This is a genomic window from Mesorhizobium sp. Root157 (assembly GCF_001427385.1).
Taxonomy (GTDB): Bacteria; Pseudomonadota; Alphaproteobacteria; order Rhizobiales; family Rhizobiaceae; genus Mesorhizobium.
The window spans coordinates 1-46300 of sequence record NZ_LMGJ01000009.1; the positions used below are offsets into that span (position 1 = coordinate 1).

47 protein-coding genes and 3 pseudogenes are annotated in these 46300 nt (G+C 58.5%); 23 read left to right on the forward strand and 27 right to left on the reverse strand.

Annotated elements, in window-relative coordinates:
• Positions 1–74 precede the first annotated feature (74 nt).
• Both ASD64_RS21995 and ASD64_RS07405 read right to left on the reverse strand, forming a co-directional pair.
• Positions 75–203, reverse strand: a pseudogene (locus ASD64_RS21995) (transposase); the annotation flags it as partial.
• 344 nt (positions 204–547) lie between these two features.
• A complete protein-coding gene (locus ASD64_RS07405) occupies positions 548–1015 on the reverse strand; it encodes a helix-turn-helix transcriptional regulator (protein ID WP_156460052.1) in 468 nt (155 codons plus the stop codon).
• An 88-nt stretch (positions 1016–1103) separates the two neighbouring features.
• On the opposite strand from ASD64_RS07405, the gene ASD64_RS21245 reads away from it, so the two are divergent.
• The 3 genes from ASD64_RS21245 (at position 1104) to ASD64_RS07415 (ending at position 4073) form a co-directional block, all read left to right on the forward strand.
• Complete coding sequence (locus ASD64_RS21245) at positions 1104–1439, forward strand: hypothetical protein (RefSeq protein WP_162249057.1); 336 nt, start codon at positions 1104–1106, stop codon at positions 1437–1439.
• Positions 1399–1749, forward strand: coding sequence for a plasmid mobilization protein (locus ASD64_RS07410; protein WP_244480733.1), 351 nt, complete (start codon positions 1399–1401; stop codon positions 1747–1749). Before ASD64_RS21245 ends, ASD64_RS07410 begins: the two co-directional genes overlap by 41 nt.
• 209 nt (positions 1750–1958) lie before the next feature.
• Entirely contained in the window at positions 1959–4073 is a 2115-nt protein-coding gene (locus ASD64_RS07415; protein WP_056103084.1) for a relaxase/mobilization nuclease domain-containing protein, read from the forward strand.
• A gap of 181 nt (positions 4074–4254) precedes the next feature.
• On the opposite strand, the gene ASD64_RS07420 is transcribed toward ASD64_RS07415, so the two are convergent.
• The 3 genes from ASD64_RS07420 to ASD64_RS07430 form a co-directional block, all read right to left on the reverse strand.
• Positions 4255–4713, reverse strand: a complete 459-nt coding sequence (locus ASD64_RS07420) for a helix-turn-helix domain-containing protein (RefSeq protein WP_244480734.1) — start codon at positions 4711–4713, stop codon at positions 4255–4257.
• Positions 4713–5009, reverse strand: a complete 297-nt coding sequence (locus ASD64_RS07425; RefSeq protein WP_056103204.1) for a type II toxin-antitoxin system HigB family toxin — start codon at positions 5007–5009, stop codon at positions 4713–4715. The genes ASD64_RS07420 and ASD64_RS07425 overlap by 1 nt, the downstream gene beginning before the upstream one ends.
• Positions 5010–5139: 130 nt before the next feature.
• The gene (locus tag ASD64_RS07430) at positions 5140–5403 is read right to left on the reverse strand and encodes a hypothetical protein (RefSeq protein WP_056103087.1); all 264 of its coding nucleotides are present in this window, start codon (positions 5401–5403) and stop codon (positions 5140–5142) included.
• A gap of 564 nt (positions 5404–5967) precedes the next feature.
• On the opposite strand from ASD64_RS07430, the gene ASD64_RS07435 reads away from it, so the two are divergent.
• From ASD64_RS07435 to ASD64_RS07470, 6 genes are all read left to right on the forward strand, one after another.
• The gene (locus tag ASD64_RS07435; protein ID WP_056103091.1) at positions 5968–6387 is read left to right on the forward strand and encodes a universal stress protein; all 420 of its coding nucleotides are present in this window, start codon (positions 5968–5970) and stop codon (positions 6385–6387) included.
• Positions 6388–6464: 77 nt separating this feature from the next.
• Entirely contained in the window at positions 6465–6908 is a 444-nt protein-coding gene (locus tag ASD64_RS07440) for a pyridoxamine 5'-phosphate oxidase family protein (RefSeq protein ID WP_056103094.1), read from the forward strand.
• 1569 nt (positions 6909–8477) lie between these two features.
• Complete coding sequence (locus ASD64_RS07455) at positions 8478–8672, forward strand: hypothetical protein (RefSeq protein WP_156460054.1); 195 nt, start codon at positions 8478–8480, stop codon at positions 8670–8672.
• A gap of 42 nt (positions 8673–8714) precedes the next feature.
• Positions 8715–9419 carry an SOS response-associated peptidase gene (locus tag ASD64_RS07460; protein ID WP_056103105.1) on the forward strand — a complete coding sequence of 235 codons (705 nt, stop codon included), beginning with the start codon at positions 8715–8717 and terminating at the stop codon, positions 9417–9419.
• 124 nt (positions 9420–9543) lie between these two features.
• Positions 9544–9771, forward strand: coding sequence for a hypothetical protein (locus tag ASD64_RS07465; RefSeq protein WP_156460055.1), 228 nt, complete (start codon positions 9544–9546; stop codon positions 9769–9771).
• 1532 nt (positions 9772–11303) lie between these two features.
• Complete coding sequence (locus ASD64_RS07470) at positions 11304–11780, forward strand: DUF2231 domain-containing protein (RefSeq protein WP_056103112.1); 477 nt, start codon at positions 11304–11306, stop codon at positions 11778–11780.
• A 786-nt stretch (positions 11781–12566) separates the two neighbouring features.
• On the opposite strand, the gene ASD64_RS20535 is transcribed toward ASD64_RS07470, so the two are convergent.
• A complete protein-coding gene (locus ASD64_RS20535; protein WP_082549895.1) occupies positions 12567–13382 on the reverse strand; it encodes a hypothetical protein in 816 nt (271 codons plus the stop codon).
• Between the two features lie 387 nt (positions 13383–13769).
• Here ASD64_RS20535 and ASD64_RS07475 point away from each other — a divergent pair, with 387 nt between their 5' ends.
• Together ASD64_RS07475 and ASD64_RS07490 are read left to right on the forward strand one after the other, a co-directional pair.
• On the forward strand, positions 13770–14243 hold the full coding sequence (locus tag ASD64_RS07475) for a hypothetical protein (RefSeq protein ID WP_056103115.1): 474 nt from the start codon (positions 13770–13772) through the stop codon (positions 14241–14243).
• A gap of 1116 nt (positions 14244–15359) precedes the next feature.
• A protein-coding gene (locus ASD64_RS07490) for an IS3 family transposase (protein ID WP_156460056.1) occupies positions 15360–16462 on the forward strand; the annotation gives its coding sequence in 2 pieces (ribosomal slippage) (positions 15360–15621 and positions 15621–16462; 1104 coding nt in all).
• A gap of 193 nt (positions 16463–16655) precedes the next feature.
• Here the strand turns inward: ASD64_RS07490 and ASD64_RS07495 are convergent.
• From ASD64_RS07495 to ASD64_RS22000, 8 genes and pseudogenes are all read right to left on the reverse strand, one after another.
• A complete protein-coding gene (locus ASD64_RS07495) occupies positions 16656–16961 on the reverse strand; it encodes a hypothetical protein (protein ID WP_056103210.1) in 306 nt (101 codons plus the stop codon).
• Between the two features lie 895 nt (positions 16962–17856).
• Complete coding sequence (locus tag ASD64_RS21900; RefSeq protein ID WP_056103124.1) at positions 17857–18057, reverse strand: KGG domain-containing protein; 201 nt, start codon at positions 18055–18057, stop codon at positions 17857–17859.
• Between the two features lie 295 nt (positions 18058–18352).
• Positions 18353–18715 (reverse strand): low affinity iron permease family protein, encoded by a 363-nt coding sequence (locus tag ASD64_RS07505; RefSeq protein ID WP_056103127.1) that lies wholly within the window; start codon positions 18713–18715, stop codon positions 18353–18355.
• A gap of 66 nt (positions 18716–18781) precedes the next feature.
• Positions 18782–19306 carry a ferritin-like domain-containing protein gene (locus tag ASD64_RS07510; RefSeq protein ID WP_056103212.1) on the reverse strand — a complete coding sequence of 175 codons (525 nt, stop codon included), beginning with the start codon at positions 19304–19306 and terminating at the stop codon, positions 18782–18784.
• Between the two features lie 193 nt (positions 19307–19499).
• Positions 19500–19700 carry a hypothetical protein gene (locus tag ASD64_RS07515; RefSeq protein WP_056103130.1) on the reverse strand — a complete coding sequence of 67 codons (201 nt, stop codon included), beginning with the start codon at positions 19698–19700 and terminating at the stop codon, positions 19500–19502.
• Positions 19701–20346: 646 nt separating this feature from the next.
• Positions 20347–20892 carry a DUF488 family protein gene (locus tag ASD64_RS07520; RefSeq protein ID WP_056103217.1) on the reverse strand — a complete coding sequence of 182 codons (546 nt, stop codon included), beginning with the start codon at positions 20890–20892 and terminating at the stop codon, positions 20347–20349.
• 251 nt (positions 20893–21143) lie between these two features.
• Positions 21144–22058, reverse strand: a pseudogene (locus ASD64_RS07525) (hypothetical protein); the annotation flags it as partial.
• Complete coding sequence (locus ASD64_RS22000) at positions 21971–22297, reverse strand: helix-turn-helix domain-containing protein (protein WP_413813590.1); 327 nt, start codon at positions 22295–22297, stop codon at positions 21971–21973. The pseudogene ASD64_RS07525 and the gene ASD64_RS22000, both read right to left, overlap by 88 nt.
• A gap of 161 nt (positions 22298–22458) precedes the next feature.
• Here ASD64_RS22000 and ASD64_RS07530 point away from each other — a divergent pair, with 161 nt between their 5' ends.
• From ASD64_RS07530 to ASD64_RS07545, 4 genes are all read left to right on the forward strand, one after another.
• On the forward strand, positions 22459–22713 hold the full coding sequence (locus ASD64_RS07530; protein ID WP_156460057.1) for a hypothetical protein: 255 nt from the start codon (positions 22459–22461) through the stop codon (positions 22711–22713).
• Positions 22713–23015 carry a hypothetical protein gene (locus tag ASD64_RS07535; protein ID WP_056103141.1) on the forward strand — a complete coding sequence of 101 codons (303 nt, stop codon included), beginning with the start codon at positions 22713–22715 and terminating at the stop codon, positions 23013–23015. The genes ASD64_RS07530 and ASD64_RS07535 overlap by 1 nt, the downstream gene beginning before the upstream one ends.
• A 188-nt stretch (positions 23016–23203) precedes the next feature.
• A complete protein-coding gene (locus tag ASD64_RS07540; RefSeq protein ID WP_056103144.1) occupies positions 23204–23662 on the forward strand; it encodes a DUF421 domain-containing protein in 459 nt (152 codons plus the stop codon).
• A 251-nt stretch (positions 23663–23913) separates the two neighbouring features.
• Positions 23914–25353, forward strand: coding sequence for a sensor histidine kinase (locus tag ASD64_RS07545; RefSeq protein ID WP_056103146.1), 1440 nt, complete (start codon positions 23914–23916; stop codon positions 25351–25353).
• Positions 25354–26299: 946 nt separating this feature from the next.
• On the opposite strand, the gene ASD64_RS07550 is transcribed toward ASD64_RS07545, so the two are convergent.
• Positions 26300–27520, reverse strand: a complete 1221-nt coding sequence (locus tag ASD64_RS07550; protein WP_082549896.1) for a LysR family transcriptional regulator — start codon at positions 27518–27520, stop codon at positions 26300–26302.
• A 159-nt stretch (positions 27521–27679) separates the two neighbouring features.
• Between ASD64_RS07550 and ASD64_RS07555 the strand changes: the two genes are divergently transcribed.
• The 8 genes from ASD64_RS07555 to ASD64_RS07590 all read left to right on the forward strand — a co-directional run bounded on the left by ASD64_RS07555 (position 27680) and on the right by ASD64_RS07590 (position 35245).
• The gene (locus ASD64_RS07555) at positions 27680–28828 is read left to right on the forward strand and encodes an ABC transporter substrate-binding protein (RefSeq protein ID WP_162249058.1); all 1149 of its coding nucleotides are present in this window, start codon (positions 27680–27682) and stop codon (positions 28826–28828) included.
• A gap of 92 nt (positions 28829–28920) precedes the next feature.
• Entirely contained in the window at positions 28921–29814 is an 894-nt protein-coding gene (locus ASD64_RS07560; protein WP_244480735.1) for an ABC transporter substrate-binding protein, read from the forward strand.
• A 27-nt stretch (positions 29815–29841) separates the two neighbouring features.
• Complete coding sequence (locus ASD64_RS07565) at positions 29842–30726, forward strand: amidohydrolase family protein (RefSeq protein WP_056103158.1); 885 nt, start codon at positions 29842–29844, stop codon at positions 30724–30726.
• A complete protein-coding gene (locus ASD64_RS07570) occupies positions 30719–31603 on the forward strand; it encodes a hypothetical protein (protein WP_156460058.1) in 885 nt (294 codons plus the stop codon). The genes ASD64_RS07565 and ASD64_RS07570 overlap by 8 nt, the downstream gene beginning before the upstream one ends.
• Positions 31600–32451, forward strand: coding sequence for an ABC transporter ATP-binding protein (locus ASD64_RS07575; RefSeq protein WP_082549898.1), 852 nt, complete (start codon positions 31600–31602; stop codon positions 32449–32451). The genes ASD64_RS07570 and ASD64_RS07575 overlap by 4 nt, the downstream gene beginning before the upstream one ends.
• A gap of 11 nt (positions 32452–32462) precedes the next feature.
• A complete protein-coding gene (locus ASD64_RS07580) occupies positions 32463–33290 on the forward strand; it encodes an ABC transporter permease (protein WP_162249059.1) in 828 nt (275 codons plus the stop codon).
• Between the two features lie 44 nt (positions 33291–33334).
• The gene (locus tag ASD64_RS07585; protein WP_056103165.1) at positions 33335–34381 is read left to right on the forward strand and encodes an amidohydrolase family protein; all 1047 of its coding nucleotides are present in this window, start codon (positions 33335–33337) and stop codon (positions 34379–34381) included.
• A 3-nt stretch (positions 34382–34384) separates the two neighbouring features.
• The gene (locus tag ASD64_RS07590) at positions 34385–35245 is read left to right on the forward strand and encodes an HpcH/HpaI aldolase family protein (RefSeq protein ID WP_056103168.1); all 861 of its coding nucleotides are present in this window, start codon (positions 34385–34387) and stop codon (positions 35243–35245) included.
• A gap of 400 nt (positions 35246–35645) precedes the next feature.
• Here ASD64_RS07590 and ASD64_RS07595 read toward each other — a convergent pair whose 3' ends face one another.
• The 12 genes and pseudogenes from ASD64_RS07595 to ASD64_RS21650 form a co-directional block, all read right to left on the reverse strand.
• Positions 35646–36344: an RES family NAD+ phosphorylase gene (locus tag ASD64_RS07595; protein ID WP_156460059.1), complete on the reverse strand. Its 699-nt coding sequence runs from the start codon at positions 36342–36344 to the stop codon at positions 35646–35648.
• Positions 36338–36751 carry an MbcA/ParS/Xre antitoxin family protein gene (locus ASD64_RS07600; protein ID WP_056103222.1) on the reverse strand — a complete coding sequence of 138 codons (414 nt, stop codon included), beginning with the start codon at positions 36749–36751 and terminating at the stop codon, positions 36338–36340. The genes ASD64_RS07595 and ASD64_RS07600 overlap by 7 nt, the downstream gene beginning before the upstream one ends.
• A gap of 191 nt (positions 36752–36942) precedes the next feature.
• Positions 36943–39030, reverse strand: coding sequence for a type IV secretory system conjugative DNA transfer family protein (locus tag ASD64_RS07605; protein ID WP_056103176.1), 2088 nt, complete (start codon positions 39028–39030; stop codon positions 36943–36945).
• On the reverse strand, positions 39027–40058 hold the full coding sequence (gene virB11, locus ASD64_RS07610; protein ID WP_056103178.1) for a P-type DNA transfer ATPase VirB11: 1032 nt from the start codon (positions 40056–40058) through the stop codon (positions 39027–39029). The genes ASD64_RS07605 and virB11 overlap by 4 nt, the downstream gene beginning before the upstream one ends.
• Positions 40039–41256, reverse strand: coding sequence for a type IV secretion system protein VirB10 (virB10, locus tag ASD64_RS07615; protein WP_056103181.1), 1218 nt, complete (start codon positions 41254–41256; stop codon positions 40039–40041). The genes virB11 and virB10 overlap by 20 nt, the downstream gene beginning before the upstream one ends.
• Complete coding sequence (locus ASD64_RS07620; RefSeq protein ID WP_056103184.1) at positions 41253–42062, reverse strand: TrbG/VirB9 family P-type conjugative transfer protein; 810 nt, start codon at positions 42060–42062, stop codon at positions 41253–41255. Before ASD64_RS07620 ends, virB10 begins: the two co-directional genes overlap by 4 nt.
• The gene (locus ASD64_RS07625) at positions 42059–42754 is read right to left on the reverse strand and encodes a virB8 family protein (RefSeq protein ID WP_056103186.1); all 696 of its coding nucleotides are present in this window, start codon (positions 42752–42754) and stop codon (positions 42059–42061) included. The genes ASD64_RS07620 and ASD64_RS07625 overlap by 4 nt, the downstream gene beginning before the upstream one ends.
• 36 nt (positions 42755–42790) lie before the next feature.
• Complete coding sequence (locus ASD64_RS07630; RefSeq protein ID WP_056103190.1) at positions 42791–43798, reverse strand: type IV secretion system protein; 1008 nt, start codon at positions 43796–43798, stop codon at positions 42791–42793.
• A complete protein-coding gene (locus ASD64_RS07635) occupies positions 43791–44030 on the reverse strand; it encodes a hypothetical protein (RefSeq protein ID WP_056103193.1) in 240 nt (79 codons plus the stop codon). Before ASD64_RS07635 ends, ASD64_RS07630 begins: the two co-directional genes overlap by 8 nt.
• Entirely contained in the window at positions 44027–44728 is a 702-nt protein-coding gene (locus ASD64_RS07640) for a type IV secretion system protein (protein WP_056103224.1), read from the reverse strand. The genes ASD64_RS07635 and ASD64_RS07640 overlap by 4 nt, the downstream gene beginning before the upstream one ends.
• Before the next feature lie 11 nt (positions 44729–44739).
• Complete coding sequence (locus ASD64_RS07645; protein WP_056103196.1) at positions 44740–45807, reverse strand: lytic transglycosylase domain-containing protein; 1068 nt, start codon at positions 45805–45807, stop codon at positions 44740–44742.
• Positions 45804–46208: pseudogene (locus ASD64_RS21650) on the reverse strand (type VI secretion protein); the annotation flags it as partial. The gene ASD64_RS07645 and the pseudogene ASD64_RS21650, both read right to left, overlap by 4 nt.
• Positions 46209–46300: the final 92 nt, after the last annotated feature.

Genomic DNA, 46300 nt, shown 5'->3' on the forward strand with positions numbered 1-46300 from the left:
GACCGGACCGGCGCTCGAAACCAACGAAACAGCAAACCAATGAACGGGGTCAGTTCTTCACTTCGCCAAAGGGGTCAAATCCTCGATTCGCTTGACAGGCTCATCAATGCCGTTGCCGCTTCATACAGCAGGTGCCGCATCATGCTGTCGCCAGCTCGGCTGATCCTCCCTGCTCGATTAATCTCGCCAGACTGATATACCCGCGGGGTTAGACCAGAGCGCTACGACCGATTTCGACGATGAGATGCGGGAAGGGTCGTCCACTGTCGCACGGTAAGCAATGGACTTGCCCGGATTTAGTGGAGTGGAGCCTAAGCCATTGTCGTTATCTTGACGACAGCGCGTTCTTGCGCTTCCTATTCATCGTGAGCACCGCCGATCCCGGCCCCCGTTCTTTCGAGGCGCACACTACGATACTGCGGGCTTCAATATGGTCGAGGTTATTTGGATCGTCACCCTCTCATCGAGGGAGGGCTGAAGGTGTGGCGCGTCGCCGTCGTGAGTTGTCTTTCCGAGGATCAGAGGCAAGCCCATGCCCCGGCGTTCCTCAATCGGGCGAGGGATCACCAGAGAGTTCGCTTACAAGGAGAAGCAAAGACTCAACGGCTTCGGGCCTCATTCGCGCCATCAATCGCATTAAGTTGAGGCGGCTCTTAGCCTCCTGTGGCTTACTGCCGAACAGGTGGGGGGCCGCGGCGTAGATCATCTCAATGGGCTCGAATCCGAGAATTTCGCAAAGATGAACTAACCGCGTGACATTCAACTTCGATTCAGCTCGCTCATACCGTCCATAAACCTGACCGGAAATCCCCAGCAACTCTGCCAATTGCTCACGAGTTAGCCCTGCCTTGCGCCGAGCCTCCGAGAGAAACTCACTGAGAGCATTGTCCATGTCGTCCAGCGAAACGGCGCCGTCGAACCCTCGCCGACGCCAGAGCGGACGCTCGAAATCCGGTTCTCTGGTCTCCATGAGACCGCGCCCCACACGAAATTCGTCCAGCTCCTTTACGGCCATTCATCACCCGATTTGCTACCACGCGGTCTTCGTGCTGACCGCCATCGCTCAGTTCAGTCTCTTCCTGAGGTTCAGCCATTCCTTATAGGTGAATACTGAAGCCATTCCAACGATCGCCTATTTCCACTTTCCGAGGACCTTTGCACAAGCGTTCGAGATCGCAACTAAAATCATGTTGATGGAAAATGTGATTGATACCGGCTTATATAGCGCATTTTATAATCAAATTGATTGGCAGGATACGGAAAAGCGTGATACATTTTTCCTGACAATCGAGGGACGAGCCCTCGATCTGCGGCCTGCGGCCGCAAGCATCGAGAAGACGGTCGATGACAAGGCTGTACGAAGCGTCCTCCAGAAGGCGCACCAGGCGCGAGAAGGTCGTGCATATCCGTCTTGCCGACGACGAATTTTCGGCTGTTGAGACGGCTGCACTGCGTGCCGGTCTGACGACTTCCGCCTTCCTGCGCTCGCTCGCTTTGGAAGGCGCAGGAGAAAAGCCGTTCCTGAATCCCTCCGACACGGCCATCATCCATCTGCTCGGTCACGACATGCACGCGGTCGGCAACTACCTTAACCAGGTTGCACGAGCCCTGAACACGGGTCGGTCCATCGACAGCTCCGTCATAGTTGCTGCGGTCGATGATGCGCGCGCGATCGCGATGACGGTCGCGGCCGAACTGATGTTGATGACGAAGAAGGCTGCAGCGGCGCGTCGTAGTCAGCTCAGATAATGGAGTTCTTTCTCGGTGCCTTCGAACGTGAATGGGAGCGCCGTCGCGCGGCATTCTTGCACGAGCTTCAGATGGGGCAGGCGCAAGAACTCGACTGGGATTCGCGGAGGGGGGGAGGCGCACCGCATCTGCCGGAAGCACTTTTGGGTAGGGGACGGCGCCAAGTGGGGCGACTGGGGTCTCCGACCGACAAGGGGGGAGGGCGGTCGATGCGCACCCGCTTCCAGGCGCTGGCGAGCGGCAGCCAGCCAGCGGTCGTCAAGCTTGCTTCCTATGGCGGTTCTGGTCGCGTTGGCGCCATGATCAGCTATGTAGCTCGTGCAGGACGGCTCGCTCTCGAGAACCAGCGCGGCGAACGCGTTTCAGGAAAGGATGCCCTGTCTGGCCTTCGAAGCGATTGGGCCTGTCTGTTCGACAATCGTGCCGACAGCCGCGACGTTGCCGTTTTCAATGTCAGGATCAGTCCTGTGTCGTGCGACGGCAAGGATCGGGGTAGCGTCGCACGCGAGATCCTGCAGACAGGGTTTGGCGACCGCCGCCTCGTCTTCGTCGTCGACGATCAAGGAGGGGACGATCTTACCATCCGCGGTGTCGTCGTGCTGCGCCACCGATCCGGCGAACGGCTGACAGGCGACGGTAAGGCGGCCCAAATTGTCCAGCAACGATTCGAAAGTAGTGAATTCAGCACCGGTATTGAGGCGCATTTCCGATTTCATGGCTTTGGCAACGGCGTGCGCTTCGCCACGGCGCGGGTCCGCGACCTAGTGGAACGTTTCAATGGACAGGTTCGCGACGAAACTGGCCGGCTATTCAATGCCCCTAAAGATGCGCGCGACCTCGTCCAAAAGACTTGGCGTCATGAGATGCATAGCCGCAAGGGCAGGGACGTGATGCATCTGATCGTCTCGGCCCGTGCCGGCACCGATCTCGCGGCTTTCCAAAGCGCGGTCCGGGATTTTCTTGGCGAACAGTTTGCGGGACATCGCTATGTGTTTGCCGTTCATGATCCGTCTGGCGATCCCAAGGAAATGGTAGAGGGCGGCAAGCGCCCACACATCCACGCACACGCCATTGTTACCATGCGTAGTGAGACAGGCGAGCGCATCATCACCAGCCCGCAGGTGTTTCGGGAGTGGCGGGAGCTCATGGCGGCGATGGCGCGTGAGCATGGCATTGACATGGAGCTGACCGATCGACGGGACCGGGCCAGCCCGCCTGCGTACACAGGCAGCCAGGTTCGGCCGGTGAGCTGGGCTGGACGCACCGAACATGAGGGCACGAGCAAAGCCGCACAGGCCCGCTACGATGCCAAGCGCCAGAACCTTGAAATGGGCGCCACCACCCACCGCAGCCAGTCTTATATGACAGCGGCCGCCGTGATCTGGCGTGAACTCGTCGCCGAAGTTGAAGAAAAGGGACGAGCGGAATACGCGGTGAAGCAGATCGAACGCATCAAGGTCGCTTCACAGAACGCCAAGCAAACGTCGGAAAAGCGCCTTTCTACTACTATTTCGCAAAGCAATTTGACGATGTTGACTGCCCTCATTGAAATCGAGGAGGCCGTAATGCAACAGATGACTCGCCCCGAGTTTGAAGCCTATGAGAAGCGCGTCGAGGCCGTGCTTTCCAATGTCGAGGCGAACATCGAGCCATCGGCGCGGCAGGACTACGACCAGATTGCAGCGGCAGCGCGTGATGTCGTCAATATCCTCAGGGAATATCTGGAGCTGAGGGGAAACGAGACGAACCCGCCCCTTGAGGGGCGACCGGAGATCGACAACGACGCGTGGAACCGCGCCGTAGCTCTGCGCGGCGAGCAGACGGTCGAACGCGACGATGACGTCATTCTCGAAGTCGTAATGACGCGGGAAATTGCAGAGATGGATAAGAAGCTCCAGTTGGCGATCAACAAAGGAGAGCGGACGCAGAAACGTTTCAATGGCGAACGAACCATGGAGGCCGATGAGCGGAATAACGAGTCGATCGACGGCCGGCCCGCGTTTGAGAATGGAAATGGTCCGATCGTGCCCGCAGCGAACGTAGCGCCAGGAGCGGTCGCGGCAGAAGTCGAGCGCCAGAGCGCTCTGTTGAAAGACGTGGAGCGTGAGCGTTTGCTTCCAGAAAATCCGATGCAGAATGATCAGTTGCCAGGCGTTGACGAACGGAACCTATCGACGATCGGCAATGCCGCCTCACAGGCTCGCTCGATCTGGCGCGAAAGCCCGTCCGCGGATCCTCCGCAGCAGCAAGTTCCGCGCATGGAGGAACTGAAGCGCGAAATTGAGGAATGGCACGAAAGCGAACGCGACGATCGTGAGCCTTAGGCTCGATGACTGGCCTCCAACCCTCCGGAGAACTCGCCAGAGAATGACTATGGCCAGCTTGCCAACGGCGTGAAGCTACCCAGAACCTCCGTGGCGGCTGAATGCGCTGGCTGCCGAGTCTATCCAGGCTGATAGCCGCCTTCTCCAAGTCTGTGATTTTGACGGTGCCCTGATCCGCGCACTAGGCGGTCTTTAGCTTCTTGCGTCTTTGCAGCCTGCCAGCCTGCATCGTTAAAGTTGATCTCGCGCGCTTCAACTGCTCTCCATCGGCAAGGTGGTAGGGCTGTACGAGGACCTCAGCCGGGATGTGCCACTCCTTATTCAGTTTGTAGATCATATCGACGGTAAGTGCGCGCTGCCTTGACAGAATTTCGGAGGCACGGGGCGACGAGCCAATTACCTCTACAAGAGCCCTTCTCGGGAGGTCGAAAAGTTCCATGTGAGAGTGAATGGCTTCAACCGGATCAGGTGCAGAAATCGGATAGTGCTTGTTCTCGTAAGCCTCGATGAGGTCTGAGAGCACATCGAATCGATCACCATCAGCAGAACCAACTTCGGGCTCCTTCTCAAAATACCGAGTGATTTCGGCAACTGCCCAGTTGTAGTCATCCTCGGTCTTAATGGGACGAATGTTTTCCATCACACTGTCTCCGGATTGATCTTGTCGTACTCTTTATGCGTCCCGACGAACTTGATCAGAACACGGTGAAATTTATAAGCGACGTGAACGATGAGACGGTACTTGTTGCCGCCGATGTCGAATATGGCGCGGTTGTCGCTAACGAAATCGACAGTTGTACCGAACATCGCTTTCACGTCTGCGGGCCTTTTCCAGTCTGCCTTGCTTACAGCCAAGTACCAAGCGATGAGGGGTGCTTCGGCCTGATCATATCGAGCCCAGAAATCCTTCAACATTTTCTTGGCAATGATCTGCATTGCCCCGATATAGCGCATTCCCAATTTGGGAACAAGCGCAAATTTCCCAATTTGGGAATTATTATCAGCTTCAGAACAGGATGCTGTCGTCTTCTTGGCCGACTATGTTATTGGCCAATCCTTGCCGTAGTCATTTTTCAAACTCGTAGATTGGCTCTTGAGCAGATAGCCGTTCGTAATTTTTCTGGCGTTCAGGCCTGTGTTTGGCCAAATAATTCTTTGCGGCCTCCTGATAGGTTCTGAAATCGCCCGGGGCACGCCTGATGCGGCTTTGCCGGCGTTTCGGTCTGCAATTTGCGGAAGCATTCGACGGCTGCAGTTCGATGGCCGATAGAACATCGTCGACCGTCTTCGCGACTTCGCCAGGACGACCATGAGGCTTTGCCGACATCATGAGTCCAACGTCGTTCTAGCCACACATCTCCGGAGCGGAAGGCATGGCGCGAAGATGGCGATGCCATTCGAGGCCGTCGCAGAAAGTCCGAATGTGCCGGAACACTCGCCCCACCGCGGACCGCCATCACTGCCTCGAGTAGCGGCGCTGCAACTGGCGCGGCCCGAAGATCGAGCAGGGCAGCATACGGGGAGTGTAGCGGCGAAACGATGATTCGGGGTTAAGAGCTGCAAAAGGCCCTTTCGGCCGATTTGTCCTATGCGGCTGGGCGAATCCGAGGGATGATCGCGGAATATCGCAAGTACATCTGGCATCTTCTTTTTGTAGCGGATTATTCGGAGGGACCGGGGGAGCTTCGAGGTTTTCGGATGATCCTTTTTGGCACACAAAAGTCGAGGCGGCCCCTGTGTATATCTATTTCAGGAAGGCAGGCATCCCCCCTGCAATATGCGACGGTGGCTGCTTCATTGCCTTGGACAGTACCGGACTCTTGTTTGATGCCGCGCAACGCTTCATGTGCTGAATGGTGTTACGCACTGAGCCAGCCTGAACAAAGGAGTTCACATGTACAAGCACATTCTCATAACGACCGATGGTTCGGAACTCGCCCAGCGGGGCGTTGATCACGGGCTGACTCTGGCAAAGTCCATCAACAGCAAGGTCACCGTACTTACCGTGACCCAGCCGTACCCGTTACAAAGCGCAGCTACTGTGGCTTCATGGTCAGATGCTCAGAGAGCGCACGCCAACGCTGCTCTTGATTTGGCAAAAGCCGCGGCTTCAAAAATGGGCGTTGATATGGACGCGGTTCAGGTTACTTGCCCGTCACCCGCCGAGGGAATTGTTGACACAGCAAAAGACCTCAATTGCAACCTCATCGTAATGGCGTCTCACGGTCGCCGGGGCGTCCCGAGACTTCTGCTAGGCAGCCAGACAACAGAGGTTGTTCATTCGTCAGCCGTTCCAGTGCTGGTCGTTCGCTAGTGCTTGCAACAGCAAAAAGTGCCCGATCTCGTTGCTCTATAGCTGTTGCCGTTGTTGCGGATATCGGAGGAACCGTCGTGATCATCGCTGATCTGAATAGATCCGAATGCACAGCTTTGCTGTCGTCCGCCCGGCTCGGCCGCCTGGCGTGTTGCATCAATGGGCAGCCTTATGTCGTGCCCATCCAATTTGTTGCGGAAGGGGCCAAGCTCTACAGTTTCTCCCTCCTTGGCCAGAAGATCGAATGGATGCGGGCCAACCCTCTCGTCTGTTTACAGATCGATGAATTTGGCAAAAACCGCGAATGGCGTAGCGTTGTCGTAAACGGCCGCTATGAGGAACTGCCCGACCGGATAGGTTGGAAAACAGAACGCGACCACGCCTGGTCCTTATTGAGCCAACACGCCAACTGGTGGGAGCCGGGAGGCATGAAGCCGGTTCCTGAAGGGGCAACCCCTCATCTGTTTTATCGCATCATCATTGATGAGATGACAGGCCGGCGAGCGCAGGCCCTTTCCTGAAGCAGACCGAGACTAGGCCAAGTCGCACGGATCGGATTCCAGGTCGTTCACGGCATCGGCAAGATATAGCGGCTCGTCGTGCCCACAAGGTCAATGTCGCCATCCATCTGATCAAGCAACAACAGCAGGCGTTCAATTGCCGCCTCGTTGCGCTTGCGGTGGTTGGGGGGTCGCTAAGTCAATAGAATTGAAACGCTGGCTCATCGTCCTACCCTCACAATGAACCTAGTCCACAAAGCGCAGACCGACCAGCCGACAATTGAGTTGAGTAGCTTTCGCTGGATGGGCCGCGTCGGCAAACGGGCCGGTGTATCTTCCTTGAGTTCGGGCCCGGCCATTCTGCCGCCAGCCGAGTCAGTATGGACACCGAGTCCGGGCTGCCATCAGGTTTTGCGCGTGCGTCATAAGACCTAGACCTCCAAGCTAATAGCAACCATACATCAGAAGGCGTATCATTAGCTGTCGCTAAAGTTCACCCGACTTGGCGGCATGCCGGGCCTGCACTCCCCTCCGCGGGCCGCAAGACGGGCCGACGCGGGTTTCACCACCTATTGCACACCCGCGCCGGCTCCCTCTGCACCGACTCCCGCAGATCCGGACTGCAAGTCGGCTTGAGGGCAACAAAAAATGCCCCGCCGGAATCAGGCTAGGACAGGGGGAAAACTAGCCCTCCCGACCGATAGCATGGCTCTTTTATCAAGCGTATATTTGGACGCCGCTAAGGTTCAGGCAACTTGGCGACGGGCTCGGTCGCTCTCCATCCAAGCTGACGCGACCGAGCCACTCGTCCGTCCCCATTGATGTCGATAACGTTCGGGAGTTAGTGTGGAGGTGCGGTTGGGGGCACCTGGCCGTGGGGCCGACGCGGTTAGTCTCACCGGCTATTCCACCGCGCCGGCCTTTAGAGTTTTGGGCGCCGCGGAACCAAATGCCGGTCACGTCGTTTGCGAGCCGGAGGGTCTGGCCATGCTCAACAATTTTTTCTGGTCATTTTACACCATTACGGTTCTAGGGAGTGTCGCCGCGCTGGTGGTGATTTTTATCTAGCCCTGCGCAAAAACGCCTGCATCAGCGCGGTAGAAGCGGCTTTTCATAGCCCTTGCTGGCCTGTATTGTGGTGGTGCTGGCCACCCATAGTCAGCGCGGGGCACGGCCCACACCTTAAGCCAGTGACCAGGCCCCGTCTTCTACCGTCAAACTCAGCCTCGCTTTGGCGGGGCTTTTTTGCATCAAGTTACCCCACCGCCCACGTCTTATGCTCGCCTGTGACGGTCGGAAAGCTCCACACCACGCGCACCGCCCGCGACGAGCACCGCGGGCACTTCAACCGTTGCGGCAATAATGCGATCGGAAACGAGGCGCCTCGAGTCGCGATCAGCGTCGGCAAATCCAGATCCTGGCGAAAATTGCACTCCCGCCCGCGCTTCATGCCTTTGGTGTAAGGGCCAAGCGCGCAGGCCATCCACACCCTGCCGCTGTAGGCAAATGCGGCACCAAGCGTTTCGATTTGCATGGAGAACAGAATAGGAACATAATGGCAGAAGTCAATCGCGAGGTGGTGTTATGCGAGTGAGACAAAAACTGAGTCCGCGCGACGAAATCCGACTGCAGAAGGCGGCCGATATCGCCATTGCCGCACACGGCGGCGACGTCATGGAGGCACTGAAGTTTGTTCTGGCTCATAATGGAGAGCTTGAAGACGCAATACGCGCGGTGTCGATCGCTCACCCTGGTCTGTTCAAAATCACGGAAGACGCACTGTAATGTCGGGGTTGCCTGACATGGCCGAGAGATTATCTTGCCGCCATGTGCAACTTGTACAACGTCACCACCACGCAAGAGGCAATGCGGGCGCTGTCTAAGGCGTTGCGCGATATTCTTGGCAACCTGGAACCGTCTCGTGATGTGTACCCCAACCGGCCCGGTCCAGTAGTGCGTAATGCGCCAGATGGTCAGCGTGAGGCGGTCAATCTCCTGTGGGGAATGCCTACGCCTGCGGAGCGGGTGAAGGGCAAGGCGGATTACGGCATGACCAACATTCGCAACCCCCAATACGCTCATTGGCAGCAGTATGTTGGCGTCGAGCACCGTTGCGTTGTCCCGGTGACAAGCTTTGCCGAACCCAGCCCGACACCAAGCGACAAGGATCCCGAAACAGGTATCCAGAGGAACTTCTGGTTTGCGCTTAGCAAAGAGCGGCCGCTGTTCTTCTTCGCGGGCCTATGGACGGGCTGGCAAGGCGTGCGCAGGGTAAAGGACGGTCCCGGTGACTTTGAATTATACGGGTTCATGACGACCAAACCGAATGCCATCATCGCGCCAATCCACGAGAAGGCAATGCCAGTCATCCTCACCACGGCGGACGAAATTGAAACCTGGATGACCGCGCCCTGGGCTGAAGCGAAGCGGTTGCAGCGGACGGCTCCTGACGACGCCTTGATGATCGTGGATAAGCCTACAACACAGGTGAAGGCCCTGCAGGCGAGCCTTGTACAGGGCAAACTTTTCTAGCCCAACTTTCGAATGAGTTTCTAGACAGCGATTGCATTTGCCGCCGCCAAGCGGGCGTGAACACACTGTCAAGTCGCGCATCGAGCGCGGCGTGCCTACATCCGAAAAAGAAAGGATGTACGCCATGAGCAATCAAACGAAGTCTGCCCTCTTCTTTTCCGCCTCGGTTGTCGTGGCGGCTTTGGTGGCTATCGCTGCCGCCGTCGGCGTGGTCGAGGCGCTGTTATTTGCCGCCTTTGTGGCCTCTGCCGCTATCTTGGCGTCGATTGTGGCAGTGTCACTCGACGTGCGGTATCCCGAAGAGTACCAGCCGGTTCGCGTGTCGTGGCGGGAGCACAGGGGCCGGAACTAGATCGGCCGAGCGCGTTCGGCGGTGTGGTAGCCGACGAAGCCGTTGGTATATTTGTCTTCGTAAAAAGTGTCGGCCGAGGATATGACTTGAAACAGTAGTTCTTGCCGACAAGACCCTCGCGGGTCGACGGATTGTAAATCTCGCCTATGCCCCGAAGGCACACAGATCACCAGTTCCGCTGGCTGCTCATATTCGTTGCCTGCGTGTCGACAGGGCGCACTCCGATCGCGCGGCGCCGCGATTTATCCAGCGTGATCTGAAGCACCTCATTGTGGGTCTTCAGAGTAAAATTCGCCTTCTGCATCAGCACCGGCAGGATCGTTGTCTGAACTGTGGCCTTCGAATAGTTGCCGCGTCCGTATTTCTCGCAAAAGTCGCAATAGCTGCACTGCCGAGCTGGCAGCCGAGCGGATTCATGTAGGCACGTGACATGTTCGCGGATAGGCCCGGAAAGGCTTTCAGACCCAGTTAGGCAGTCGCACGGGCGAATTGGGTCTGCGAAAATGTTACGTGCATGGGCGGGTTCGGATATTCCGCAGTGCGCGAACCTTCGAATGGATTGCCGCCCGCCTCGATCTGGCCGTTCAGGTTGCCGGCCTTGCCGCCGATGCCGCAGAGTTTTTGAAGAGGTCGAGAGGCGGCTCCAGTTCATCATAGGTGACGCCGTAGTCCTTTGTCGGTAGTACGCTCGCAATGGGCGTCGAGTGCCTTGATCGCCGCGCGATAGAGCGTGTCTGGCCCCTCCTCGAAAGGTCCGTGATATACCAGCGCTCGCCCCGGCCGTAGAAGCCGGCCAACTGGTTGTCGATGAAATCCGTAACGGCAGCTTCCCGGGCGCGCCCGCACCGGCCTCGTCCAAAGGGATCAGTCGGGCGGTGATGGCGACGACGCATCGGCGCTCAGCTTCGGTGAAGAAACGAAGGTCGGGATACGCTGGCGGCGTCTGGGTCCGGCCGGGCAGCACGGAAAGTCGTGGGAAATGGTTCGGGCGAAGGCGGTCTATCCAAGCAACGCCGTGCTCCCGAGCAGAGATCTGATGAGAAAACGTGTTCTGGAAATTTGCCCTTTAGAAATGCGCTTTTTGGCTAAAATCGAGACCTCCGCTTATTTGGTCAACGGAAGGCTGCTCCAATGGTTGCTGCAAAAATAATGCATGGATTGCGCAACTCTCTTCATTGGACCTGCATCATGTCTGCTCCATTTTCAAAAGCGGGCCTCGATATGTCGGACGAACTAGGGGAGAGAATTAAAGCTGAAAATGCGGGCTGTGTTGCCCCTTGGAAGACGCAGGTTTTCGCGCGGGCTTTCATCGCCAGGGGAACACGGAGATGCTGGACAACGCGAAGGGCTCCGGACCTGCGTCAGGCGGGCGCCACACGCTGCTCAGCATCAAAAGGGATCGGAAGTGTCCCTTTAATTGAGGTAATCTCTACCAAGCCGGTGCCGCTCGGCAGATCGAATGCAGTTCGACCCGGCGCAACCGCAACAGAAGGAACGACCAGCCCGCCGAGGAAATAGCAAAGGAGACACTCATGCTTACCCAGACAGACCAACAGAAGCGCAATCCGAAAAGCGCCGCCAGCATAGCTGGCCATCCCATCCATCCGATGCTCATCCCGTTCCCAGTCGCTTTCCTGGTCGCCACGCTCGTCTGTGATCTGGTCTTCTGGCGCACCGGGAATGCTGCATGGAGCACGGCATCCCTGTATCTTCTTGGAGCCGCCCTGGTCATGGCGGCCCTGGCCGCTCTGGCTGGACTTACCGATTTCCTGGGCGAGAGTCGCATACGCAGCCTTTCGGCTGCCTGGCACCACATGATCGGCAACGTGATTGTCGTGCTGCTGTCTGTCTGGAACTGGTTCCTTCGCTACACCGACGGGGAAGCCGTTGTTCTCCCAACGGGGCTGCTCATTTCCCTCGCCGTCGTGCTCCTCCTGCTTTATACGGGCTGGCGCGGCTGGGAAATGGTTTATCGTCACCGGGTCGCGATAGCCGACGAAACGGAATGATCAATCCCTCCAGGTCGCGGAGGCGCCAGCCAAAATCATCTTGGCATCGAGCAACTGGCACCGAACTTGCGACGGATCCCTCCCGGTCTTCAGGACGGCGTTACTGCGATCACCGCGGGGTGGAGCGATGCGGAAGTCGGCAAAGCCTGCAAGCTGCCTTGGTCGTCGAGTAACGGTAGGACGAAAAGTTCGCTGAAGAGCTTCTCCCTTTGGCTGGCTCGGTCGCTCCAAGTTGTCGCTCAAATCGGCTATGGGCTCGGACGCTGAATGGCCGCTTATCGCTAGTTGTGTTGGAAAGCGGACCGTCTTGAATCGTGAAGAGGCCCTCACCGAAGAACTGGCGACCTCGTCAAGCTGCCACGGACAGCCGTGCAGGCTGAGGCATCAGAGAAGGCACGATGGAGGCTGACGAACAGGCGCGCCGATAGGACGGCAAAGTTATCGCGGGAGGACGGCGGCAAGGAAGGTTCGCTGTCCAGCGTTAAGGTGAAAATTTCGACCGATCGCCCCGCCGTCGCCAGGCACGGCCTCAGGCTACTCATCCGCATCGATTTTGGACGCGTTACTGCCAAAGACGCATTACGGGGCGCTGTCGAAAGGCTGGGGGCCATTGCTCGTTCGAGCGGCTCGAAATGCGTAATGACTGGGGATCAAGATTGTACTGGCCAACGATCTGCGCCAGTGCGCGATCCACTTCAAGTTCCCAGGGAATGCCAACAGTCGCCCCGCCCTACGTGGCATGTCAGAGGTCGCGCCGAGTTTTTTATGCGTCCCCTGTGTCGCTCTTTAAGCGTCCCTGAGATTTTCGCCTGCCGCGTCGCGGTCCGTTTCCGGGTCGTCCACGGCCGGTAAATATCCGCGAGGCCTATTTTCTGGCGGGCCTTCCCAACGTGGTTTCTGATCAGTGGTGCCGGCTTGTTCGTCTGCCGCACTTATCAATGGATCGTCCTTGACATACGCGCCGGGCTGACGACCGGCTACCGGAGTTATTGCGTCTTTAGAATGTTCAGCGATTGCAGGTCCAGACCCAGCTACCTTTTGGATATCGGGATTTGGAGTTGGCACTGACGAATTCTGCCCGTCAGAATGCCGAGTCTTTTCATTTACATCGTCGAGGGATGTCGCGTTACCCATTTTCCCTGGCGGCAACTTATTCTTGGCTGCATCCTTTGAGAATTCGGGGTGGCCGGCGAATATCGGGTCTTCTGGACGGTCGGTGTCTACCCTGGGCTCGGAAATGGCCGGTGTCGCCGGCTTGGACGAGTATGCAGGATCGTCGAAGGGCGGGAAACGGTCGGCAGGATGGTTATCTTCGTCAGAGGTTGGAGGACTAAGTCCTTCCGGAGTGACGTTCCCGTCATTGGCTTCGCCAAGGTCCTCATCCGTTGGTTTTTTGAACGGGAATGTGGCATCGCCATCATCGTTTCCAGAAATCACTCGCGGATTTGCGCTTGAGGTCCCATCGTTCACACCACCGTGATGGCGCTTTTCTGACTGGCCTTCGGCATCCTTTTCTGGCGTCGCGTCATTGCTGGGAGAATCCGATTCGGGCATCCCCTGAAGCTTTCTAGCTCCAGTCTCATATTCCGGGTGGTCGGGCATGATGTGTCTCCATCAATTGAGTTCAACTTGATCGTGACCAGATTGTTCCACTCCGAATCTGATTTAGCGGACTTCAGAAACGCAGACCTAGCGTCCCGAAGTATTTGAGGTCTCGGCTTTGGTCAGCCCAACCCTACGGGCGTAGTAATCGGCTTCCCGGCTTCCCTTGCTTCATCAGCTGTCGGGCGGGCGATTTCTCGTTCTGATTTTTGAGCGCTTTTCTTGGACATGTTCGGATAACGCGCAATCGGCCTATTCCAAGCCAAGTGCGGCAAGACGAGCTGCGTTCGCCCTAGAAGGCCGGTTTTTCATTCCTTCCTGACTCGCAGGAACCGGCATCACTTCGGTGCGTTAGCAAAGAGTACGATATCGGCCCGGAGTAAAAACATGTCGAAGTTGCAACACGGCTCAAATGACGAACTGGAAATCATCCGTCTGAAGGCAATCTCGTATTTTGCACCTCTAATGCTGCACGAAGCGTTGATCCGGGTATGCAAAGTCTGCGGCGGCGAGAGTCTTGATCGCTTCGAAAAGGCGATGATCGAAAAAATAGAGAGATCGTCATTGGACGATGTAGATTCCGAGGACATGAAGGAATTCGCGACTGAGCAACTCTATGCTTGTGTGCGGGAGTTAAAATCGTCTCCTGATATGACGCAGCCCATCGAAGATGTGCAATCGCGGAGAACGCATGGTCGATCGGAGAAGTCAGAAACGCTGGAAGGCCAGCTTCAACAGGGGCTTGAAGACAGTTTTCCGGCAAGCGATCCGCCTGCCGTAGTCTCTACTGCAATTCCTGGCGGGACGAAAAAACTAGTGGGAACAGATGAGGTTTTGAGGCAAAGAACTGGCGAGAAATAGTCGCCAGTCCTGCAGGTTTTAGCGTGGAGCCGCTCGTTATGATTGGGATCATCGGCGGTTAAGGGGGGAAGTTCGGCGAAAATCGCTAATCAACGCGTCGACGGTCTTCAAGTCCCTTCCCTCGGGGCGAGGTAGAAGGACGGCTTGCTCTTCAATAAGAGCGAGAAAGGCAGCTACGGCGGACTTCGGCGTGCAGTTGCCTGCCTGGCCTTCATGCACTGTGTATAGGGCTTTCACGAACGTCGCGGTTCTCTTCCATGGATACATCCTCAGTGCCCTCTCCGCTTCGGCAAGGCTTTCAATGACAACCGGTCTCGAAGCGCTGTTGCGATAGGAAACGGGATTCATGGCTTCGCCCTCCACTGCGTTTTGCGTGGACCGTTGAACGCGCAAGACGACAGTTTGGTTGCCTTCGAAGATGAGAAAATGATGTGGTCCCCGCCGTCTCGCATCCCATCCATCCGCACAAGAGGCTCGCCAAGCGCTCGAGGCATCGACCTGCCGCACGTTCCGCATCAGTCGATGTAGTGATGCTTCCCATCTCTGCGGCTGTTGACGTTGTCACGCTCGGTGGTGCCGCTCGTAGAGCGCGATGAGCCTTAGACGGTCTCAAAGGTCAAGCGGCTCCCTGACGACGCTGCCGATCTCATCAACAGGCTGGTCGAGTAACCCACGGAAGGCACCTGAGCGTGGAAGGCGAGTTATGTCGTGTCCGGTATGCGGGACGAGCTTACCGGTATCTATCCGCTCAAGAACCCTCGCGATGTCTCGGCCAAGATGGCGTTCAGCCCAACAAGGGGCCTGCTATCAATGGTAGCCGGTTCCGCTTTGGCGTCGTCCCAAACCAGCCACATGTCGTCGGGTTCGGCAACGCAAGCATATCTGGCCATCTCAAATCCACCCTGGGAGCAGCATCCCACCAATGTCTCTAACCGACAAGCGGGGATGAGAGATGGCACGCGCCCACATTCCCCCAGTACGGAGGCTGGGATCCACCGCAAGCTCTACCGGGACAAACGCTGTTGTGGCCCCCATCGCGTCAGCAGCAAGCGCCTGGACCGTTCAGAATTGGAGTTTTCCGCTGTAATTTCCTGGCTGGGAGAGGAGCGGAAGACGATGAAGGCATCGAAGTTTTCGGACGCACAGAAGGCGTTCATTCTGAAGCAGGGGGCGGACGGGATTCCTGTGGCGGAGATTTGCCGCCGTGCCGGGATCAGCCAGGCGCCCTATTTCAACTGGAAAAAGAAATATGACGGGCTGCTGCCGACGGAGATGAAGCGGCTGAAGCAGCTTGAGGATGAGAACGGCAAGCTCAGGAAGCTGGTTGCCGACCTGTCGCTGGACAAGGAGATGCTGCAGGACGTGATCCGCCGAAAACTGTGAGGCCTGGTCGCAAACGCGAGCTGGTGGCGCAGACGTGTGGAGAGTGGAACGTGTCGATCCGGCGAGCCTGCCGGGTTCTGGAGTTCGACACATCGACCTATCACTACAAGTCCCGCCGCCGCGATCAGGCCGGCATCGAAGCTCGGATCAAAGACATCTGTGCAACGCGGGTTCGCTTTGGCTACCGGCGCGTGCACGTGATGCTCACGCGCGAGGGCTGGGACATCAACATGAAGCGGACCTATCGGATTTACAGGGACTTAGGGCTTCAACTCAGGAACAAGACACCGAAAAGACGCGTGAAGGCGAAGCTACGAGACGATCGTCAGCCGGCCGTCGGGCCCAACGACGTGTGGGCGATGGACTTCGTTCACGACCAGCTTGCGACCGGAAAGAAGATCCGCGTCCTGACGGTCGTCGATACGTTCTCGCGCTACGTGCCGGTGCTCGACCCGCGCTTCAGCTACCGGGCAGAGGATGTGGTCAGGACACTGGAAAGGGTCTGCCCCAAGATCGGCTATCCGAAGACGATCAGGGTCGATCAGGGCACAGAGTTCGTGTCCCGCGATCTCGATCTATGGGCCTACGCCAAGGGCGTTAGGCTCGACTTCTCGCGACCGGGAAAGCCAACTGACAATGCCTACATCGAAGCCTTCAACGGCCGCTTCAGGGCGGAGTGTCTGAACGCCCACTGGTTCCTGACGCTTGCGGATGCGGCCGAAAAGTTGGAGGATTGGCGCAGATACTACAACGAGGTGCGCCCACATGGCGCGATAGGCCATAAGGTGCCGATCTCGTTGATCAATCCCGATGGTGCCACCAGCCCGCCATCGTGAAACAGCCGGAAAACTCCACCTTCCGGCGGTCCAAAGAATGGTATCGGATCAAAAACGGCCGAGGCTCTAACAGCCACTGGATGAAAGTTCAGTGGCAGGTCACCAGAAGGAAGAAGCGCGAGGCTTCACGATCGGGTGTGACGAGGCAGGGTCACCCTATCGCCCCACTGTATCCATGAAACCGTGAGTGATCTCACATCTCGTCGTTGAAAGGCTCCTTCACCTGGCCGACCATCCTTGTCAGTGTGGAGAACGAGGGTAAGTCATCGTCAGGGTCACGCTGGTTGGCCAACTGCAGTAGCCTAATCGGGAAGTTGATAGCGTCACGATTGGAAGTGGACAGACCTTCGGCCCGCTCCTGGTCAGTCTCGCTGGCCTCGGCCTTGCGTAAGGCAATGTCTAGTTCCTTCACTGAGACGATGCCTTTTCGAACAAGGACATGATTGACCGATGCGATGGCCATTAAGAGGCCCTCAAGTTGCAGATTGGCGACGTTCATTGCTTTGGCTCCCATCTTTGTGAGGTCACAACGCGCAAGCATGCCCGCCTGATCCATTAGGGAGAGGGCGGTAAATCTCTGACGCCTTTCGATCTAGAGACCCGCGTCCCTCATTCACCGAGACCAAATTCAAACATAAGAGTTGGGCCGAAGGAATGAGGTGCACTGGGAGGTGGGCGCTCCCGAGGGAGCGTTGCCAGAGACACCACCCGCTTGCTCGCCCGAGGGTCCGCCGCCGCCTAGCCGCCTAATTGTAGGCAAGGCACTTCGATTCGGTCGGCCAACGATTTCTGACAGGTTCGACCTAAACGTAATTGAGGGCACCGGCTCAATCGTTGTTGACACGGATTGGGAATCGTTGTGCTCCAACGTGTCGGAGATCGCGGCGGCCAGGGCCGGCTCCGAAAAAGCCCGGCGCATTCGGCCCACGCTTCCACGTCATTCCTCCAGACGGCCCGATACCAGCGCGCCGTTCGGGCTGTTTTCTGCTCCGATCACAGTGGCGTGGCAACCTGCAGTTTCAAAGCTTCACGAACTCATAAGAGGTCGGCGAGGCCAAAACCGTCCCTTTGATCAGCTGTTTTTCATCGCGCTGCAAGCCTACAGTAGATTCAGCGACGCCCCCCGCCGTTCGGAGTGTGTCAGCGCATGGGTCGTCTCGCTGCCTAGCCGCTGCGTTTGTTTGCATCACCTCGCAGCCTCTCCCCCGACCGTTAACATGCTTCGCGGTCAACTCGTGAACTTGCGCCGGGGTTATTTTCAGTCTCGCTTGGCGAAGCTGCACCTCATAATCATCTTGTCATCCGGCCGCGGTGCGGAACTCCTGTTTGCATTTATCGTCGGTCATTTGCGACTAGGCCCGCCACCAGAGCGGCGGGCCTAGCTTTAGCAGGCGTCAGGACTGACCGCCCTTGCGCCCGGCCTCCGACGCCCGCTCGGGATCATTCTTGAAGTTCCCGTTGCCGCCACGCTCGCCGCCGCTTTGCTTCTTCTTATCATCCTGGGCGTGCTGTTGACTGCGTTGGCCACCTTCATTCTTGTGGTCCCGCTGGCCGCTTTTCTCACGCGGTTCGTGGTTTTCACCTCGATTAGGCATTGTTGGTTCCTCGGTTTAAGAGACGATCATTCGTCTCGCGGAAACCAAATCGATGGGGCCGGGCATGGTTCCGCGCGTAACACTATGTGATCACATGAAAAGCCAATAGCCCGGTCTCGTAGGAGTTTCATCGCGGGGCCACGCAGGTTGGGCGCCGCGCGAGTATTTCGGATCGGGAACGAAGCGCTTTCAGCTTGTCAGAACTGGCTGTTCACGGTTGTCATTCGCTAGGAAAACCGGCTTCATCCGGGCTTAAGTTCGCTCCATCCGTGGGTTGCCAGTCCGTTAGCCTAACTCAATTTGTAGGGACTCGCTTTTTTGCTTGAGCACATAGCTCCCGGAATTTTTCGACCTCCGCTTCGGTCAGATGCTCTATTCCTATGAAGGCGTTCTTACCCTCACCAGATCGGATCAGTTCATCCAGCTTCGCTTGGATAGCCGCACCATCGCGGTTCTGCGTGTTCTGGATTAGAAACACCATTAGGAACGTAACGATGGTTGTCCCGGTGTTGATCACCAACTGCCAAGTTTCCGAAAAGTGGAACACCGGTCCCGAAACCGCCCAAAGCACGACAGCAGCCACGCAAATTGCAAACGCCCAAGGTCTACCGGTCGCACGTGCAACGGCCTCGGCCATGTGGTTGAAGGTCTTTTCCATAGGTCACATCCGCCAAAGGAAAGACCCCGGCAGATCGCCGAGGCCTTTAAGGTCGAGGAGTTATGGCTACGCGGCTTCTGCCATTGCCCGCTCGTTAATGCCGCCTTGCCCGAGCGCGCTGAGCGCTTCGTCGGTACCAGACTCTTCTTCCAGCGTGGCTTTCAGCAGAACGACAGCGTCACTCATGCCAAGCTCTTTAGCCCAAGCGATAAGCGTTCCGTATCGGGCAATCTCGTAATGCTCGACCGCCTGGGCAGCAGCTACCAGTCCGGCGTCGACCGCGGGGGCGCCCTTATATTCCTCGAGAATCTCCGAGCCTTCCTCGATAATTCCGTCGATTGCCGGACACGTTTTGCCACGGGCGGGCTTTTCAAGCATCTCGAAGACCTGCTCCAAGCGATCGACTTGACCTTCCGTCTCCCTAAGATGCTTCTCAAAGGCAGCCGACACTTCCTGAGACTCAGCGCCTTTGATCATCTTTGGCAAGGCCTTCAGAATTTTCTTCTCGGCGTAATAAATATCCTTCAACCCGTCCAAAAAAAGGTCTTCGAGACCCTTGGTGGATGCCTTCGAACTCCTATTGGTCGCCATCTTCATCTCCGTCTGTTGAGGTGAGCCCCCTCAAGGACTCATAATCCGCAAGCCGGCGGCTAGTTCCCCTTCTGTTGAAATCTAGTCCCCGACCTGCACGACAGCGCTGCGGCGGCCACGCTCTTCGATGTCGGGCCTCCGGGCTCCATATGCGATGACGCCGACGTGCTTGTCAGTTAGGCGGTTCAAACTTCTAACTGCGCAGCCCTACGCGGTACCCTTCCGCCTTAGTGTCTTCAAGATCGATGCGAGGGGCGAAATGCATTCGAAGATTCGCGATCGCCACGGACGCTGTCGCAAGCATCGCCGCCATCTCCTTTTTCGTGAATAGTTCCGGATGCTCAGCCATATAGGCGAGTTCGATGGCTAATATACTGTCCTCGTCGACCGCCATCCGTCTGCTCTCAACTGCGTTGGTTTGAACCGTTCAATGCTAAAAAAGAACACCCGGCGGTCGCCCGCCGGGTTCTCAGATTAAGCCGAAATAACGAGCTTAGAACGCGCGCTCCGGCCACCGCTCGACCTACTGCTTGCAGGAAACGTCAAGAGGGTGGTCGTAGCCGGTCGCGAAGCGAAGGAGGGGAGAATTGAATAGTACCCCCGGTTGGCGTCTGAGGGGGCCGTTTATTGTTCCACGATAATCGTGCTGCCGGCATTTTCGACGATCTTTGATGGGGTAGATGTGAGGGCAAACACCACTGCGAATGATAGGGCGATTCCCACGCCAACACCGTAGATAAAGGTTCTCATTTTTGTTGCCCCGAGCGATGTGGTGTCCCATTCAACGAAAGTCAGACGAATCGGTTGCGGCTGGCCAGTTAAGGTGACATGCGCTTAACAAGCGCCTAGCACCGGAATGGTTGCGCTGCTTTGCAGCAGCGGCAACTTTATGACACGGGGGAGCGACAGCGTTTCAGGCCAGTTGGAAGGATTCGCCGCTCTGGCCTGTGCGATGCCCTGGACCACGAGGAAGAGAAAAATGAAAGCGCTCGCCGGCGCGGGGCGCGAATGAAAGACGCTGGTCTGCGCGGGCGCGCGCGTCAGCCGAGGTTTTGCGCCGGGTACACCACGATGCCGGAGGGCTGGATTTGCGCGCCTTTGGCGAGGCGCGCCGGCTCTATCCTGTGGGCTCCCATCAAATGAAAAACGGTCTCGCCGCGGGCGATGAGATGATCGGCGACGATGCGCCGGTGGCAGCGCCACCAGACGGCCTCGGAACACATCATCGCACATCGCCGCTCGCGTCCGAGCGCAATCAACCGGTCGAGACCGCTCCGAAAGCTTTTCGAAAACGCAGCGTAGTCGGCATAATTGTGGAAGCTCTGGTTTTCCCAAAAGCCATTCACGTTGGGCGCGACCTCCTGGGTCTTGCCGCGTAGCCCGCCCAGTTCGGCAATATGGGCGTAGGTAACCTGGAACGCGGCCAGACTTTCAAGCAGCGTTTCCTTGTTGTACTGCGGATTGGTACGTGACTTCGGGACGGTTCTGATATCCGCGACCCACGCGACCCCCGCGGCCCGCAGCAGTCCTACGAAGGCCGTGAGCGGGCGGGATGAATGGCCGATAGTGTAGAAAGGAAGGCTCAATTCCACTCCTTTGCAGTCACGTGCGATAAACCGTTATAACGCAATTAAGTTGCATTAAAATGACGATTATATTCGTTTGATCGGCTTCCCCCGCAAATGATGCACATCAAATGCCGGGATCAGACAGCTAGGTTCCTAATGTGGCGACGAAGTAGAAATGTCGCCGGTCCTGCAAAGTAGAAATGTCGCATCGGGTGCTTCAGAGGGCAGGGCGCAGCAAGTTAGAAAGCAGCAAGTTAGAAAGCAGCAAGTTAGAAATGCGACAGTGAGGCGCGTCCTGACGCCGACGTGAGCGCCCGATCGGGCGACAGCTGGTCGGGGTTACGCAGCCCGATCGGGTGCGATCCAGGCAACTCCGTGGTTTTAGCTTTGAGAGCCGCTTCACTCGGCCGCGGCCAAACTTGCCAAAGCCTGTCTCGTCTTGCGATTACAGCAGGATCGTTCATGAAATTCGTCCTGCGGCCCGGCTTCGTTCCGCGCTTCTTGTAGGCGCTCTGCTCGCTGTTGGTCCTGATCTTCGGAGGAGGTCGCGCCTCATCCTGCTGAGCCTTGATCCAGGTCAGCACCTCACCGAGCCGCTTGTTCTCGGTGATCGCCGTGTGCGTGACGCGCTGCTTTGTCAAAGACGGTGTAAGGTAGGGAACGCGCTCTCCATCGGATGTCCAGCCGACCGTCGGCGAACTCGTAGATATCGACGTACTTGCCGACCAGGCCGCACGAAAGCTCGTTCTTCTCAAGCATGATTTGCCGCGTTCGTAGGAGAAGGACAATTGCTGGCCGACATAACGTTGCTCCCGCTTGCACAGCACGTCACGCAGCCGATCCGGCGCAACATTCAATGCGCGATGCAGGTCGTCCGGTCGGGTAGGGACCTTGGCGAACCTCTGGTTGAAGTGGACGTAAACGCCGGCAGGAACGCATTGGCCGCTTCGATGCCCGATATGCCGGCGAGGCGCAGTTCCTTCACAAGCCTGTCCTGAAGCGTCCGATTGACCCTTTCTAACCCGGCCTTTGGCCTGGCTCGAGTTGGCGCACAGGATCTCGATGTTGAGTTCGGCAAGAGCACGGCCGAACTGGGTCATGCCCCGGCCGGCTTTGGCATCCTTCTTGGCGACACGAAACACCGTATGTTTGTCGGAATAGAACGCCACCGGGCTGCCGCGCCTTCAGCCAGAAACGCCTTCAGCAGACGCTGTACTTGGCGCGTCGTCATGTCCAGGACATGCGCGGCCGAGACAACGGTCATGCGCCGCTCCAAAACCTTCGACAACACCTCGATGCGTTGCAGCTCGCGCTCGCTCATCAAAACAAGTCCCAATCCACCGTCTCCCATGCGTTCGAGGTGGGCAGGAACCCTGCGCCTGGTCGGCAAGAGCGACATTTCTATTTTGCAGAAACAGGACATTTCTACTTTGCGGCAATACCTAAAAGTCGCATAAGCTTAATTATGGAACCTGCTTGCGGTTTCACCGCGGTTGCCGCGCGTGAACTGGCCGCCTTTGTGCAAGCCTATCCCGAAATCCTGACATATGCGCTCATCGGCGCGGGCTTTCTGGCGCGCTGGTGGTGGCTCCGGCGCAGCCGCGTTCGCCGCCGGTGTTTCACACGCCGCGCGCCGCCACGGATCCTCAGCCGGAACCGGCCGCGCCGGAGCTGGACAATCGCCCGCTCGCCGTCGTGCAGCGCACGCCGCTGATCCGCACGGCGATCATGAACAAGGGCGAAGTGCAGATTTTCTTAGGCGCGCTCGCCGCGTCGGAAACTCTGAAGCGCGACACCAAAACTGGCATGTCCATGCCCAGGCCGCGCTCGGCGAGCTGATGATCGTCGAAGGCAGCGCCTGCTACTTCAGCGCCTACGGCTCGCTCAAATCGCGCTGCGACGCCGGCGCGCCGGTGTTCAGCGCCTTCAACTGCCTGCGCGCCGATCTTGTCTCCTGCGACAATTCGGTTTCCCCGTGCTCGCTGTCGAACATCGGGGCTACGGCGCGTGTCGGCGACGACCGCACCCCGCTTGCCCATGGTTTTAGGCGCTGCCGCCGGTCTCCCACGCTTTCAACTGCTAGCGAGCCTGCGCGCGGGTCGTTTGATCGTCTCTCCCCCGTTCGTCAGCCCGATTGCTGACGGTTCCCACGCCGGCGCGTCCCGGCGGCGGCCGCGCCGGGCTCTAGGCGCATGCGCCCGAACCACGCGGCCGTCGTGTTTCGGCCGGCCGGCGCAGAGGCCGGCGGTCTCCTCCTGCTCCAGGGAACGATTTCGGCCGTCCTGGCTTCCGTTATGGGTGCGCCATAACGCTTGCGAAAGGATATGCCATGTTTGAACTCGAAACGCCGCTGGCAGAACTCATTGCTAGAGGGGTCTTTCTTTTCCTCGGGTTCATGTTCATTTTCCGCGTCCTGCCGCGGCGCACCGGCGGCGAGTTGTCCCCGATGGACCTGGTCTTTCTGCTCCTGATCACCGAGTCGGCCTCGCATTCCCTCGGAGAATTTTCGACGTTGACCGATGGCGCGGTCCAGATCGGGGTTTTCGTCGGGCTGAACTACATGACCAATAAATTGTCCTATCATTTCCCCGTCATCAGACGTTTGCTCGAGCAGAAGCCGCTTCTCGTTATCAAGGACGGCCAGATCATCCCGGAAAACCTGAAAAAGGAATTGCTTACAGAGGATGAATTGAAAGGAAACCTCCGCATGGATGGCGTCGATGACGTCTCCGCGGTGAAAGTTGCCCATGTGGAAAGCGACGGGCGCGTGAGCGCAGTCAAAAAATGACCGGCGCCCTGGCGTACCGGCGAACGATCGCTTCCTGCGGGCCGCGACGCTCCATGCCACCTGAACATTACAATCCCGCAACGCCTCAATTTGGCTTCGGTCCGGCGCCCGTTGTCTCGTTCCCAGACTTTTGCCGCATCGGGCGACACGTCCCGAGCGGCAACCTTGTCTTTTGCCGGTCCTCCTTGTCGTCCGCCGCGATTGTCACTATTCACTTGAAGTCGGAACCATTTCTTCGAGGGTGATTTGCGATGTCGAGCGCCGACTTGAGCACCGCGGCTTTTCAGGAAGCGGCAGCGATCCGGGAATTTGAACGGTTGACCGGCGTCCCCGTCGCCGACGGCATCTCCTCGCCCGCTTCCCGAGCGGCGAACCCTGAAGATATTGGCTCGTTTCAGTACCTGCTCGCAGCTTTGCCCGCCGCACTCTACACGACGGACGCGGCCGGCCACATCACCTTCTACAACGAGGCGGCCGCGCTGCTCTGGGGGCATCATCCGACACTCGGGACCGATGAATGGTGCGGTTCCTGGAAGCTTTATTGGCCCGACGGGACTTTCCTGCCGCATGGCGAATGTCCGATGGCTATGGCCTTGAAGGAAGGCCGGGCGATCCATGGCATGGAAGCCATCGCCGAGCGTCCCGACGGCACGCGGGTGCCGTTCCTTGCGTATCCGACGCCCTTTTTCGGCCCCTCGGGAGAGGTGATAGGCGCGATAAACATGCTCGTAGACATCACTGGGCGCAAGGCGGCGGAGCTGGCCACGCAAAGGCTGGCCGCTATCGTCGATTCCTCGGACGATGCCATCGTTTCCAAAGACCTGAACGGCGTCATCACCAGCTGGAATGCCGGCGCAGAACGTCTGTTTCTCTACTCCGGACAGGAGGTTATCGGAAAGTCAGTGACCATCCTGATGCCCCCGGACCGGCAGGACGAGGAATCGGGCATTTTGCAGCGCCTTAGACGCGGAGAGCGCATCGACCACTTCGAGACGGTGCGGCAGCGGAAGGACGGGAGCCTTGTCGATGTATCGCTCAGCATCTCTCCGATCGCCGATCAGAAAGGCCGCGTCATCGGGGCCTCCAAGATCGCGCGCGACATCAGCGAGCAAAAGGCGGCGGAGAAATATAAGGACGTCCTCCTCGCCGAGATGAAGCACCGCGTGAAGAACAGCCTCGCGCTGGCGGCTTCGATCAGCAGGCAGACTTTCGATTCCGTCACCGACGACGAGCAGCACGTTTTCACCGCGCGTCTTCAGGCGCTGGGCAATGCGCACGACATACTGGCCAAGCAAAGCTGGGAACGCGCCAGCCTCACCGAAGTGGTGACCAGAACCATGGAGCCGCACCGCACGGGAAAGGGACGGGTTCACCTTTCCGGGCCTGACATTGTCGTCGATTCGGAAAAAGCGATCGCCGTCGCGCTGGCTCTGCACGAGCTTGCCACCAACGCCACAAAATACGGTTCCCTGTCCGTGCCGGACGGCACGCTCGATATCGTCTGGGAACGGCTCGATGCCGAGCGTAACCGGCTGCGTTGGCAGGAAAGTGGCGGTCCGACGGTGGTGAAACCCGAACGCCGGGGATTTGGCACCCGTCTCATCGAGCGGGCACTAACCGCAGAACTGACCCAGGTCGTGCTGGACTTCAAGCCCGAAGGGGTTGTCTGTGAGATGGAATTCGACCGGTAGAAGGGCCGGAAGCGAGAAAATCGCCGGCCCGGCAATCCCGTCCGGCGCAAGCCTACGCGGGCCCTGACCAGCATGCCTGTCCGGCATGCCACGCCCTCTCCTCTCGATGAGGTGATGCGGCCCCCTCCAGGTCGAACGGGTCGCCTTCAACGACCTCCCAGACCCTCAGCATCCCGAAACCACGCGACAGGCGCGTTTCGACCATACGGTACGATCTTCCCTCGCGCAGGGCCGACTGAAGTCGGCAGCGGTGCCTTGCGGCTTTTCCCGTTTGTAGGGGCCTTGCATGCCCCCCCACCGTCGAGGGCTGGACGCAAGCGCGTCCCGCGGGTGTCCTGGCCTTCCGCGCTAGCGCTTGTGCAGGCCGGGTGATCCTCTCCGCGCCGGCCGACCCTCAATGGCTTTTCCCCGCTCATCGCCTCTTGGCTAGCGCCGTTTGCATGCGCGACCAGAGCCTCTGGCGAATTCTGGGCGGTGTCAATCCGCACCACCCTGAGGCGAGCCCCAATGAGCGGCCTCGCGTATCTGGCGTTTTGCGGCGGGACAAGACGAAAATCCAAGCGCTACGAATTAGCCGTGCAGCTGTTGCAGTAGACACTCCCGCCTTACGGGCCAGTTCACCGGCGGTGTGAGCGATATCCATCTGGTGCTCCCAGCATGACGTCAGCCAGAGCTGCGCGCTGATGGGGACAGCGCCGCATATGCGGAACAGATCCGCGATTCAAGGGATTTTGCCGACGGTGCATCCGTGTTTAGCTTGGAAGACATGCTTCGTGCGGGGGGCCGCGATCTGAAGACGCGCGCAAGCGCAGCAAATCTGTAGTTGTCAGTCGCGTCATTGCTGCAATCTGCTGTTGGGAAGGTTGGCGACCGCAGCGGTCATCCGGTTGCGGTTGGTGCGTCGTTTTAGGGCACGACGCGCCATGGCTGCGAGGCCTGTTTGGCTTTAGTGGGAATCGGCGTTGCCTTTAATTTTCTGCATTTGCGCAAGATCGACCAACCTTGACGTGAAAGCACGTTGCAGTTCGGTGGGGAGCCAATCGGAACGCGTCGTATAGCCGATGACACGGTGAGCATTGGGGAGTTTGAGCGGCAAGCTCAAAAATAGGCCCAATTGTTCCTCGAACAGCACCTGGTCCTTCGACAGCAGGGTAATGCGGTCGCTGTTGATCAGCAGGTCACGCGTCGTCACCATTGAGCTGGTTTCGATGTTGGTCCGGTGTACCTTCACTTCCGCGAGCAGAGTATCGAGCGCCTTGCGCCTTGGTGTGTCGGGGCGCGGCAATATCCACTCACAGCCTGCGAGATCCTTTAAAGTGATCGTCTGCTTTGCGCTCAAGGGGTGGTTTCGGCGTGCGACCAGGCAGTAGGGGTCGTTGAACAGCGGATATTCCATAATCTCTGGGCCCGGCGTTACGGGCCGGAGCGTCCCGATGATTATGTCGATATGCCCGGATGTCAGCCACGCATAGAGGGCTTCATAAGGGCTTTCGAGAATTGTCGCGCGCATGAGCGGGTAGTCTTCGGCCAGCCTGGACAACGCGCGGGACAGCAATTGCGAGGCACCGAGTGGAAGGATGCCTATTCGCACCGAGCCATGCATTTCGCCGCGGGCGGTCGCCAATTCATCCTCCCCATAGCGGATTTCCTGCCTGGCAAGACGAAGCTGGCGGGCCAGCCGCGCGCCCACCCGATTGCAGGTTTTGCCGCTCGCCGTGCGCACGAAGAGTGTCCGGCGCAGGTTCGTTTCGAGTTCGCGTACACTGCGATTGATAGCGCTCTGCGACGTTCCTAAGGCCTGGGCGGCGGCGGTGAATGAACCGTGCTCGTCCACTGCAAGCAGAGACTGGATTTGCGTCCATGTCACATTGCGCACAGAGACCGGGCCCGGGGGCGCGCTGGAACGGCCGAATTCGGCGGCTTCCTGAACGGCTTCCTCGATCCGTCGAAGCGCCCGTTGCACACGCACCAGCAAAATTTTTCCCTCCGCCGTGAGGAAGCTGCCGGTCGGCGTGCGCTGCAGCAGGTCCGCCCCGAAAGCCGCTTCAAGCTTCGCCACCGCTTGGCTAAGTGCCGGTTGCGACAAGTGAATAACGTCTGCGGCGGCACTTATGCTGCCCAGAGATGCAATCGCTTCAAAAGCGCGGAGATGTCGGAGCCGGATCATCGAACAGCCTTATCCATTTTGACCGCAATGTAACATAAACCAATAGCATGGGCCTCAGTATCAATTTGCTCTGGGGTCGCTGCATACAGCAATATCCGTCTCGGAGGAGCCGACAGCCCATCGCGAATGCAATGTGGTGTGTCCAGTAAAGTTATTAGCTTGGCAGGTGAGTTCGACCTCGGCTCGGATCATCTGAGATCGCTGCCGATGGCGCGCGTCGAGCGCGGTCATCGACCGATAGCTAACCTAAAAAGGGAGAGTACTATGAACGTGTTTACAAGAAAAGTAACCCGCAGGTCGGTTTTTGCGGGCGGTGCCGCATTGGCCGTGGGCGCTGCTGCGCCTCGGTTGGTCATGGCTGCGGGGAGCGCTTCGCTGGCCGACCTTCCGTACGAGGTCAATATCGTCAACACGGGCTCCAACGCCACGCTGGTCTTGCAGGCGCTGCTGGATCAACTCGGTTACCTCAAGGAATTCAACGTTAATGCGAACACCGTAAATGTCGGTGATGGCACAAAACTTATGGGCAGCCTGATCAGCAGTCAGGCCGATATCTGCCTGCTGTCCGGTTTCTCTCAGGTCCTTCCCGCCATCGAACGGGGAGCCAAGCTCAAGCTCGTCGCTGGAGCCAACCGCTTGATCGCGCAGGCGCTTTACACTTCCAACCCCGACATCAAGACCGTTGAAGATTTGCGCGGAAAGACCGTCGGCACCGGCGCTATCGGGGCACTCCTACACCAGATGATGATCGCGCTGCTTCGCAAGCATGGTATCGATCCGTCCGAGGTGCAATTCGTCAATATCGGCAGTAGCGGCGCGGTGTTCAAAGCGGTGGTCGCCGGCAAGGTGGATGCCGGTCCGGCCATGGTCGATGTCTATGACCAGCAGGCCGATTACGGCGTGCATGCGATCGCAGATTTCTGGAGCGAGCTGTCTGAATATCCGTACCAGGGTTCGTATGCCGGACAGAAGGCGATTGACGAGAAGGGGGACGGCCTTGCTCGTGTGCTTGCGGCATACGGCAAGATGTACCGCTTCATGATGGAGGACCCTTCCGCTGAAGACGCGTTCATGACTGCCTACAAGACCGCGATCGGCGCCGCCGACGAATCCCAGGGGCGGATGATGATCAAGTTTACGCGCGATACCCAAAGCTATGCCGCCGATCTTATGATCACGAAGGAGCAGATCGACTACATGCAGGATCTCAACCTCGAACTGGAAGTCCAGAAGCAACGCCTGTCGTTCGACCAGATCGTCGATCTGTCATTGGCCAAGAAGGCCGTAGCCCTGATCGAGGCCGCCTGATGGGCACGCGGAACGCCAGGCCACTGCAAATCGCGGTGGCCACCTACGGATGCACGGCAGCGCTCAAGAGTGGCGAAATCGCCATTGCCGGCGTGCAGCCGGAATTCGTCGAGGTTTCCCCCATCATTGCCGCGTTCCGCCGAATGGTCCGTGGGCTGGAGTTCGACATCTGCGAACTCGCTCCCACGACCTATCTCATTGCCCGGGAACACGGCGTTCCGATTACGGCGCTACCGATCTTCATGAGCCGGCGGTTCCATCACTCGGGCCTGCAGGTTCGAAATGACGCCGGCATCGAGGGCCCCAAGGACCTCGAAGGCAAGAAGGTCGGCGTCCGCGCCTATTCCGTGACCACCGGCGTTTGGACACGTGGCATTCTGGCCAACGAATTCGGCGTCGACAACAGTCGCATCGAATGGGTGGTGGACGACGAAGAGCACGTCCAGTCGCTGCAACTTCCACCCACTGTCACTCATGCGCCGCAAGGGCGCTCGATCAGTGAGCTCATGGCCGAAGGCGAAATTCAGGCGGGCTTTGCCAGCCGTGCCGGGATTGGCCGCAAGGGCGCGCCCGGGGTCGGCTGGGAGGCGCCTGAAACCGAAGCGCAGCCCTACCGCGAATTGTTCGCTGATGCACCCCGCTTAGAAGCCGAATGGTACAGACGCACCGGCATCTACCCTGTCCATGGATGCCTGGTTGTGCGCGACGACGTTCTCGCGGCAGATCCGAGTCTGGCCAGGCGTCTCTATGAGGCGTTCGAGGCCGCAAAACAGGCATGGCTTCCCGCCTTCTGGGATGGCGGGGACGATGTGCTGGATAAAAAGAAATACGCAAAGATCGCTACCTTTGTCGGGGCCGACCCGCTGCCGAACGGCATAGAAAAGAACCGGGCGACGATCAATACACTGGTCGGATACGCCCACCAGCAGGGCCTGATTTCCAGGCGCCCCGCCCCGGAAGAGATTTTTCTGGACCCAACGGCCTAGCCGCAAGCTCCCACTCACGAGTTTTCAATGACGTATGATACTATCGACATCCACCCGCATGTCATTTCCACAGATACCGAGCGCTATCCCCGGGCGCCGTTGGGTGGTCACCAATCGACATGGTCGGAAGAACGCCCGGTGTCTTTCGAGCAGCTTCTCAAGGACATGGACGAGGCGGGCGTGAGCAAGGCTGCGATCGTACAGGCCTCGACCTGCTACGGGCACGACAACAGCTACGTGATCGACGCGGCTGCGGCACATCCCGACCGCTTTACGGCCGTCTGTTCTGTGGACGTGTTGGCTCCCGACGCCAATGAGCGGATCGAGAGCTGGATGCGCCGTGGCATGAGCGGACTGCGCTTGTTCACAACCGGCAGCACCCTGCCCGGCCAGGCGACCTGGTTTCGTGACGAACGCACCTATCCTACCTGGAAGTTCGCCGAGGAGATCGGCCTGCCGGTATGCATGCAGATGACCCAGGATGGCATCACCGACCTCAGGCGCGTCATCGAGCATTTCCCCAACATCCGCATCGTGCTCGACCATCTGGCCCGTCCGGTGCTGGACAACGGCGCCCCGATGCTCGGCGCATCCGCATTGTTCAGTCTGGCGGAGTTTTCCGGCGTCTACTTGAAATTGACAGTACGCGCCTTCGAGGCCCTCGCGAAGGCCGGCATCCCCGGCACGGACTTTTTCCCGTTGCTGCTCGAAAAATTCGGCGCCGGCCGCATCGCCTGGGGCTCGAACCATCCAGCTTCCGCAGGCGGCCTCAAGGCACTCAAGGCTAAGGCAGAAATAGGATTGTCCATGCTGTCAGACCATGATCGCGCCAGCATTTTCCGCAGGACCGCCCAGACCATTTACCCGGTGCTGGCCGATGCATCTGCGACAAGGAGCGTGGAAAATGCCTAAGCCCATTCGTGCGGTTCTTTCTGACTACCCGCTGACCGCGCCGATAAAGCAGTTATCCGCTTTGGGCGACACGCCCCTAGCGTTCGAAAGCGTAAAGCCGGTCAGCAAGGCCTTTCGCCCCATGGTCCGCGAAAGCGCCTTCGATCTCTCGGAAATGGCGATAGTCACCTATCTGCAGGCCCGCGCCTACAACAAGCCGATCTGGCTGCTGCCCATCGTGCTGCTGGCGCGTTTCCAGCATCGCTGCATCGTCTGCAATAGCGAGCATGGCATCCTGAGACCGCAGGACCTGAAAGGCCGCACCGTCGGGGTCAGGGCCTTTTCGCAGACGACGGGGGCCTGGGTGCGCGGCATCCTGGCCAGCGAATATGGGGTCGACCTAGATGCTATCAAATGGATCACCTACGAAGACGCCCATGTGAGCGAATACGCCGACCCTGCATCCGCCATACGCGCCCGCAAGGGTACCAAGCCTGGCGACATGCTGCAGAGCGGCGAGATCGACGCGGCGATCCTCGGTAACGATCTGCCGGATGATCCGCGACTCGTTCCGGTGATTGCCGACCCGGCAGCGGATGCCAAGGCATGGTATGCGAACCGCAAGGTCACGCCCATCAATCACATGGTGGTGGTGACCGAAGAGTTGCTTGAGAACGACCTCGGCGCAGTCCAAGCGTTCGCCGAACTCATTCGACAAAGCAAGCAGCAGGGCAAAGGCGTGTCCGAGGCCGGGATCGACATGAACCCGCTCGGTGTTAGGACCATGAGCCAGTCGCTCGAACAGATCATCAGCTATAGTCTGCAACAGGGCCTCATCCCCCGTTGCCTTGAGGTTGAGGAACTCTTCCACGACAAGACCCGGGACCTGTTAACATGACCATCATGACAAACGACGAAGAAATCGTCGGTACCCGCCCCGCCCATCGTCGCGTCAAGCTTGGCGTGCGCAAGGTCAGCAAGACCTTCCGCATCCGTTCAGAGGACGGCAAGACCCAGACGCATCTCAATGTGCTTCGTGACATCAGTTTCGATGTCGAGGAGAATGAGATTGTCTCGCTGATCGGCGAAAGCGGCTGCGGCAAAACCACTTTGTTGCGCATCGTCCAGGGGTTGATGCGGCATGACGCCGGCGCCATCGAAGTTGACGGACACGCCGTATCCGGCCCAGGCCGAGACCGTGGCTTCGTCTTCCAGCAAGCCAGCTTGTTGCCTTGGCGAACCGCGCAAAGCAATGTCGAATTCGGCCTCGAAATCCAGGGTGTCGACCCCAAAATTCGGGCCGAGCGCGCCAAGCAGTTGTTGCGGCTGGTTGGTCTCGATCAGGCGGCCACTCGCTATCCGCATGAACTTTCGGGGGGAATGCAACAGCGCATCGGCCTGGCCCGCGCAATGGCAATCGATCCATCGATCCTGTTGATGGATGAACCATTCAGCGCCCTTGATGCGCAGACCCGAGAAGTGCTCCAGCGCGAGCTGCTGCGCATCCAGGCAGACGCAAAAACCACCATCCTGTTCGTGACGCACGATCTCGACGAGGCGATCTATCTGTCCAACCGCATCGTGGTCCTCGGCGCCCGACCCGGCCGGGTCAAGGAAATCATCGACGTACCGTTTGCCGGCGAACGTCCCGATCTCCCCGTCCTGCGCGGTTCGCCTGAATTCCAGGAGATTCGCCAGCATATTTGGCAGCTTATCGGCAATCAGTCGATGCCGGCTCATACATGAAGCAGAGCACCATGACCCAAACAACAGAAGCCACTCTGGCAACAGCACCCGACACTGAAGTCGAGGAACTCGTCCTCAACAAACCCACTCGCCGCTATTGGGCGGTGCGGATGATTTCCATCTTCACGGTCCTGCTGGCATGGGAGGTTTTGGGACGCCAGGTAGATCCCCTTTTCATCGCCTGGCCGACCCAGATCGGGGCCGCGGCGATCGACATGATCCATAGCGGTGAACTCGTCGGCGCCTTCCTTGAGAGCATGAAGACGCTAACGCTTGGCTTTGTCCTCGCCAGTATCGTCGGCATCGCTCTTGGCCTGGTGATCGGGCGGTACCGCTATGTCGATGCCAGCACCGACTGGCTGGTAAACGCGCTTTATGCGACCCCGCTTGTTGCCATCACGCCACTGGTTATTCTCTGGTTTGGCCTGGGGTTCCAGGCCAAACTATTCATTGTGTTCATCCTCGCCGTGTTTCCGGTGCTGATCAACACCGCCAGCGGCGTCAGGAATGTCGCTCCGCATCTGGTCGATGTGGGCGTCGCTTTTGCAGCCAACGAACGCACGATCTTCCTCAAGATCATCCTGCCGGCGGCCGTGCCATTCATGATGACCGGCATCCGCCTTGGTGTTGGTCGCGCCATCATCGGCATGGTGGTCGCGGAGTTCTTCACGGCCATCAATGGGCTGGGCGCGCTCATTATCAAATACGGCAACCAGTTCGAGACGGCCGCGATGTTCGTGCCGATCCTGTCCCTGATGCTGATGGGTGTGGTCTACACCGCAATCGCAATGCGCTTCGAGCGCTGGGTAGCCCCCTGGCGGTTCACCGACAGCGACTAGGTGAAAGCGACACCCATTTCCGCAACCCAGATCCGGAACATGCCATGATTATCGATATCCACGGTCACTACACGACCGAACCGGCCGCGCTAAAGACGTTCCGCGAGCAACAACTCGCCGCCCTGAAAGCCGGTTCCCCTTCGCCTGGGAGACCGGTCATTTCCGACCATGAACTCATCGCCAGCGTGCAGCCCCAACTTCAAATGCAGCGCGACCGGGGTGGAGATTTGACGATCTTCTCTCCGCGTGCCTCCGGCATGGCGCACCACATCGGCACCGAAGCCGTTTCTATCGAATGGACCCGGGTCAGCAACAACCTCATTCACCGCATCGCAACTCTGCTGCCCGGCAATTTCGCACCGGTCGGCCAACTGCCGCAGCATCCGGGCGTGTCACCGGCAAATTGCATTCCGGAGGTTGAGCGTTTGGCGAAACTCGGTTTCGTCGGCGTCAATCTCAATCCAGACCCATCGGGTGGCCACTGGACCGATCCGCCGCTGACGGATCGCCACTGGTATCCACTGTACGAGAAGCTGTGCGAGCTGCGAATGCCGGCGATGATCCACGTGTCGTCATCGTGCAATCCCAATTTCCATGCAACCGGGGCGCACTACATCAATGCGGACACCACCGTATTCATGCAACTCATTGAAGCTGACTTGTTCGCCGACTTCCCCCAGTTGAAGCTGGTCATTCCGCATGGTGGTGGAGCAGTTCCCTATCATTGGGGGCGATATCGGGGTCTCGCACAGCAGATGAAACGACCACTGCTCGACGAGCATCTATTGCGCAATGTCTTCTTCGATACCTGCGTTTATCACCTGCCTGGGGTCGAACTGCTGACGCGCGTGATACCGATCGACAACATCCTGTTTGCATCCGAAATGCTGGGAGCAGTCAAAGGCATCGATCCCCAGACCGGACACCACTTCGACGACACCAAGCGCTATGTGGACCAGCTCGAACATCTTAGCGCCGCAGAGCGGAAAAAAATATTCGAGGACAATGCCATGCGAGTTTATCCGCGTCTTGAGGCGCACTTGGTCAAACGGCGTTCGCCCACTCCAGCCGCCGATACTGCAAGAGTCTGAAGCATGACCAATCGATTGAATGGCATCATCTCACGGCTTGAACGCGGTGAAACCCCGATCTCGCTGTTTGCACCGACCAACATCGAAATGGCCATCGAATTGCAGGACTCCGGCTATGACGGCGTGGTGTTCGAAGGCGAGCACAGAGGATGGGATATTTCCGCCCTGCGCGACAGTCTGCAATATCTGCTCAATCGCGGCCAGATTGTGGGCTCGGCTTCGGTGGCCCCGGCTGTGACGCCGCTGGCGCGTGTTCCTGCAAATGGCGTCGAGCGCAACCAGTTCCTGGCCAAGCAAGCTCTTGATCTTGGCTGCTACGGCATAGTGTGGCCGCATATCAGCACGGTCGATGAAGCCCACAACGCCGTTTCCGCATGCCGCTATCCGCGCTTGAAGGACAAGCCACTCTATGAGCCTGCCGGGATTCGCGGTGACGGGCCAGCCCAGGCGGCGCGCTACTGGGGGCTGTCGCAGCAGGACTACTACCGAAAGGCCGATGTCTGGCCGCTGGCTCCCGAAGGTGAAATCCTGGTGGTCATCCAGATTGAGGACACAACGGGCATTTCCAATCTGCGCGACATATTGCGAAACGTTCCTGGCATCGGCGTCGTCCTCATCGGTGAAGGCGATCTCAGCCAGGAATTGGGATATCCTCGCCAGACTGAGCACCCGGCGGTTCTTGAGGCCATGGCTGAAATTGTGGCGACTTGCCGTGAAGAAGGTGTCGTCGTTGGCCACCCTCATGCGGGGCGAAAGAATACCGAGCGACTTGCACAGGAAGGGTATCGCTTCATGATGTGTGCTGCGCCGCGGGACTATTCGGGTCTTGCGCACCTTCGTACCATTGCGGGAACTGCATCTTAGGGTCTGGAACTATCAAACGCTTTCATTGAGGGAACTGTTGTGAGTGTAGGATGACCGCACCGGAGCGAAAGTAGCCGTTTTCATTCTCGTCCCGGCCGGGCGGGTCATGGCGCGGACAGTATTAATCGCGCCTGCGCCAGTCATTCCTGCATCGCGCCTGCGGCGTTTATCTGCCGGTGTGCTCTGCGAGTCATTGGGTTTGGTTGCCGCGACCCAGCGACGGTCGGGAGATCAACGGCGGCGGAGCAACGCGCATGCCCGATCCCGAGGGGCTTTTCTTTAGCCTCGTCGAGGTTGCCGACAAAGCGATGTATCAGGCCAAGCGGTCGGGTCGCAATCGTGCGGTTTTGACTGAGGGATAAATCGCATCAAAGAGGTTCGTAATGCGTGATAGCGCCTCTCAGGTAACCGCAAGCACGACTCCCGTGTCGTATTGACGGACGAAGTCCACGCGGGAGCCGTCCCAGTGGTAACAATAATACCGCCCCTGTGCCGGGATGCTGACAACGTCGGGCCAGAAGGCGCCTATGCAGCTTCCGCCGGGGAACCTCACGCTGTTCCAGATCAATCCGTCGCTTCCGGCCGCCTTCAGGCGCCGGCCTTCGGCCTGCGAAGCTGAGTAGTCGTCCGGGTGAAGGACTCCAGAGACGGCGTTGACGTCGTCAAGATTGCGGTCCACGCTCCCGATCAGGACCCGGAAGTCCGAGGTCCACCCGGGATCCTCTTTCGTGGCGCCCATGAACCTCTGGTGGTGGTGGATGGTTTCGGCCAGCGCGACGTTTTCGCTGTTGCCAGCGTAGTAGACGCCATAGCTGCCATCGGTAAACCGCCCGGGCCGGAGCGGCGAGCAGTGCACGAAGGGAGCCATAACGTAGCTGGCGCCGGGTCCCGCGACCCGTCGGGTAGCTGGAACCTTGCCGAGGTCGCCCACCTCGAGCCTGATGCGTGGGTTCGTCTTTGCCTCGACGGACACGAGCGCCTCCCAGTCCCTGGGATCGGCAATGTCTTCGAAAAGATCGATCGGCGGATGGATGGACCGGATGATACGGTAGGTCTGCGGCCAACGGGTTCGGCGCCGCACCGCCAACCTGCTCACCAAGCGCCGCGCTCCGCGTCGAGCCATTCGCGAATCGCTGAGATGTCGGAGATTTCGCCTCGCAGCATCAGTTGAAGAGCCGACTGGCCGCCAAAAGCTCTATTCGACTTCCTTACCCAAGCATACCCACGGCCTGCATCCTTGAAGAGATAGCGCAGGCCCTTATGAATGCCCATCAAGTGGGCCATCCGTGTCCGGAGATCACGGTCGATCCTCCCGTGCGCGCCGTCCTTCCAGCGTGCCCACGTGCGGGCAGACATGCCGCCAAGGAGAGTGCATGCTTCCGCGTCAGTCACGCCCCACGCCTTGAATAGGTTCACCGTCGTGCGCGCCAGCGCGCCCGCCTCGTCGTCGGAGATCGTTGGATTGGCCGCTCGAGCTGGAGTGGCCAGAACGTGTTGGAACTGCATGGAATTGTCCCTTTGTGGCAGATACATAGCACATTACTGCCATTTGGCAAATGTCGTCGACCTTCCCTGCGTTGCTCGCTTGGCTCTCTCGGCTTCCACAGGGGCATCCTTACTGTCGAATTCGAATGCGATGCACCCAGCCTGATGAGTAAGCAAAAAAATACACCTGCCCGAACCGCCCGATTTTCATTCTATTTCGGGTTGGGACCGTCAACATCATCTGGAACTGCTGAATCAAGGATCCGTGACCAATTCCGGGTAGTCGGGCCAGGGCCTCCTGACTGCATTGATTTCTGAACTAAATCCCTCAATTTGCACGTGGCGGACTCAAACCTCGCCTCGATTGTGCCTGTGGACCGTGCTTCTGCATCGTTTCCGCTGAAGAAATCCGACATTGAATCCAGTGCCGGTGAAGCGCCGCCTTTGCGCGCTTCATCTGTAGAACGGCTTGGAGCCCCTTGTGTCGAAAGCGAGCTCGGGATGCGCTCGGGTGCAACGGACGCCGATCGATTGTTGTCGGCTACGGAGCCACCCGGCATGCCGCCGCGAAGCCTGAGATCGGATGCGGATACAGACGTCACGCGGTTGGGCAAGTTCTTCACTGCCATCGCCGGAACTGCACCGGGCGGTAAAAGTTCAAGTGCCGGAATGTCCGGGACGTTGGCCCTTGAAAAAGCTTCCAGCTGACCAAACTGTGCCGTTGCGAAGAAACGAAGCTTGTCTGCGAAAATCGGCCCCTGCCCTTCCGGCAGGATGATCATCTTGCCCGAGGGCATTTGGCGCACCTCCTGCGGCATCATTAGATCCCGTTCGCGCAACTGCTCCACCTTGGTTCGTCGATGCAGACCCATGAGCTCGATGGTCCGTGACTCGGTTGTATAGCGCACGGTTCGCTTACCGAGACCTTTCGATACGCTTTCGGCAGTGACTTGATCATTGGCTCCAAAGACAAGCTGGTAAGCGCAGTTTCCCATAAGCGAATGGCGCGCTGTTTCCCCATAAATCTCATCGAGCGTCTTCAGATCCTGGATGACGAAAGCCATCTTGATGCCGTAGCCGGCTACGTACGGCAACTTGGTGGTGATTTCGCTCATCTTTTTCAACTGACGGAACTCGTCGAGAAGGAAATAGACCGGAAGCGGGTGGGCAGCATGCTCGAGCATCATGGTATCGAGCGCTTGCTGGACAAAGAGCGCGAGCAAGGGTCTCAGAAGGGATATGTCGGTGATGTTCGGTGCCAGATATATCGAGATCGGCCGATGCCGCATCGCGCGCAGATCCATGTCGGTGACGCTTGACGCCGCGGCTATTCTTTCATTGCGAAACGGGCGTAGCGCCTTTTGGACATCGAGAAGCGCCGACATCGCCGTGCGCTCGGATAGCGCGATGTAAGCATTGAAGCTTTCGGTCGTGAAGCGTGACAGGTAAGGTTCCTGCTTCTTGATGGTTGTCATCAGAAGCTGAAGATTGACCCCGCTGCTGAAGAATGAAGTCACCTCAACGAGGTTGCGCTTCCCTTCATAGAATACACTCTCCTGAATGTAGCTGATGACGCCAGCCATCACCTGCTGTGCCGTCGCCTGCCAGATGGCATTTTCGGATTCCGTATTCTCCGGGACCAGGAGGCCGGCGATGTTTTGGATGTCCGTCGTGCGATCGCCGCGATCCGGCCGGATGAAGTCGAGCGGGTTGTAACGATGGGTTCGTGCCGAACCCGGCGCAAACAGAAAGACCTGGTTGCCCCTCGATTTTCGATAGCCGGCGGTACTTCTAAAAATCTCGCCCTTTAGATCTGTGACGATCATCGAACCTTCGTGCATCAATGCGTTGGGTATGACATAGCCGACGCCTTTGCCCGAACGCGTCGGTCCAATCACCAGATGATGCCGATCGTCATTGACGCGTAAAATACGGTGCCCGAAGCGCCCAAGAATGTGCCCCTTTTTCCGGAACCATTTTCCCCGGCGCAACACCATCGCGTTTTGAAACCGCGCATCTCCAAGGGGGGCTGGTTGTGAACGAAGACCTGCATAAGCGACGATGCCAGCTCCGAACAAAGCCGGCACCATTGCACTCACCGCAACTGCCTGAAGCACAGGACTGTCAAAGTAGGCGATCAGTTGCCCGAAAGGCGCCAGCGGATTTGTCGTGACGGTCGCGCGCAAAACACGATCGTCGCGATAAAAGATCTGCAGTGTGAACCCGTAGGCTAATGTCCAGATCACGCAGCCGATCACCAGGCTGAAAATCAGGTAACAGACGCGTAGCGGCCCCGTCATGATTTCTCTGCCAGTTTGCGGGCAAAGAAGATTTCAGAAACGCGGCGGCGACCACCGTCCCGCTGCAGTTGGATGACGATCGGGATCACGCTTTGAATGTATGAAATCAAATCTGCCTTTGGATAGGCTGCGGACAGACCCGCTTGCATGACCATCATCGCAATCTGTTCGTAGGCCCCAAGTGGTGTGTCGGCGTGTACGGTCGACATCGAACCAGGATGGCCCGTGTTGATTGCGCGCAGGAACGCAAAAGCTTCCGCTCCCCTCACCTCCCCGACGAAGAGCCGATCCGGCCGCATTCGCAGCGAAGCTTCCAGCAAGGACTGAATTGTAACATTGGCCGTGCCTTGGCCACCACGCGATGCGATCAGGTGCACAGCGTTTCGCTGTGCTGGGAACAACTCCCGGGTATCTTCGAGGGTGATGATTCTTTCCTGCGAGCCGACCACCTTCAGGCATGCGTTGAGAAAAGTTGTCTTTCCTGTCGACGTTCCACCGCTGATGAGGATCGACACCCGCCTTGCGATGGCGCTACGGATGAAGCCGTATATGTCTTCATTGCGAAGATGGTGGATCAGCACGCGATCCGTTTCGTTCAAGCCGCCAAGCGCAACGGTCGTTTCTTCCAGAGCACCGGTGTCGCGGTAATCCTCCAGTGAAAAGTTGCTGACAACCTGTTTGCGGATCGAGATTGCGCCGCCTTGGGGTGCGGCTGGCGGAAGAACGACCTGAATACGCTCACCGGAAGGGAGGGTTGCGCTCAACAGCGGGCTCTCGGCGCTGATGAACTGATTGGTGGCGGCTGCCACACGCTCTCCGATATTGATAATTTCGGCGCTCGTGAGCCGCGCAACGTCATAAAACTCCATATGGTCGGCGCCGAGGCGCTCCACATAGACCGCGCCTGGACGGTTGACGGAAATCTCGACCACTGCGGGGTCGTCGAGAAAAGTCTTCAATGGTGCCAAAGCACGGTATAGGAAATAGTGTTGATCGCCCCAGGCGAGGTCAGTCCAGGCCACGTTCACGACGAATGTCCTTGAGCGCTTCGGTTACCGGGTCGTCGTAAAGAGCGGAGAAGTCGAGGTCTTGACGAACGAACACGAACAAGCGCTCGCCCTGGCTTACGCGAATTGTCGGAGGGACCTTGAGGCTGTCGCCAAGCGTCTGGTTGGCCATGTCCGAGAAGGTCTGCGCGATCGCGGCACGAGCGATTTCTTCCGGGTTCTCGGCGCCATTGCCGCTTGTTGCTGCACGGCTTCCGGCGCCAGCCAGATAGCTCGCACCGCCGCCAACGACCGACAGCAGGATTGCCGCTCCAAAACGTTCCCGAAACTTCTTGTCAACTTGTCCGGTCAAGCCTGCACGCCCGAGACCATCAGCGCCTATGGAATTCAGCCGGACAGTCACGCCGTCGTCCCGCAGCAAACGCGTCCAGACTACGAAGATCCGCGTCTGCCCTTGCATCATCTCCGACTGATATTCGCCGACGAGTCGGGTACCGGTGGGGATTAAAATGCGGCGGCCGTCAAAGGAATACACGTCCTGCGAAACGATGGCACGGACCTGCCCCGGCAGATCGCTGATGATCGAGGTTTCAAGGATGCCCGCAATGAGAGTTCCTTCCGGAACGAGGGCATCGATGCGCTCAATCTTTTTTGCCTTTGCGGAACGATCGCCGAGGTTCGAAGCAGTCGCCAGAAACCTGCTTGCACGATCTTCGCCGGCAACCGACGAACCCTCGCCTTCGTTGTCCTGGAGGCCTTTCGTGCCACTCTCTGCCGCCTCGCCATCAAACACGATCATGGCGGAGCGGTAGCGTTCCGGAAATGCAGCTTCGGACGGCTCGGCCGATTGAGGTGGAGGTGGCGCGGCTCGTGTCACCGGAGGCGGTGGCACGTCAAACTGAGTGGTGTCGATGTTGTCCTTGGGTGGAGCAGGTGGCTGCGGCAATTCAATCACAGCAGGCGACGCCAACTCGGTTTTGGCTGTATCGTCGTGCATAAAAGACGGTGGACGAAAGACGGTCGTCGTGAATTCTTCCTCCCCGCCCAACATGTCCCCCGCCGGCTCTTGCGGGCCTGAGGTCACGAGATAACCTGCCACGAGACCACAAAGGATGATCAGCCCACCGCCGAGCAATTGATTGCGGCGCACTGAGCGATCGGCGACTTCAGGAAGATCGTCCTCTAAAAGGGCGTCTAGTTCCAAAGTTCGCTGGCTCAATTGCCGCTCCTTTGCCGCTGTGTCGCTTGCGTATCTTCGGCTGGCCCGAAGATGTCGGCACGAGGTTCACCAAAGGCCGGCCGCCGCAGGTTGAATATGCAGGTCCATTCATTGCCGTCGCGTAGCGTGAACTGGGTTGCAGTGCCGTCGACCACAATGAAGTCCCCTTCCCTGCGGAAGTTCACGAGCGTTTCGGAAAAGTCCGCGTTGACAGCAAAGATCGCTGGAACGGTGGCGCCGAATTTGAAGAAGGTCTTTTTCACGTCGTCAAAAACCATAAGAGGCTTCAGCCGGGCATCCCCAGAAAACGAATAGTCGATGTTGACGTTGGCCTTGTCGATGCCGGAGATGCTTGGCCAGGCAGCGCGCTGCTCGGCTTGCCGGTGCAAGGTGGCATTGAGATCTTTCTCCGGATACATGAACCGGATGCCGAACACCTTGTGCTCGGCCTCGGGCGCCAAATCGCGCAGTTCGAGATAGTAGATGCGTTTCGTCGTCACGACATTCATGTTCGTCGTCACGTTCCGGGCCGTCGGCTTGACGAAGAGAATATTGCCCTTGTCGGCCGGGACAACTTGCCAGCTGTCGCTATCGCCAAGCGAGATGGTTTCGAACTTCTCGTCTTCGTCGAAGACGACCATGGTCGAAATGCCGTAGGTGGCAAAAACCTGGACAACGTTATTTTCCTGGTAGGTGACGCTTGTAACGCGTTGATCAAGCGAGCCACCCTTCGGGGTCTGTGCGCCCAGTGCCGGTAAGGTAATGGCACCAAGCACAACGGCCGTCATGAAGAAGAGAATCTTCATTCCCCCTGCTCCGGCGTCACAGTCTCCTGGTCGCGGCGATAGGAGGAAACCTGGAAGCCCAATGGGTTTTCGAAGCGCCATTCATTGCGCATCGGCGTATCAGTGTACCGGAACCGGACAACCGAGATCCAATGCCGGACGACCGCGTCAGTCTCACTCTTTTCCGTCGTCGAGAAGCGAACGATGGCCGTGCTCTTATTCGGGAAGGTTACGGACTTGATGTCGACCAGCACGCGCTTCAGCCGACCGTAAAGCTTGGGGGGGTTTTTCGGGTTCGCGGAACTGAACAGGGCCTGGAGTTCACGCGCGGCCTCGCCCGTCGACAAGAGCGCAGCGATCCCGAAATAGTCCCCAATTGCATTGGGGTCGTACCCTTCGCGATTGCGGATATAACGCACCACATTGGCTTGGGTCACCGCCTGCTGCTCTGTCACTTTCGACGGCCGCGTCAAACCGGTCTGAACCTCGATGAATCCTGTGGTGCGATCTACGGTGACGACGTAAGGCTCGAAACTCTTCAGCGGCAGCAAGAAGACAACAGCCAGCAGGCCAAGCGCTGCAAGAAAGGCTAAGACGAGCGCTACCGACCATGCCAGGTAGGCCGATCGTTTAGCCCTCTTGATGATCTCCTGCTCCCAGACATCACCCTGCTGGAAATAGGAGTGCAGCGACTGCTCTGTGCTGTTGATCATGTATTGCCCGAATTGTTTGCTGTGGTTCAGTGCCCGTCAGGGTCGCCTTGGGGTTCCATTCAGAATAATCGAACGCTGCATTGCCACGCCGGCGGCCGGTTGCGAGGGACCCAGTCGGGCTTGGACACGTTTGACGGCTGCCTGGGTCTGCGCTGCCGATCGCCCGATGGCTCTACGGCTCCAAACGACCCCATTTGCTGTAAGATTGCGGGAGCGAGCCCCCAAGGGAATAGCCAGCCCACCCACTATTCCCTGGGCAAGCGACTGGACCTGGAACAGGACAAAACTGCCGGCGATGCAAAGCATGATGAAGGCTGCGAGGTCGCTCAACCTCAGCTCGCGGTTGCCCGAGATCTGGTCGATCTTGGTCAATTCCGGCTCCATCGCAGCGATGAGAAAAGCAGCGATCACGTAAACGAACAGCGGGATGAGCGCGTAGAGCAAGGACTGGTTGAACCAGCCCATCGCATATGGGCGCGTCACGTTGAAGAACATGCACGAAATGAAGATGGGCGCCGTTCCCAGCAAGACCCATAAAATCACTTTCGCAAGCACGAGGATGCCGAGTGCGATCGCCACAAACAGACCGGCAAAGATCATGATGACCATACCGACAAGCGCGGGGAGCACCGACAGGTAGCCTGCTTGTTCCGAAAACGCAGCTGCGGCGACGTTGGCGGTCTTCCAGATCTGCGACAGCCCGCTTGTCGGCTCCGTCACGCCAGTCGCGGACGCTGCCAGGATTGCCCGGCCGGCAGCCTCGGGCACCTTCGTCAACCACTCATAGAAGAAGGTGTCGAAGTTTCCCCATGAACTCACGATAATGATGATGGCGAGAATGCGGGTCAGACGCGCCACGATCTCCGCCATCTTGAGGCGGGACGAGCCTATGACCAGGTGGAGTCCGTAAAAAAGAAAGGCAAGGATGAAGAGGACGCGCAGCAGCGGTGCGATATCCTGGCTGAGCGCCTCGAACGCACGCTGCGAGAAATGCTCGCCCGAAGCATCGATCCGTTCGAGCAACTCGCCTATGAAATCATTCACCGCTCTGCCCCTGTTGTGCTTGTGGCTGAAGGGCATCGATCGCCGCCAGGGCGGCGATCCGGTCGGTATTCACCGGCGAAGCCGGGCCACATTCATGCAGACCAGTTGATGCGTAGCTCAAAAGATTGGCAGGCCTCTTGCAGGGCGCGGTCTGTTCCTTCGGTGTTGCGCAGCCGCTTGCAGACAAAGCCAGGACGAGGACGGCGACGTATGAAAAGCGCAGGTCGATCATTCGTATTGCAGCGCCTTGTGCGTGTTCGAGATGTCGGTCAGCCGGCGCTGGTTTTCCCCGTGCAGGGACTGCACGCCGGCATTGAGCACACCGATCATTTCGTTGAGCGTCAGGCCCGTCTGAACCTGAAGTTGCGTGTTCTGGTCGATCGAGCCCTTGATGTCCTTTGCCTGACCGATCTCCTGTCCTGCGCTTTCGAGGGCCGCGCGCCGCGTTTCGACAGCCTGTCCGGAACCGGTGATCAGCGCGGACACGCCGAGCACTGTCTTCATCAGTTCTTCGTAAGACTTGTCACTCGCCAGGGAGCTGTTTTGTTTGCCAGAGAGCGATTTGACCAGTTTCAGCCCGTTGATGAACATCGCCGCTGCCTGAGCAACTTGCGGGCTCATGCTGCCGAAATCGGCAACGCCGCCCTTCAGCAGCTTGTCGAAGGAAGGCACGGTTGAGACGCTGAAACCTTTGCCGACTGCGAGGTCCTTCAGCGAGCCGGCCTCGCTGCCGCGGTCGCCGGTAACTGCCTCCAGCGTCTTTTCGACAGTTTGGAGAATGTCCTTGTTGGTATCGAGGATTTTCGCCGTGGTTTCCGCCGTCTTTTTCGCAACCGCATAATTGGTCTTGTCGATGACTGGAATGTCCGCTGCCGCTGGCAAGACCATCGTTACGGTTGCCGCCAGAATCGCCAGTATTCGTTCTTTCATGTTCGTCTCCATCAATCCGGCATGAGCTGCAATCCAGCCTCGAGGTCGACCTTCTGGATGCAGGCTTTTGTCTCTTCGTCCCAGGCGAGCGCCTGCCGGCTGACGCAAAGGCCGGCGATTGCGCGCGTATCGTTCGCCCCGGGATCACCGTATCGGCTTGAGCGGTTTGCGCCCGACATGTCGCTCAGGGTCATTGCGTTGCGTGAGTTGGCCAGTTCAGCAAAAGCCGCGCCGAGCTGAAGCAGTTGGTTGAGCATCTCGATATTGGCATTTCGGGCACCGCTGTTGTGGTCCCAGCTGTCCTGGATCGCGCCGGCCGGTAGCGCGCCAAGTTGTGCGAACCACGAGGCGACATCACCAGAACCGTCCGTTATCGCGGACGTAAGGCCCATCGCATTCAGCGTGGCGTCACGGGCCGTTTCGAAGGCTGCTGTTCCACCGCCATAGCTAGCCGGCATGCTTGACTCGTCTAAACCACCGAAAGCCGGAAGCCATCTGCTGGCAATGTTGGCGACATAGCCTTGCGTCTCCCGGAATGGCGGGATGCCGCCATATTTCTGCACGTTGCCCGGACCGGAATTGTAGGCTGCGAGCGCCAGCGAAACGTTCCCGCCAAACAGGTTCAATTGTTGCCGGTAGTAGCGGGCCCCGCCGCGCAGGTTCTGTACGACGTCATACGGGTTGACGCCCAGATCCCTTGCCGTGCCAGGCATGAGCTGCGCCAGCCCCAGTGCACCGGCGCTCGACTTCGCACACGGATTGAAGCGGCTCTCCTGGTAAACCAAGGCTAGGAACTGATTTTCGTCAACATGCTCTTCGCGCGCGATGCGCCGTACGAGACCGGCGATGGTCGGATTGGCTTTCGCTGCCGAAACAGGATCATTCTTGCGCCCTGGGCGATAGAGCGAGCAGGTGATGCCTTGGCCTTTCGCGTAGCGGTCGCGATTTACAGTGTCGATCTCGGTGGTCTTGCGGGCGCGATCCTCAATTCGAACAAGCAGGCTCCGGTCGATGGTCGGTATGTCTGCAAATGCAGGCCATGACAGGAAGGCGAGCAGGATGGGAACACGCCTGATCATGCGGCTGGTTCCCATCCGCAAAATTCAGGAAGCCAAGCCGCCGGATCCTCACCAAGTCTCGCTCGCAACGCCGCACAGGCTTCGATCGTCTCCTTGCGGCCAGACAGGACCTTGACGATGTCGGGCATGGCCGAAAGGTCAAGTCGGGCAATGACGGAATCGTTGCCATGCTGTATAAGGAAGGTGCGCCGTTCAGGTGGCGTGTTCCGGACGAAGGCATATTCCTTCGCAGTCAATCCGAACCGGCGCATGTAGCTCTCCTCATCCGCGCGCGGATTTGGGAAGTGGAGATTGGTCGCCGACTGTTCGATCAGCGTGTGCGATTGCGGAGCGCGGGCGATGTCGGCCGCCGATTGGGTTCCGAACCCGACGACCCCGTTCAGCTTGCGGATCGTTTTGTGCGCGGCGGTGACAAATTAGGCCATGGAGCGCCGGCATAATGCTGGTGCGGGCGGAGTAAAAACCGTCCAGTGGCTAGGCTGATCCCTTTGGG

What these genes read in the sequence shown, in the direction of transcription:
- ASD64_RS07405 (WP_156460052.1), bottom strand. Translation starts at nt 1,015, where the DNA reads ATGGCCGTAAAGGAGCTGGACGAATTTCGTGTGGGGCGCGGTCTCATG.
- ASD64_RS07415 (WP_056103084.1), top strand. Translation starts at nt 1,959, where the DNA reads ATGCGCACCCGCTTCCAGGCGCTGGCGAGCGGCAGCCAGCCAGCGGTC.
- ASD64_RS07420 (WP_244480734.1), bottom strand. Translation starts at nt 4,713, where the DNA reads ATGGAAAACATTCGTCCCATTAAGACCGAGGATGACTACAACTGGGCA.
- ASD64_RS07425 (WP_056103204.1), bottom strand. Translation starts at nt 5,009, where the DNA reads ATGCAGATCATTGCCAAGAAAATGTTGAAGGATTTCTGGGCTCGATAT.
- ASD64_RS07430 (WP_056103087.1), bottom strand. Translation starts at nt 5,403, where the DNA reads ATGATGTCGGCAAAGCCTCATGGTCGTCCTGGCGAAGTCGCGAAGACG.
- ASD64_RS07435 (WP_056103091.1), top strand. Translation starts at nt 5,968, where the DNA reads ATGTACAAGCACATTCTCATAACGACCGATGGTTCGGAACTCGCCCAG.
- ASD64_RS07460 (WP_056103105.1), top strand. Translation starts at nt 8,715, where the DNA reads ATGTGCAACTTGTACAACGTCACCACCACGCAAGAGGCAATGCGGGCG.
- ASD64_RS07465 (WP_156460055.1), top strand. Translation starts at nt 9,544, where the DNA reads ATGAGCAATCAAACGAAGTCTGCCCTCTTCTTTTCCGCCTCGGTTGTC.
- ASD64_RS07470 (WP_056103112.1), top strand. Translation starts at nt 11,304, where the DNA reads ATGCTTACCCAGACAGACCAACAGAAGCGCAATCCGAAAAGCGCCGCC.
- ASD64_RS20535 (WP_082549895.1), bottom strand. Translation starts at nt 13,382, where the DNA reads ATGCCCGACCACCCGGAATATGAGACTGGAGCTAGAAAGCTTCAGGGG.
- ASD64_RS07475 (WP_056103115.1), top strand. Translation starts at nt 13,770, where the DNA reads ATGTCGAAGTTGCAACACGGCTCAAATGACGAACTGGAAATCATCCGT.
- ASD64_RS07495 (WP_056103210.1), bottom strand. Translation starts at nt 16,961, where the DNA reads ATGAACGTCGCCAATCTGCAACTTGAGGGCCTCTTAATGGCCATCGCA.
- ASD64_RS21900 (WP_056103124.1), bottom strand. Translation starts at nt 18,057, where the DNA reads ATGCCTAATCGAGGTGAAAACCACGAACCGCGTGAGAAAAGCGGCCAG.
- ASD64_RS07505 (WP_056103127.1), bottom strand. Translation starts at nt 18,715, where the DNA reads ATGGAAAAGACCTTCAACCACATGGCCGAGGCCGTTGCACGTGCGACC.
- ASD64_RS07510 (WP_056103212.1), bottom strand. Translation starts at nt 19,306, where the DNA reads ATGGCGACCAATAGGAGTTCGAAGGCATCCACCAAGGGTCTCGAAGAC.
- ASD64_RS07515 (WP_056103130.1), bottom strand. Translation starts at nt 19,700, where the DNA reads ATGGCGGTCGACGAGGACAGTATATTAGCCATCGAACTCGCCTATATG.
- ASD64_RS22000 (WP_413813590.1), bottom strand. Translation starts at nt 22,297, where the DNA reads ATGTCCTGTTTCTGCAAAATAGAAATGTCGCTCTTGCCGACCAGGCGC.
- ASD64_RS07535 (WP_056103141.1), top strand. Translation starts at nt 22,713, where the DNA reads ATGATCGTCGAAGGCAGCGCCTGCTACTTCAGCGCCTACGGCTCGCTC.
- ASD64_RS07540 (WP_056103144.1), top strand. Translation starts at nt 23,204, where the DNA reads ATGTTTGAACTCGAAACGCCGCTGGCAGAACTCATTGCTAGAGGGGTC.
- ASD64_RS07545 (WP_056103146.1), top strand. Translation starts at nt 23,914, where the DNA reads ATGTCGAGCGCCGACTTGAGCACCGCGGCTTTTCAGGAAGCGGCAGCG.
- ASD64_RS07550 (WP_082549896.1), bottom strand. Translation starts at nt 27,520, where the DNA reads ATGATCCGGCTCCGACATCTCCGCGCTTTTGAAGCGATTGCATCTCTG.
- ASD64_RS07565 (WP_056103158.1), top strand. Translation starts at nt 29,842, where the DNA reads ATGACGTATGATACTATCGACATCCACCCGCATGTCATTTCCACAGAT.
- ASD64_RS07570 (WP_156460058.1), top strand. Translation starts at nt 30,719, where the DNA reads ATGCCTAAGCCCATTCGTGCGGTTCTTTCTGACTACCCGCTGACCGCG.
- ASD64_RS07575 (WP_082549898.1), top strand. Translation starts at nt 31,600, where the DNA reads ATGACCATCATGACAAACGACGAAGAAATCGTCGGTACCCGCCCCGCC.
- ASD64_RS07580 (WP_162249059.1), top strand. Translation starts at nt 32,463, where the DNA reads ATGACCCAAACAACAGAAGCCACTCTGGCAACAGCACCCGACACTGAA.
- ASD64_RS07585 (WP_056103165.1), top strand. Translation starts at nt 33,335, where the DNA reads ATGATTATCGATATCCACGGTCACTACACGACCGAACCGGCCGCGCTA.
- ASD64_RS07590 (WP_056103168.1), top strand. Translation starts at nt 34,385, where the DNA reads ATGACCAATCGATTGAATGGCATCATCTCACGGCTTGAACGCGGTGAA.
- ASD64_RS07600 (WP_056103222.1), bottom strand. Translation starts at nt 36,751, where the DNA reads ATGCAGTTCCAACACGTTCTGGCCACTCCAGCTCGAGCGGCCAATCCA.
- ASD64_RS07605 (WP_056103176.1), bottom strand. Translation starts at nt 39,030, where the DNA reads ATGACGGGGCCGCTACGCGTCTGTTACCTGATTTTCAGCCTGGTGATC.
- ASD64_RS07620 (WP_056103184.1), bottom strand. Translation starts at nt 42,062, where the DNA reads ATGAAGATTCTCTTCTTCATGACGGCCGTTGTGCTTGGTGCCATTACC.
- ASD64_RS07625 (WP_056103186.1), bottom strand. Translation starts at nt 42,754, where the DNA reads ATGATCAACAGCACAGAGCAGTCGCTGCACTCCTATTTCCAGCAGGGT.
- ASD64_RS07635 (WP_056103193.1), bottom strand. Translation starts at nt 44,030, where the DNA reads ATGATCGACCTGCGCTTTTCATACGTCGCCGTCCTCGTCCTGGCTTTG.
- ASD64_RS07640 (WP_056103224.1), bottom strand. Translation starts at nt 44,728, where the DNA reads ATGAAAGAACGAATACTGGCGATTCTGGCGGCAACCGTAACGATGGTC.
- ASD64_RS07645 (WP_056103196.1), bottom strand. Translation starts at nt 45,807, where the DNA reads ATGATCAGGCGTGTTCCCATCCTGCTCGCCTTCCTGTCATGGCCTGCA.